The sequence below is a fragment of the Luteibacter sp. genome (genome assembly GCF_009912395.1).
In the GTDB taxonomy this organism is placed as follows: domain Bacteria; phylum Pseudomonadota; class Gammaproteobacteria; order Xanthomonadales; family Rhodanobacteraceae; genus Luteibacter.
The window spans coordinates 55,508-109,476 of sequence record NZ_WNDO01000016.1; the positions used below are offsets into that span (position 1 = coordinate 55,508).

Genomic DNA, 53,969 nt, shown 5'->3' on the forward strand with positions numbered 1-53,969 from the left:
CGACACCGCCATGAACAGGCCCAGTCGACCGACGGCCGCGAAGGCCTGCCCCGCCTCCACGCCGCCGGTGCTGGCGATACCGGTAAGCAGGGCCATCAGGACGATGGCCAGCAGGTCCTCGACGATCAGGATGCCGAACATCAGCTGGACGAAGCGTTCGCGCTTGAGGCCGAGGTCCTCCAGCGCCTTCATGATGATCGTGGTGGACGAAATGGACAGCATCGCGCCAAGGAACAGCGAATCCATCGCCGTCCAGCCGAAGAACCGGCCGATCTCGTAGCCGATCCAGACCATAAGCACGATCTCGGCGAACGCGGCGACCAGGGCCGCCCCACCCACGGCGCGCAGTTTCTTCAGGCTGAATTCGAGGCCCAGCGCGAACAGCAGGAGGATCATGCCCAGCTCGGAGAGCGTGCGGATCGTCTCCTCGTCGTGGATGAAGATCACCGGGAGGGTGTGCGGGCCGATGAGGAGGCCCGCGATGATGTAGCCCAGCACGACCGGCTGGCGGAGGCGCTGGAACAGCACCGTGGTGAGTCCGGCCACGAGCATCACCGTGGCGAGGTCCTGGATGAATACGATGCCGTGCATGCCTGTCCCTGTAGGTATGGACGGACAGGTTAACCCGCGCGGTGTGACGAGAGCACGGAATGCCCCCACGAAAGGCGTAAAATGATGCGATCGCGCAAGTGCATGCCCACGTTAACGTTTCCCCAAAATGGGGAAAAAATTTAAAAAAATCTGTAACGAATGCTTGACGGAATGGCGGTCGGTCCGTATTCTTTGCGGCTTCCAGCAGGGGGCCATAGCTCAGCTGGGAGAGCGCCTGCATGGCATGCAGGAGGTCGCCGGTTCGATCCCGGCTGGCTCCACCAACTTCTAGTACGTCCCCATCGTCTAGAGGCCTAGGACATCACCCTTTCACGGTGGCGACCGGGGTTCGAATCCCCGTGGGGACGCCACTTCCCTGGTTCGCCAGAGAAGATGATGTACGGAAGTTGGTATGTTGTTTGTTGTTGTAAGGTTTGAAAAGTAATTCGGAGCGGTAGTTCAGTCGGTTAGAATGCTGGCCTGTCACGCCGGAGGTCGCGGGTTCGAGTCCCGTCCGCTCCGCCATTACTTTCATGAAAAAGATTCCGCCCGCGGGGCGGATTTTTTTTCGGTACGGGGCCATAGCTCAGCTGGGAGAGCGCCTGCATGGCATGCAGGAGGTCGGCGGTTCGATCCCGCCTGGCTCCACCAACTTCTAGTACGTCCCCATCGTCTAGAGGCCTAGGACATCACCCTTTCACGGTGGCGACCGGGGTTCGAATCCCCGTGGGGACGCCACTTTCCTGGTTCGCCAGGGAATGTCGGGTACAGAAGTTGGTGGGTTGCTGTAAGGTTTGCAAAGCAGTTCGGAGCGGTAGTTCAGTCGGTTAGAATGCTGGCCTGTCACGCCGGAGGTCGCGGGTTCGAGTCCCGTCCGCTCCGCCATTGCTTTCATGAGAATCCGCCCCTTGAGGCGGATTTTTTTTGCCTCTTGCGCGCTATCCGCCGGTTGGGGCAAGCACCCCATCGCGCGCAAGCGCGCTCCTACAGTGCTGGGGTGTCGCCTATGCGTTCCAGGGTCCCGATGGAGTGGCCCTGCTCTGCCAGGTATTCCAGCCAGCGGCTGAGGAAGCCATTCATGCGCAGGCGGTGTTGGAAGACCGTATGAGCGGGCGGAAACGGGCCGAGCACCTGCCAGAGCTTGCGGCCCGGATGGCAGTGCATGGCCTCCGCCACATGGGCGTCGGTGTACATGCGCAGCTGCGCGGACGGGGACGGCTGCCCCGTGGCCTCGTCGACGAAATCGTAGGTGAGTTCCAGCTCGAGCGTGTAGGGGTGCTTCTCCTGCAGGTCGAGCCGCACCTTGAGGCCATCGTCCACGTCGGACAGGTAACGCCCGGGCGCAAGCCGCTGTGGCGCGAACAGGCGCGCCAGGCGGTGGTAGTTCTCCGAGTAGAGCCCCATCAGGAACTCGAAACGTCCCGGGAGAAGCGCGGGTGGGCGGTCGATCACGGCGGTCATGTGCTGCGTCGGTCTCCTAGTACATATGCCTTTCGATGCCGAGGTACTCGAATATCTTGCTCGAGATTTCCTCGATCGAGGTGTGCGTCGTGTTGAGGACCGGGATGTTCTCCCGGCGCATCAGGCGGTCGGCCTGCTCCAGCTCCCAGCGGCACTGCTTGAGGGTGGCGTAACGGCTTCCGGGGCGGCGCTGCTCGCGGATCTGGGCCAGGCGCTCCGGGTCGATCGTGAGGCCGAACAGACGGCTTCGGTACGGACGAAGGCGAGCCGGCAGATCGAGCTTGTCGAGGTCGTCGTCCGTGAGCGGGTAATTGGCGGCGCACACGCCGTAATGCAAGGCCATGTAGAGGCAGGTCGGGGTCTTGCCCGAGCGGGACACTCCCACCAGCACCACGTCGGACTGGTTGTAGTCCACGTCCAGGCCGTCGTCGTGGGCCAGGGCGTAGTTGGTAGCCTCGATACGCGCCTCGTAGCGCTCGAAATCCACCAGGCCATGGGAGCGGTTCACGGCGCCCGACTGCTTGGTCCCAAGCTCGTTCTCCAGGGGCTCGATGAAGGGGGCGAACACGTCGAGCATCAGCGCCCCGCTACCCGCCACGATGTCGCACAGGGCTCGCGAGGTCATGGTATTGACCACGATCGGCCGCTGGCCATCCTGGGCATATTTGGTCTTGATGCGCAGCGAGGCCGCCTCGGCCTTGGCCGGGTTGTCGATAAAAGGCAGGCGATGGGTATCGAACTGCACCCCGTCGAACTGGGCCAGCATGCTGTTGCCGATCGTCTCGGCCGTGATGCCGGTCGAGTCGGAAATGAAGAACACGGTACGCCGCATCGAACGGTTTCCTTGAGGGAGTTCCATGACTCCCACCTTAAGACCAATACACCGATATCACCATCCACCCCCCAAAATGTCGGGAAGTTTGTGCAACGCCGCTTGTGCGAAGGGTAATACCACTACGACAATGCGCTGATTTTTCCAGCGCGGCCCGCCGCCCAACCGATGTGAGGATCTTCCTTTGAGCGACCTGGTACTTTGGCTCGACGCGCTACGCATGACCGACCTTGGCAAGGTGGGCGGCAAGAACGCCTCCCTTGGCGAAATGATCGGCAACCTGGCGAAGCTGGGCGTGTCCGTTCCGGGTGGCTTCGCCACCACGGCCGACGCCTTCCAGACCTACCTCGAAAAGAGCGGCCTCGCGAAGCGCATCGCCGAGCGACTGGCCACGCTGGACGTGGACAATGTGGACGAACTGACCCGCGGCGGCAAGGAAATCCGCGGCTGGATCGTCGACACCGCCCTGCCCTCCGATCTCGAGCAGGCCATCCGTGACGCCTACATCAAGCTCTGCAAGGACGCAGGCGCCACCGATATCGCCGTCGCCGTTCGCTCATCCGCTACCGCCGAGGACCTCCCGGACGCCTCGTTCGCCGGCCAGCAAGAAACCTTCCTCAACGTCGTCGGCATCGACGACGTGCTGCACAAGGTGAAGGAAGTCTTCGCCTCGCTCTATAACGACCGTGCCATCGCCTATCGCGTGCACCAGGGCTTCAAGCACGAGGACGTCTTCCTGTCCGCCGGCGTGCAGCTCATGGTCCGCTCGGACGTCGGCGCCTCCGGCGTACTGTTCACCCTGGACACCGAATCCGGCTTCCGCGACGTCGTCTTCGTCACCGGCTCCTACGGTCTGGGCGAGATGGTCGTCCAGGGCGCCGTGAATCCGGACGAGTTCTATGTCTTCAAGCCCACGCTGAAGGAAGGCAAGCCCGCCGTCCTGCGTCGCAGCCTCGGCGCCAAGCAGCAACGCATGGTCTACTCCGACCAGCCGGGCGAGCGCGTCCGTATCGAGGAGACCCCGATCGACGACCGCCACCGCTTCTGCATCAACGACGCGGACGTCGAGGAGCTGTCCCGCCAGGCGCTCGTCATCGAAAAGCACTACGGCCGCCCGATGGACGTCGAGTGGGCGAAGGACGGCAACACCGGCAAGCTCTACATCGTGCAGGCCCGCCCGGAAACGGTGAAGTCGCGCGCGCACGCCACCACGCTCGAGCGCTTCCAGCTCAACGAAAGGGGCAAGGTGCTGACCGAAGGCCGCGCCATCGGCCAGAAGATCGGCGCCGGCCGTGCCCGCGTGATCCGCTCGCTGGCCGACATGAACAAGGTACAGCCCGGCGACATACTCGTGGCCGACATGACCGACCCCGACTGGGAGCCGGTGATGAAGCGCGCCGCCGCCATCGTCACCAACCGTGGCGGTCGCACCTGCCACGCGGCGATCATCGCGCGTGAGCTGGGCGTGCCGGCCGTGGTCGGCTGCGGCAACGCACTGGACACCATTCCCGACGGCGCGGAAGTCACCGTGTCGTGCGCCGAAGGCGACACCGGCACGATCTACGAAGGCACACTGAAGTTCGACCGCATTACCGCCGATCTCGGCGCGATGCCGGAAGCCCCGCTCAAGATCATGATGAACGTGGCCAACCCGGAACGCGCCTTCGACTTCGGCATGCTGCCGAACGCCGGCATCGGCCTCGCCCGCCTGGAAATGATCATCGCCAGCCACATCGGCGTGCATCCGAAAGCCCTGCTCGAATACGGCAAGCAGGACGCCGAGACCAAAGCACGCATCGACGCCCGCATCGCCGGCTACAAGGATCCGATCTCGTTCTATGTGGACCGCCTGGGCGAAGGCATCGCCACCATCGCCGCCTCGGTGTACCCGAAGCCGGTCATCGTGCGCCTGTCCGACTTTAAGTCCAATGAGTACGCCGGCCTGCTCGGCGGTTCGCGCTACGAGCCGCACGAAGAAAACCCGATGATCGGCTACCGCGGCGCCAGCCGTTACGTGTCGCCGGACTTCGCCGAGTCGTTCGCGCTGGAGTGCAAGGCGGTCAAACACGTGCGCGAGACCATGGGTCTTGGCAACGTGTGGGTCATGATCCCGTTCGTGCGCACGCTGGACGAAGGCCGCAAGGTGATCGAGGTCCTGCGCAAGAACGGCCTCGTGCAGGGCGAGAACGACCTGAAGGTCATCATGATGTGCGAAGTGCCCTCGAACGCCCTGCTGGCGGACGAGTTCCTCGACATCTTCGATGGCTTCTCGATCGGCTCGAACGACCTCACCCAGCTCACCCTGGGCCTCGACCGCGACTCCAGCATCGTCGCCAACCTGTTCGACGAGCGCGATCCGGCGGTGAAGAAGCTGCTCGCCCTCGCCATCAAGACGGCCCGCGAGAAGGGCAAGTACGTCGGCATCTGTGGCCAGGGCCCGTCCGATCATCCGGACCTTGCCGAATGGCTGATGGAACAGGGCATCGAGTCGGTGTCGCTGAATCCGGATACCGTGGTCGATACCTGGTTGCGCCTGGCGAAGAAGAAGGCGGGCTGATCGGTGCGTGCGATGGGGGCGTTTCGACACCCCCATCGCGCGCAAGCGCGCTCCTACAGGTGGACTGCCACGCCTGCGTGGCGGTAGCGCTCCAACATGGACGCATCCGTATCCGATGCCACCACCAGGTGCGTCAGTGCCGTGATCGGCGCCGTATGATGCGTCGCCGACGCCACCAGCTTGTCGGGCGTGGCGATCACCACCGTCTCGCCGCTGGCTTCGATCATCGCCTGCTTGAGTACCGTCTCTTCCTCGTCGAACGTCCATAGTCCGCTGACCGGATCGAGCGCGCAGACGCCCGGAAAACACAGGTCCGCGCGGATGTCCTGTGCCTGGCGAATCGTACGCGAGCCGATGGCGCCGCCGATGCGCGGATCGAGCCTGCCGCCAAGCAGGATCACCTCGAACCCGGGCCGTCCGAGCACGGCGGTCGCTACGTCCGGCGCGTTGGTCACGACCGTCAGCGAACGATGGTCGGGCAAGGCCTTGGCCAGCGCGGTGTTCGTCGAGCCCGCGTCGATGAAGATGATCTGCTTCTCCCCGACCAGCGATGCCGCTACGCGCCCGAGCACCCGCTTCAGTTCGGCGCGCTCGTGATGCCGCTCGCCGAGAGGCGCTACCGGAGTCTGGGCCAGCAAAGCCCCGCCATAGACGCGCCGGCACAAGCCCTGCGCGGCGAGATCGCGCAGATCACGCCGGATGGAGTCTTCCGACACCTTGAACTCCAGCGCGAGATCCGTGGCGACGACCTTGCCGTCACGATGCAGGCGCTCGAGGATCAGGCCCTGCCGCTCACGCGGCAGCGTGGCATCGGTGACGCTCATGCGTGCAGGAAACCCAGTTCGACCAGTTCCTTCCGCAACTGCGCGGGCGAATGGAAATGGATGCCATGGATGCCCAGGGCCTCGGCGGCGTCGACGTTGACCTTGTTGTCGTCGATGAACACCGCCCTTTTCGGATCGATGTCGTAGCGCTCAAGCAAGGTCTCGTAGAGCTTCGGATCCGGCTTGATCATCTTCTCGTCACCGGAAACCACGATGCCGTCGAACCAGTCGAAGAATTCGTAGCGATCGCGCGCGTACGGGAAGGTCTCGTGCGACCAGTTGGTCAGCCCATAAAGCGGATGCCCTGCGTTTTTCAGGTCGTGCAGGATGGTGATGCTGTCGTCGATGGGCCCCTTGAGGGTTTCGGGCCAGCGTTCGTGGTACGCGGCGATCAGGTCGGCATGCTGGGGGTGCTGCGACGTAAGCAGACCCACTGCCTCGGCCCACGGACGCCCCTTGTCCTGCTGGAGGTTCCACTCGGTGGTGGTGACTTCGGACAGGAAGCGCTCCATGCCCTCCTCGTCGTCACCGAAGAGCTTTCGATAAAGATGGCGCGGATTCCAGTCGACGAGCACGCCGCCGAAATCGAAGATGACCACATCGCGTTTGGAATGCATGGAAGGAACTCCGGATCAGCGGCGCGCGATCGACGCGCAAAGGGATACGACGACAAGCAATACGGCCACGCCGAACAAGGCGATGGGCAGGCTGCTCACATGGGCGACGAAACCGATGGCGGCCGGACCGGCGAGCATACCCGCGTAGCCCAGCGAGGTGACGGTGGCGATCGCGATGCCCGGCGAGGTGCCCTTCTGGCGGCCCGCCGCGCTGAACAGCACCGGCACGATGTTCGACGCACCCAGGCCGACGAGGACGAAACCGACAAGCGCCGCGGCGCCCCAGGGCACCGTCGTCACGATGACGAAGCCCGCGGCGGCCAACGCACTGCCCAGGCGAACGATGGTCACGGGACCCAGCGCCGACGTGATGCGGTCGCCCAGCAACCGGCCCAGCGCCATCGCCACCGAGAACGCGGCATAGCCCAGGCCCGCCGTCGAGGCATCGAAACCGCGTGAGAAACGCAGGAAGACCGCGCTCCAGTCCAGCATCGAACCCTCGGCCAGGAAGGTCACCAGGCAGAGGAAACCCAGCAGGAAAACCGCGCCGCCCGGCATGCGGAAGCCTTCGTGGCGCACTGCCTCGTCGTCCTCGTGGCGCACGATGAAATGCCGCCATTGGGTCAGCACGATCAGCAACAGCAACGCGGACACGGCCAGGGCGCTACCCGTGAGCGGCGCACCCGCCTTCAACAGCGCGGCCATGCCCGCCGAGCCGGCGAGGCCGCCGACACTGAACAGGCCGTGGAAGCCCGACATCATGGGCTTGCCCTGCACCTTCTCGACATCGACGGCATGCGCGTTCATCGCGACATCGACCAGGCCTAGCGATGCGCCAAAGAACAGCAGCGCGGCACCCAGCCACCACACATCCGGCGCGAGCGTGAGCAAGGGCAACGCGATGCAGAGCAGGAGTCCGCTGACGCCGATCACGTCGCGATTGCCGAAGCGATGGGTCAAGAACCCTGCGAGGGGCATGGCGACGGTGGCACCGCAACCCATGCAGAGCAGCACCAGGCCGAGGACACCGTCATCGAGACCGAGCCGGGCTTTCGCGTAGGGAACCATCGGGGCCCAGCTGGCCATGCCGATGCCGGACAGCAGGAAGATAAGGCGGGTGGCACGTACGGGATTCATGCGGGGAAAGGCATCACAGCGGCAAAGAATACGCATCAATGTATGCAATCGTGCATAAACGTGCAATACCGGGTGCGATCTTTTTCAACGGATGGCCTATTGCATCCCCGTACGCGGCTGTGTACAAATGTACGCATGCCGACACCAAACCTCACCGAGCGCCAGCAGCGCACCCTCGCCTTCCTGCATGAGTACATGCAGGCCCAGGGTCTGCCGCCCACCCTGCGCGAGATCGCCGATGCCCTGGGCTTTCCCAGCCACAGCTCGGCGCAGGCCTGTGTGGAGTCGCTCGTCCGCAAGGGCGTGCTCGAGCGCTCGCCCCAGCATCGCGGCCTCCGCCTGCCCGCCGGCAACGCGGCGGCCATGCGCGCGGCGCTGGGCAACGAACTCCCCTTGATCGGTCGCGTCGCCGCCGGCTCGCCCATCCTCGCCGAGGAAAACATCGAGTCGCAGGTGGACATCGACCCCGCCCTCTTCCGCCCGCGCGCCGATTACCTCCTGCGCGTCGTGGGCCTGAGCATGCGCGACATCGGCATCCTCGACGGCGACCTTCTCGCCGTGCATCGCACGAACAGCGCCAACGATGGCCAGATCGTCGTCGCCCGCGTCGATGACGAAGTGACCGTCAAGCGTTTCCGTCGCGAGCGCGACCGCGTGCTGCTGCTCCCTGAAAATCCCGACTTCGAGCCCATCGAGGTCGATCCACGCCGTCACGCGTTCGCCATCGAAGGGCGTTACGTCGGCATCCTCCGCAGGACCTGATCCCATGAACGCCTTCGCCACTTCGTCGCCCACCCGGGTGCTCGACCATCCCGGCCTCTGGAATCACCCCGTCGAACGCCAGGGCCGCGTACGCGCCCTGTCCACCGGATGGCCGTCGCTCGACACCAAGCTTCCCGGCGGAGGCTGGCCGCAAGGCGCCCTGAGCGAAATCCTTTTTGAGCATGGCGGCCTCGGCGAACTCGACCTCGTGATGCCGGCCCTCGCGTCGCTGACGCAAGACCATCGCCGCGTCATCTTTGTCGCGCCGCCCGATATCTCCTACAGCGCAGCCCTGGCCGCGGCAGGCGTCGATACGCGCTTCCTGCACGAGATCCATGCCGGCAGCACGGAAGCGGCCTGGACCATGGAGCAATGCCTTCGTTCCGGCTGCTGTGGCGCCGTCATCGGCTGGTTGCCCGACGCCGATTACCGTAGCCTCCGCCGCGTGCAGCTGGCCGCCGAAAGCGGCGACGCCTGTGCCATCGTGTTCCGCCCCGCGGCACATGCCCCCTTCAATAGTCCGGCCTCGCTCCGGATCAAGGTCAGCAACAGCGACGAAGCCACCTACGTGGATGTGCTGAAGTCCCGTGAACTGCCGACCACCACCGCTCCGCTGCTGCGTATGCGGGCGTGAGGGATGCTCGGCATGACGGTGTCCCTCATCCACCGTCATGCCGGGTACCTCGTTGCCGCCGCAGCCCAGGTCCAGGCCTGTCTTTCGACGAAGCCATCGATGTTCTCCGCCATCGATCGGGTGGCGTCGGGAGGCAGGCCTGCTTTTTGATCTTTTGTGGTTTTCGCTGTTCGCAGAAGTGACGCGAGGGAACGCAAGGCGTCGTCACTCCTGCTTCGGAAGCGCCTAAAGGGCTGCTAAACGCAAGAAATGACTCGCAGGTTTCGTGCAAGGAGAGCGTCATGGCGCATGTGACGATGATCGCGCCTCCCACCTTCCGCAGATCATCACGATGACGAAACACCTGGTTTCCTGTCTTGCCACCTGCATCGCCATCGCAGGCACGTCCGCGAGCGTCGCACGCCCTCGCGACACCATTCTGCAAAGCCCTTGGGATACCCCCGTGTCCGCGCATTCACGGGGACAGGATGGTTCTTCCTGTCCGACGGCACCGGATCTACCGCGAAAGCTGACGCTGACCGACTACTACTCGGACCCCGCGCACTCGATCATCGATCCGGTACGCAAGAAGGCCTACGACGCGCAGATGAAGCCCCTGATGGCCGCCTTGCACGCCGTCGAAAAGATGGCTGACGATTATCGGCACACGGGCGATGTCGCTTCGGCGGAGTGCGTGGCGACATGGCTTGGGCATTTCGCCAGTGACAAGGCCTTCGAAGACGTCAGCACCAACCAGGACACCTACGTGCAAGGCTGGATGCTCGGCGCCTACGCCATCACGTGGCTCAAAGTCCGCCCGGCTCTCTCCACGTCGGGCGAAGCGACGCGCGTATCGTCTTGGTTCGGCATGCTCGCCGACGCGAACAGTGGTTACTACGATTCGCGCCCGCGGAGCACCGACAGCAAGAACAACCATCGGTACTGGGCGGGCATGGCCGTGATGGCCGCCGGTATCGCCACGAACGACACGCGCCGTTATCGCTGGGGTATCGACAGCTATCAGGTGGGCGTCGAACAGATCGCCGCCGATGGCACGCTGTCTCTCGAACTCGCCCGTAAATCGATGGCCCTTCACTACCACCTGTTCGCCGCGGAGCCGCTGGTGATCATGGCTGAGCTCGCCGAGGCGAACGGCGGGGATCTCTATCGTGCCGACGGCGATGCGCTTGCGCGGCTGGTGAAGCGCTCCACCGAAGGCACGCTCAATCCGGCCTTCTTCGAGAAAGCGGCCGGTATCGCGCAGAAGGAAACCGATAACGACCCCAACCTGCTCGCCTGGGTACTCACGTACGACCGTCGCTTCCCTAGCCGCACGCTTGATCAGATCCTTTCCGGACTGTCTTCGACATCCGCCATCTACCTGGGCGGCGAACCGCCCGCGGCACGGTGATCCTGCGGCGCCACGGTTACCCCGTGGCGCCCATCCTTGGAGACAGGACTGGTGCCGGGGCAGTCGACCGATCGGTCCGACCAAGCGCCATGCGAAGACGTTCTTCGCGATCGTACGAAGGACGAACCAGCGTATCGAGCAGATTGCGCGTCATGCGATAGCGCAGAGATTCACGGCGTTCATAGGCGGCGCGGTGCGTCGTACGCACGATCTTGGGTCGCAGCATGAAGTCGGCGGATGCGGCTTCGAACGAACCGTCCGGCAGGCGCCGAGCACCCGCATCCGTCCAGATGCTGTCGTAGGAGACCTTGAGTTTCCCGGTGCCGCGAAACGGATGCGTCGCGTCACTGGTACCCCGGATGGCCGCCAGCCCGACATGTCGAGCCAGTACACCGGCCATCGACAACAGCAGGTGGCGCGGACGCAGGCCATGGCATCGCTTCTGCGCCCATCGCAGGACATCGAGCGCCTGGACTTCGCCGCGCGGCCCCTGCACGCAGCCCACCCAGAGGTAACCGTGAGAGGGAGCGAAGGCCAGGGTCAACGCATAGAGCCGGACGCCATCGATGGACAACACCATGTCCAGCTCACCTTCGCAGGTGCGCCGCACCGGTGGTTCCCAGGCCAGTTCGAGCACTCCGCCGTCGTCCAGATCGATATGCGAAAGCACGACCCTGCCCTGCGCATACATCGACGACAGCAGGCTGGCCGGCAGGCGGGTCGCCACGAAGCGGAAATGGTCGTAGACGCGCTCCAGGCGCTCGCCGCGCGTGAAACCGCGACTCAGGTAACGATGCTGCCAGCGCTCGAGCAGGCGATGGTCGTGGCGGACGGCATCGCGGACGACCGGCTCGTCGCGGACCAAGGCAAGCCAGCGCAACTGGGCGCGCAGGTGCGGCAGGGACGACAGCGCATAACTGAGGGCGTAAGCCAGGGGATGGCGATGCGTCGCGACGGACGCCCAGTCGTCCCGTCCGCGGAAACTGTGCAGAAAGAGCAGGAACGTACACATCGGATCGGGCGTCTCGCAAGAAATTTCGTAATGCTACGACGTGCCAGCACCGAAATTTTGAAATCCGCCCTCTCCATTTTTCCTATAAGGGCTCGCCCCGGTTCAGTGATGATGACCGCCCTCGGCCACCAGCCACATGAAGACCAGGCCGACACCGATGCCCAGTGCCGGCGCCCATCGTGAAGCGCCCACCGTACGCTGCCAGATCCCGGGAAGGATGTCGGCCAGCGCCACATAGAGAACCGTACCGCAGGCAATCGCCATGGCCGCGCCCGTCGTGTGCTGGTCCAGCCGAACTCACTGCATGGCGAGCGCGCCGGCAGGCACCGCCACCGCCATGCCCAGCGACAGCCGGAATGCGTCGCGCGGCCGATACCCTCCCGCGACCAGCACGCTCGCGCTACCGATCTCCCGGGGTATCTCGTGCAGCGCCACCGCCAGCAAGGTCGCCAGTCCGGCGGCGCCACCGGCGATGAAGCCGGCCGCCAGCACGATGCCGTCGACGAAGTGATGGAGGAAATCGCCCACGAGGTTCATTCGGGCGAACGTGACGGGCACACCCGGGGCTGCCACCTCGACATTCCCGGACCGCAGGAAGGTCTCGACCGCCACCAGGGCGAGCACACCCAGTCCCACCCAGCCCATGGCTTCGTGCTGGGCGAGTCCGGTCTCCAGCGCATGGGGCAACACATGCAGCAGCGCGTCGCCGAGGAGCAAGCCCACGGCCAGCGACTGCAGCCAGGGCAATGCACGTCGCAACGCCAGGCCAGGAAGCCAGACGACGAGGCGCGAGGAAAGCGACGTCGCGCCAAGCACGAGCGACGCGAGGAATAGATCGAGGGTCGAGGTCATCATTCGAAGGCCTGTCGCAGGCGCTCTTCGTCGTCGTTACGGTAAGGCTCCAGCGCCGCGCCATCCACCGAATAGGCAGACGAAGCCATGGCGTTGGTGATCGCCTGCGCGTGCAGGACGCCCCTGAGCAACAGCGGGTCGTAAAGGCTGGGGGTGTCCACGCCCTTCGACAGGCGGACATGCACCAGCATGTTGGGAGGCGGCGGAGGCACATGGATGCAGGCGCCGTAGAACGGAACGAAAAAGAACTCGGTCATCCGCCCATCGGCGTCCGACTCGAGGGGAACCACGTAGCCGGTCAGCCGCACCTTGCGACCGTCCAGCGCCGGAACCGTATGCAAGGTGCCGACCTGTTTCATCCGCTGCGTACCGACGTGCACGACGGGCGGTGCGTCCTCCAGCAGCTTGATGTCCTCGACCGGCACCATGTGGCTCCAGTCCAGGTCGGCGTAGCCTTGCTCATCGGGCAAGCCGAGAAGATCGGCATCTTTGCCTGCCGCCTTGGTGACGCCGCGCGACACGCCATAGGCATTGGCCGCCGCCATGCCAGCCGCGCCGGCCGCCGCCAAGCGCGCGCGACCAGCGTCCGCCTCGGCCTGGGCGCGCGCCAGCGCGGAGGTCGCCGTCGAGGCGGGAGCATCCCCGTCGGGAGTCGACGACGTACAGGCCACCACGGCCAGCAGGCACACGGCGATAACGAGAAGACGGGCGATCACAGGCGCACCTGCAAGCCGTCGGCGAGCGAGCGGCGATAGGCAATCCAACCGGGAATGCAACCTGCGAGCACGCCCATCGCGAAGATCGCCGCCAGCAACACGCCTTCATGAAGCGAGGGCACGATGTCGATCGAGAGCCCGGCCTGCAGCAGCAAGGCATCACGCGCCAGCACGGACACCAGCGACAGCAGTAGAACGCCGATCACGCACCCCGCCAGCGTCAGCAAAGCGCTTTCCATCACCAGCAGCCCGAACACGGTGCGCACCGAGGCGCCGACCGCGCGTAACACCGCCATCTCGCGCCGACGTTCGTCGAGCATGCCGAGCAAGGCGGTGAGCATGCCGCACATGCCCACCAGAAGAACCATCGCGCTCACGATGCGCAAAGCACCCTCCGCCGTACCGACCAAGCGCCATAGCTCGCCCAAGGCCACGCCCGGCAGCACGGCAAGCAAGGGCTCTTCGTCGTAGTCGTTGAGCGCGCGCTGCACCGCGAAGACGGACAACCGCGACTTCAGGCCAACCAGGCAGGCGGTGATTGCGCGAGGCGTGAGGTCCATGTGTCGCGCCTGGTCGGCACTGGTGGCCATGCCCGGCAAGCGCACGCCTGCGCGCCAGTCGACATGGATCGCCTCGATGGCTTCCAGGCTCACCGCGATCGAGGCATCCACCGGCGTGCCCGTCGGCGCGAGGATACCCTTGATGCGGAACGGCTTGTCGGCATGCAACGAGGCGCTGGTCGCGGCCACGCCGTGCGCCAGCACGATGCGATCGCCGACATGATAGCCAAGGCGATGAGCCACCTCGGCGCCGATCACCGCATCGTAGAGGTCGTCGAACGGCCCACCCTGGTCGAAACGCAGGGCGCGACCACCGCCATAGTGGTAATGCTCGAAGAACGCCGATGTCGTGCCGGTAACGCGGAATCCGCGATGCGAGTCGCCCAGCGACAACGGCACCGTCCACGCGACTTCCGGCATGGCGCGGATGTCCTGGTAGGTTTTCCAGGTGATGTTGTTGGTCGCCTCGCCCACGTGAAACACGGCGTAAAGCAGCAGGTTCACCGGCCCCGAACGCGCACCCACCAGCAGGTCGGTGCCCGACACGGTGCTGGCGAATCCTTCGCGCGCGTCCGTGCGGACACGCTCCACGCCAAGCACGAGGAACACACTGAGCGCGATGGTCAGCACGGTGAGGACGACGCCTGCGCGTCGTTGGCGCAGGCTCTTCAGCGTGAGGCGGAACAGGTTCATCAGGCTTCGATTCCTTGCGCCGACGAGCCGAGCGTCACCGCGCGATCGAAATGCCGGGCCAGGCTCATGTCATGACTGACGAAGACCACCCCCGTACCGTGCCGCGCACATTCCGCGAGGAGCAGGTGCAGGAACGCATCGCGACTGCGGCCATCGAGCGCCGATGTCGGCTCGTCCGCGAGCAATAGCTCGGGACCGCCAATCAGCGCGCGTGCTGCCGCCACGCGCTGCTGTTGACCGACACTCAGCTCGTGGGTGCGCGCGCGACGTATGGCATCGCCATCGAGATCCAGCGCCTGCAGCAACCGCACGGCCTCCATGCGCAGCGACGAGGGAACGCCACCCGCACGGCGGCGACGCGCTTTCGACCAGGCGCAGCCCATGAGCACGTTCTCCACCGGATCGAGAAAGGGCAGCAGGTTGAATTGCTGGAAGATGTAGCCGACGTGGTCGGCGCGAAAGCGGTCGCGCGCTCCCGGCCTCATCGACGAAAGCCCCTGCCCCATCAAGACGACATCCCCGGACGCCGCCCGCAGCACACCCGCCATGAGCCCCAGCAAGGTGCTCTTGCCACTGCCGCTGGGGCCGCAAAGGAAAAGCCGTTCATTCTGCGCGACATCGAAGTCGTCGATCACGAGCGTGCGTGCGGCCTTGGGCCACGCGTAACGCAGGCCATGGCAGCCAACGAGAGAACCTGTCGCCGGGTTCATGGCTTGATGTCGACCCTTACGACACCGCGTTCCAGCACCTGCTCGCCCCCGCCGGATGACGACACCACGTCGACTACGATGCGCTGCACCGAGGGAAAGGCCTCGACCAGGCGAATATCCAGCGCGTCGAGCTTCGTCATGTCGGCGCAGCTGAAGTCATAGGTGGCGTCCACATTGGCGTGTCCGCCGGTGGGCACGCCTTGCAACGCAGGCGCGGAGACATTCGCCCCGAGCAAGCGGCATCCGGCACGCTTCGCCGGCTCCAGCCAGTGCGCCGCCTTCAAGGTGGCGATGGCATGGGCAAGCGTTCGTTTCTCGGCGTCGCTGGTCGGCGGATGCTCGAATCCCACCGCGTCGTGCCCGGGTACATGCAGGCCGACCTGCAAGTGGTCGCCGTCGATGGCGACATCGACCGTCGCCTGTCCATGTACATGGGCCCCCAGATGTCGTTCGGCGGCGAACGATGGCCCAGCGATAGAGAAGGAACAGGCAAGGACGAGGAACAGGTTATGGCGCGACATGGGCGATCTCCAACTTATTGTTACGTTATAACAATGCTGTCGTAGCAACAACCCGCAAGTTCATGGGGCTCCGGCCACGGGATCACCCTGGTGTCGCAGCAACCAGCGTTTGCACGACATCGCTCCCGTCATGGCAAGCACGAGCAAGGCGACGAACATCGCGACCCACGAAAGGAGCGACCAGAAAAAGGGTTTGTGCAAAGGGAGGGAGGGAGCGACGGCGACCGGCCGAGACGTCCGGATCGACGCGTCATTCGACGGGGCATACTGTGCGGGCCGGCTCGGTTGTACGGCCGCGATCCTTCGCTCAGGGGATTCGGCGAGGTTTGGCAAGACGGGACTCGCACAGGACGACCACGCTGCCGCCATCACGATCACACCCAGCCCGATACGCTTGACCGCTCTCGCGGAAAGCGCCTTGCACCTCGAACGCATCTCGCACCTGCCCGATGACAGCTCTTTGTTTTGTTATATTATAACAAAAACGACGTGATCGAAAGAAGTGCGCTTTTTAGAGAAAAAAACGTAGGGATTCAACGCAAACCGGAGCCTGTCAGGCCGAGGCTTCCCCGTCATCGCCAGTGACGGCGGTGAGGACCGCCTGGTGCATGGCCTTGCTGACGTCCTCGATCATGAGGGCAACGGCCAGGAGACGGCCGTGCGGGACATCGGCGTCACGCCAACCGGAAAGCGCTTCGACCAGTCGTACGGCGACACCCTGCAGCTCGTCCAGACCCATGTCGCGGGCATGCAGGCAGATGAGATGACCGCGGAAGGCGGCCTCTTCGAAATCGGCGTCGCGGAACGCGTCGACCAGGCCACGCGTGTCGTCGTGTAGCCGTTCAAGTTGTCGATGCGAGACGTCGACCGGTGTCGTCATGAGCCTGTATCCGTTCCTTTTCGTCGGGTATCCGTGCAGCTTGCCGAGCTTTTCCTGCCGAATATGCCGACCGGCGCACATTTGGCGTATTTGATCCCAGACGACCGTGGACGCTGCGTGAAGCCGGGCCCTATGCTTCGCGCAGGGGGCACACCCATGGCCCGACCGCGTTCCGCTAGCGAGGCGTACCGTCGTGGCACAGTCGATATCGACCAAGAACATCATGCATGTGCGTCCGTCGCACTTCGCGTCCGCCGTCGCGACAGGCGTCGCCGTTACCGGTCCCACCGACGACGGCTTCGTGCACCTGCACTTCTACCGAGAGGTGCAGCGCGTCACGCACGATGCCGTACCCAGCCGTTCCGGCGAGCCCAACGAACTCGAACTGGCCTGGGGTCACGCCACCGCGAACATCCATCTCCAGCGCGAGGAAGTCGCGGTGATCTCGATTCCCGTGGGCCGCCTGCCCTTCGTGGGCACCGCCCTGAACAAGGCGGTGCGCTTCGTCGCCTCGCTCAAGCGCGGCTGATTCAGGGGCTCTGCCTGTCGTTTTCCGCCGAGATCTGCTGCAGGTCGAGATCGCGCTCGATGTAGTGAAGCAATTCGTCGTGGATGCGTCCTGCGCGATGCAAGCGCAGCAGTTCCGTGCGTCCCGCCGCGATGGCGGCCAGTATCACGTCGTAATGTGATTCACGGCCACCGGTGTGGTTCTGCGGGGCGGCGGCATAGCGCTCGGCGATACCGACACGGTACGAGTACTGCTCAAGCAGGCGCGGATGGATGAGGTTGCCCGCCTCGTCATAGGCGCGTGCGCGAACCGCATCCAACTGAGCGGTGTCGATGAGCACCGACGCCTGGGCCTCGTTGAGATGCTGGGTGTCCTCGTGCGTCGCCCGATCGAGTCCCAGCCAGCGAATCACGGGCGCCATGGTGCCGCCCTGCACCACCACCGTCACGAGGATCACGGCGAACGCGGCGGCCAGCGTGAGATCGCGACCGGGCATCTGTTCGGGCAAGGACAGCGCGATGGCCAGGGTAACCACGCCGCGCATCCCCGCCCAGCTCAGCAGGAAGGACGCACGCGGCGATGGCGGCAATGGCTTGCGACCCACCAGGCGGCCCAGGGGCACGCGCAGGTAATCGGTGGCGTAGACCCAGACGAAGCGAGAAAGGATCACCGCGCCGAGCACCGCCAGGATCGGCAGCCCCAGTTGGTCCAGCGTGGCACCCAGGCCACCCAGCCGTTCGACCACGCCGCGCAGCGAGAAGCCGATCAGGATGAAGACCAGCGCTTCGAGCAGGAAGATCATCACCGCCCAGAACGACGTGCCACGCACGCGCACGTTCGCCGAGAACACGTCGTGCTGGTACCAGCCGAAGATGATGCCCGTGGTGACGGTGGCCATTACACCGGACACGTGCACGCTTTCGCCACCGATGTACGCGGCCCAGGGTGATAGGCAGGACGCCGTGATGGCGAGAAAGATGTGATCGATGCGACGGAGCACCCAGACCAGCACGAAGCCGACCACCGCGCCGACGGCGATACCGCCCAGCGCGAGACCCGCGAAGCTCAGCACCGCACCCTGGAAGCTGAAGGCGCCCGTCAACGCGGCCACGACGGCGAAGCGGAACAGCACCAGGCCCGTCGCATCGTTCAGCAGGCTCTCGCCTTCCAGCAACACCATCAGCCGGCGCGGCAGCCTGACCTTGCCCAGCACCGCCTTGGCGGCCACGGCATCCGGTGGCGACACCACCGCACCCAGCGCGAAACAGGCAGCCCAGGGCAGCGAGGGCAACACCCAATGCACCACGGCGCCCACCGCGAAGGTGGTGAAGATCACCGCGCCCACCGCCAGCCACAGGATGCCGCCGAGATAGCGTCGGAAGTCCGACCACACGGTATAGAACGCGCCGTCCTGCAGCAGCGGGGGCAGAAACACGATCAGCACCAGCTCCGGATCGAACGTCACCGCTGGCACGCCGGGAAGGAAGGCGATGCCGATGCCGCCGGCCAGCAACGCGGCGGCGGTAGGCAGGCGCAGACGCCGGGCGATCAGTTCCAGCGCAAGGATGGCGACCAGCAGGATGAGGATGAACTTGAAGGTTTCGGTGGAAGACATGGATCGCCCCTGGACGCGTTACTCAGGGGCAAGCATAGGCGAACATCCATTTCGCATGTGCAATACGCACAACCACGCGTGCCACAGGCTTGCCATTCCTTAGCTTCGGATCGACGCCATGCCCCTTCGCACCCTGGCCTTTCTCGCTTTGCTGCCGTTCGCGTCGGTCGCCACCGACGCTCCCCAGGGGACACTGGACGGCCATGCCGCACCGAACACCCAGGTCGTGGTGATCGCCGATGGCGGCGCCATGGTCGGCGTGATGTCGGATGACCATGGGCATTTCATCGTCAAGGACCTCGCACCAGGTCAATACGATGTGGCGACCAAGGGCGACGAACGCCATGCGCGCGGCGCACCGATCATCGCCGGGCGCACCACCACCATCGACCTCACATCACCCTAATAGGCGACCATCCGCCGCGACTGCGCCAGCCATGCCATGTCGTCGGGTACGGCGCCGGTCAAGGTCCAGCCCAGGCCGTCGACGACCCGGCTCTCTGGCAGCACGCCGTCCAGGGTCGCCGAGACGCCATTCGCACCGGGTGGTTGGCGTAGCTCGGGAAACCAGAGGCGATCTCGGTCCACGACGATGAGCAAGCCCTCGTGCGTGCCCATGGGAGTGAACACATCGGAGATCTCGCCAAAGGGCGCGATGCCCATGCGGGTCACCAGCGAGCGGACCAGACCGGGCACATCGGCCGTCGGCAGGCCCAGTTCGCTCACGCAGGCGATCTCGCGGCCGTGGAACGGCGCGCCTCCGGGGCCATCGAGCGCAAGAGGGTGTCGCGCAATCAGCTCCAGTACCGAGCCATGCGGGCCGGCGAAGTACACCGAATCCGATTGCCATGCGCCATCCAGATGGAAGCGTTCCTCGCCCATGGGATCGCGCAGCAGCATCGCCCGCTCGGCCACCCAGGCACACGCGGCGGCGAAACGGTTGCGCGGGATGTTGAACGCGAGGTGGACACTACCCGTGACGTCGAACGCAGGAACGATGTCGATCCTTGTCCAACCGACCTGCACGGTATGGTCGAGGGTCCGCAGCTGCATGACGTCGCGGAAGAACGCGAGGCAGGCGGCCACGTCGATGGAAGGCAGCGTGATCCGGGTGAGGCGCATGGCGGGGCTCCATGAATCGGTGGGGTACCTGCATTGAACAACCTCAACCAAAGTTAAGGTCAAGCCCCCAAGCCCTGCCAGAAGTCACGATTTACCTGCCATGGGCGCTTTGCCAGACTCGACCCTTCGTTCCAGCCCAGGGGCTTCACCATGCGCATTCCTTTCCGCCCAGTCCGCACCGCCTTGTCGGTGGCGGTCGGCAGCTTCTGCCTCGCTCTCGTCACGGCACCTGTCGCGGCCCAGGCCGTACAACTCACTCCCGAGCAGAAAGCCGCCGTCGTCAAGCGCAACGACCTGGAAAAGCAGCTCGAGGACGTCGCCATCGTCGACCGCAAGGTGATGGTGAAGATGCGCGACGGCAAGCGCATGGCCGCCGACGTCTACCGACCGAAGAACGCCACGGGCAAGGTGCCCACGATCTTCGTGCGCACACCGTACAACTTCAATTTCTGGGACGTGAAGCTCGGCGCACCGCGCGACATGAGCCGCGAACTGGCGGCGGTGAAACGCGGCTACGCGTACGTCACGATGAACGAGCGCGGCCACTACTTCTCCGAGGGCAACTACGACATCCTCGGCGCCCCGCTCTCGGACGGCGTGGACGCGGTACGCTGGCTTACGTCGCAGGGCTGGTCGAACGGCAAGGTCGGCACCACCGGCTGCTCCTCCACCGCCGAATGGCAGATGGCCGTGGTGGCGGAAGGCGAACCCGGCCTGGCCACGTTCAACGTGCAAGGCTTCGGCGCGGGCGTGGGCCGCGTGGGTCCGTACTACGAACAGGGCAACTGGTATCGCGGTGGCGCCGTGCAGATGCTCTTCATCGACTGGCTCTACGAGGAACAGAACCAGGTTCGCCCGATGTTCCCCGCGAACACCTCCCAGGCCGACCTGATCCGTGCGTCGAAGGCGTTCGACCTCGACCCGCAGATGCCGCCCGCCGACTGGGACAAGGCATTCTGGCACCTGCCCGAAAAGGACATCATGAAGTCCATCGACGGCCCCAAGGGCATCTTCGCGGACGCCATGGACAATCCGACCGGCGGCAACATGATCGCCCGCACGCCGAACAGCGCCGCCTGGTACAAGGGCGGCCTCTGGCACGACAACATGAAGATCAACAAGCCGGGCCTGTGGTTCATGAGCTGGTTCGACGTGTCCGTGTCCCCCAATCTCGCCGCCTACAACCACGTGCGAGCCACCGCGCCGAAGGCCATCGCGGACCAGCAGTACGCGGTGATCGCCCCGGTGCTGCACTGTGCCTACACCCGCGCCACCGAGCACACGGTGATCGGCGACCTCGATGTCGGCGACGCGCGCTTCGACTATGACGGCCTGGTCTACGGCTGGTTCGACAAGTACCTCAAGGGCATCGACAGCCCCATCGTCGATAAGCAGCCGAAGGTGATGTACTACGTGATGGGCGAAAACAAATGGCACGACTCGCCCACCTGGCCGCCGGCCGGCGCGATCTCGCGCGACCTGTATTTCACGAGTGCGGGCAAGGCGAACACGCTCTACGGCGACGGCAAGCTCGTCGCCGAACCCACGGCGACCGACCAGCCCGACCGCTTCATCTATGATCCAATGAACCCGGTAACCACGCTGGGTGGCGGCGGTTGCTGCCAGGGCACCGCAGTGAAGTTCGGCTCGTACGACCAGAACCCGCAGCTCACGCGCAACGACATCCTCGTGTACGACTCCGAGCCCTTCAAGGAAGGCACCGAGGTCAGCGGACCGATCACCGTGACGCTTTACGTCTCCTCCGATGCGAAGGACACCGACTTCACGTTCAAGGTGATGGATGTCCAGCCGGACGGCAAGGCATACAACCTCACCGAGAATATCCAGCGCATGCGTTATCGCGACGGCTACGACAAGCCGCCGGTGTGGATGAAGGATGGCGAGGTGTACAAGGTGACCTTCCAGCCGATCGACACCAGCAATTACTTCGCCGCAGGTCATAAGCTTCGCGTAGCGATCTCCAGCAGTAACTTCCCCCGCTTCGACCGCAATCTCAACACCGGGGGTAACAACTACGACGAGGACAAGGGCGTGATCGCGCACAACGTCGTGCATCACGATACGACCCATCCGTCCCACATCACTTTCACGGTCGTGCCTCGGAACGCGAACTGAGGCTGGGAGGGGTTGTAGGCGTTTTCCTACACCAATTGCAGGATGCGCCTACAGACCCCTACACCGTCCCGCCATAACGTCTTTCCCGCAGGATTCGCCTGCAATCCACTAGGGGAAGTTGGATGAAGATGATGATGAAGGGGTTCGTCATGGCCGCCGTGGTCGCCGCCTGTTTCGCCGGCACCGCGCAGGCCCGCCCGATCAACTCGCAGTCCGTAAAGTACCTGGATGAAGCCGGCAACTATGTCGGCCAGCAGTATCTTCTTTGTGACGGCCGCAGCGGTCACGGCGGCAATATCCACACGGCATACAAGGTGGAAGAAACCGTCGTCTGCAACAGCAACGGTGCCGATCCGGGCTGGATCGTACCGAACACCATCGTTACCGCTTATACGTTGCCCGGCAACATCAGCATCACCGCCGCCTGCAACACCGTGGATTGCGAAGGACAGTACGTACCGGAGGTTTCCATCCATCCGCATGGATGGACCTACACCACCGGTTGGCAGTAAGCCTGCCATCGCGCCGGGAGCTACGCTCCCGGCGTTTCTTTGACCGGCTTGCACGATGGGGACACGTGCCCCTCATCCGTACTGACACATTGGTCGAATCCCGCCGGCAACCCATCCATGCGGCGATGCTCCGCGGCCACTAGCGTGAACCGCCGCACCTCGGCCCCTTCGTGGAACACCGTGTAGTAGCACTTGCCGCTGCGACTTTCATTGCACGCGAATTCCGCCCGCCCCATCTCGACGCGGGTCACGCTATCCAGCGTCACGGCGCCATTTTCCTTCGACGACACGACAATGCTGCGGTTCTGGGCATCGGTGCATCCGACCAGATTGAGCAGTCCGTAAAGCATGGCGATGAGCATACGCATAGGATTCTCCTTCGTCACATCGCGCGGAAGATGGACATGAATGGCTGACTGACACTGAGTGTCTCGGGCCGTCCACGCAGGCGCAGGCACCCTTTACCCGTATCGTCGCGCTCCACCGAGGACACCTGGCGCAGGTTGACGATCGTGGAACGATGGATCTGGCGAAATATCCGGGGATCGAGCTGGCGAAGCAGGTCACGGATAGGCCGGCTCAACAAAGCGTCGCCATCGGCCGTGGCCACCAGCGTGTACTTGTTGTCGGCGCGGAAATACAGCACGTCCTCCACCAGAATCAGGCGCGTCGAGCGACCGGCACTCGCGGTGATCCAGGTGAGTGGCTCGTCGGACTGCTCGACGTAGCGCTCGAGCATGTCGCGCGCCACCTGAGCGCCTCGCTGCGCGTGGCTCGCAGCGTCGACCAGGCGACCTCGCAGGCGTGCCACCGTGTGCGCCAGTCGATCGGCGGTAACGGGCTTGAGCAGATAGTCGATGGCGCCGCGCTCGAAGGCGTCCACGGCGTACTGGTCGTAGGCGGTGATAAAGACGACCAGGGTGTGCGGACTCGCGTCCGCCGCCGCCGCGGCCACTTCCAGGCCGGTAAGTCCCGGCATGCGGATATCGAGAAACGCCACGTCGGGCTGGTGCGTGGCGATGGCTTCCAGAGCCGCGCCTCCGTCCTCGGCCACCTCGGCGATCTCAAGCTCCGGCCACGCCATCGCCAACTCACGCTGCAACGCGGCGCTGAGCAGCTTTTCGTCTTCGGCGACAATGCACTTAGCCATGGATGCCTCCCCCGCTGACCGGCAGCACGATGGTGGCGGCAACACCGTCGGGAAAATTGTTGCCGATGGTGAAGCCAGCGGCGCTGCCGTACGTGAGCCTCAGGCGTTCGCGCAGGTTCTTCAGGCCGATGCCCGTGCCCGCGCCATCGCTGCGGAACCCCATGCCGTCGTCGGCCACCGTGATGGACAGCACGGCGGTATCGACGCCCGCGCGTATCCAGATGCCGCCGCCACCAGGCTTGGGTTCGAGGCCGTGCTTGATCGCGTTCTCCACCAGCGTCTGCAACATCATCGACGGCATCGGCGTCGGCATGGCGTGCTCCGGCACATCGACATGCACAGCGAGGCGCTCTCCCATGCGCAGCTGCATGATCTCCAGCCATGCCGTGGACCGTTCCAGCTCCTGCCCCAGTGTGGAGAGCGAACCGTCGGTACGCGGCAACGAGCGTCGCAGGTAGTCAATGAGATGGCCGAGCATGCGATCGGCACGGGCCGGATCGGTGCGTACCAGTTCCTGCGCGCTGGCCAGGGTGTTGTAGAGGAAGTGCGGCTCGACCTGCGCTTGCAGCAGCCCGAGCTGCGCGGCTGTCAGTTCCTTTTCCATCGCCGTCTGGCGAGCATCGGCACGCTCCCGGTTGCGGCGATCACCCATGCGCTGCGTCGTCGCGCGTACCAGGGTTTCGACGTACTCCAGCGACGTGCCCATGTCGGGATTGAACCAGTCGGTCCACGCGCCGCTGTCGGGCTCGCAGACGAACATCACGCTGCACGATCCGTCCGACGGCGTGATCGTCGCCGAAATATGGGTGTTTCGATCGAACGTGGCACGAGGCGTACGTATCCGTCGCGACGCGGCGTCGGCCGGCTGCGGCAGTCGAATCGTCGCCCGCAACTGGAGACCGCTCCTTGGGCCACGCAGGTCATGCACATTCGGCAGCTCGCGCATCACCGCCTCCACGATGTCGAAAGCCTCGTCTGCGGCGAATGGCACCTCGACACGACGGCGCTGCCGGTTGGAAACCGTCTCGGCATCGATGCGTCCGGCGATCACCCGAACGCGATACAGATGCGTGACGCCCCGGGCGAGCGCCACCATCAACCCGACGAACCAGGCGAGGGTGAATATCCACGGCAGCTCGCCGCGATTCCAGCCGATCGCTCCCCAGGCCACCAGGAGGACGCACATCGCGGCAACCCACGCCACCACAATGCGTCCGAGAAACTTCAAGCTTGCCATGCCACCCCCTCCATACAGTGCGCCGGGAGGATACGACGGCACATGGCCGTACGGACGGCGATTCCGACGAAACCGCTCCTTGGGCGACGAAAGCCCCGAGCCGGGGCGCGGGCCCTCCCCTTGCGCGGCGCAGCATGACCTGACCTCCATCATGGTCCATGCTCGACGGAACGACTCTCGCGGTGGGGACCGCACCAGTCACGACAAAGGGGTTATTGCATGGCCTTGTTGCTCGTCGTTTTTGCTGTCGTCGTTCTAGCCATCTATCTCGGCATCCAGCTTCTTCCGAAGAACCACCCGGCCACATGGCTGCTCGGCGTCGTCGGTGGCGCCTGCCTGGTCCTGGCGTGGTACGCCATCTTCCGACCCATGATGCTCGCCTCCGGCGGCGGCGACGATCCGTCGCTGCTGGCACTGGGCCTGACCGCGGCCGGCATCGTGTCCTGCGTGTTGGGCGTGGTCTGCCTGGGCGTCTGCGTCTGGCGCGACCCGGCTCGCTTCTGGATGCTCTCGGTGGTGTTCATCGGCGTCATCGGCGCCACGCAGCTCACCGCGCTGTCCTGATCCAGCCTCGTCAATCGACGACGCGGATCTCCTCGTCGTCGATCGTCACCACCTGCCCCGCGCGCACCTTGAAGGTCTTGCGCAGTTCCTGCACGCCGTCGACCTTGACCAGGCCCTCGGCGACCAGGTGCTTGCCTTCGCCACCGCTGCCCGCGATACCGGTGAGCTTGAGCAGGATGTTGAGTTCGACATAGTCGCCCTCGAGCTGGAATTCGTACACCGACATGGACTTTTCGCGGAACCTGGGGAATGGGGCGCCATTAGAACCCACGCGGGCCGGCAGGGGAACCGGCCCGCGTCCCTACGTCACTGACGGGGTACGGCACGATCCAGGAAGCGATGGATCTCGCCGCCGATCTCGCCCAGGTTCGTCTCCAGCGCGAAGTGGCCCGTATCGTAGAAATGAATCTCCGCCTTGGGCAGGTCGCGCTTGAACGCCTCCGCGCCCGGCGGCAGGAAGAACGGGTCGTTCTTCCCCCACACGGCCAGCAAGGGCGGCTGGTACTTACGGAAGTAGGCCTGGAATTCCGGGTATTTCTTCACGTTGGTCGCGTAGTCGAGGATCAGGTCGAGCTGGATGTCGGCATTGCCCGGCCGGGAAATCTGCGCGAAATCGAGTGACCAGGTCTCCGGCGCCACCTGCAGCGGGTCCGGCGTGCCATGGGTGTACTGCCAGCGAATCGCGTCCTCGGTGAAGAACTGGCGCAAGGCCTGGCGGTTCGCGTCCGTCGGCTCCTTCCAGTACTTCTGCATCGGGTTCCAGCCTTCGCTGAGGCCTTCCACGTAGGCGTTGCCGTTTTGCGTGACGATCGCCGTGATCCGCTCCGGATGGGCGACGGCGAGACGCCAGCCCACGGGCGCGCCGTAATCGAACACCTCGATGGCATAGCGCTTCAGGCCGAGCTTGTCGGTGAACGCACCGATCGTCTGCGCCAGGTGGTCGAAGGTGTACGCGTAATGCGCGCGGTCGGGCGCTTCCGTAAAGCCAAAGCCCGGCAGGTCGGGCGCGATCACGTGGTACCGGTCCGCCAGCAGTGGAATCAGGTTGCGGTACATGAACGACGAGGTGGGAAAACCGTGCAGCAGGAGGATTGTCGGCGCCTTCGGATCGCCGGCCTCCCGGTAAAACACCTTGACCCCATCGGCCTCGACGTAGTGAAAGCTCACCGTGGGCGACGTGGCGGGGGCGGGGGTAGCGGCCGCGTCGAGCGCGGCGACGGACAGCAGGCTGCCCGTAAGCAGGTTCTTGAATGACATGTGGGATTCCTTCAGGGGTAGGAGGTGGAATGCCGCCGTAACCGGTAAAGCAGCGAAATTATGGTTACATCGGCATATGTAACTAGTCAATACATTTTTTATCAGTTACATTTGCCCTATGGCCATGACAGAGACCTCAACCCTCCACTTCATCGGCGACGACCTCGCCCTGGACTTCATCAACAGCGCCTACGGCGTCGGCGACGCGCATCGCGACCACTTCGACAGTGGCGATGGCGTGGTGGCCTGGATGGAGGCTGCGGGGCTGCCCGTGTCGAGACTCGACGCCGACGGTCGTGGACGCCTGTGGATGGCCGCACGGTCGCTGCGCGACACGGCCCTGGAGCTGGTGGAGGCACGCAAGCGCGGCGAGCGCGGCGATCCCGCCGCGCTCAACCGCGTGCTTTCGCTCGGCCAGGCCTGCCACGAACTGGTCTGGAACGACGACGGCTCGCCCTCGCTGGCCTTGCGCCAGCGGGCGGATTCACCGGAGGCCCTGTTGCTTCCGGTGGCGGAGGCGCTGGGCAATCTACTTGCCCATGTGGATTTCCAGCTGGTGCGTCAATGCGAAGGTGACGCCTGCACACTGTGGTTTCACGACCACACCAAGGCACACCACCGTCGGTGGTGCAGCCAGGCCAGTTGCGGCAACCGCATGAAGGTGGCGGCCTGGCGCGCCCGTAAACGCGGCTGACGCTAGAGCGGCAGGCGGCCGCCGATCTTCAACAAAGCGAAGTCGTCCGCCGCCATGCCCGCCTCCGCAAGCGCCTCGCCCAACAGGCGCGGTGGCTCGTCGAGCTGGTCGTCGGCCAGTTCAAACACGCCCCAGTGGATGGCGATGGAGCGACGGCAGCCGACCTCGCGATGCAGTTGGACGGCCTGCGCGGGATCGACGTGCTGGCCACGCATGAACCAGCGCGGCGCGTAGGCGCCGATGGGAATGGCGGCCAGGTCGATGCGACCCAGGCGACGGCCGATCTCGGCCAGCTTGTCCGAATAGCCGGTATCGCCGGCGAACCAGAAGCGGAAGTCGCCCTGCCCCATGACCCAGCCACCCCACAGGGAGCGGTTGCGATCCCAAAGGGTCCGGGCGCTCCAGTGCCGCGCGGGCACGAAGGTAAACGTGGAGCCGCGGACCTCGGTCGAGGCCCACCAGTCGAGTTCGCGGACGTTGGCGATGCGCTCCTTGTCGAACCAGCGCTTCAGGCCCAGCGGCACCAGGAAAACGGCCTGCGGAAAGCGCTTCGCCAACGCGTGCACGGTGGCGCGGTCCAGATGGTCGTAGTGATTATGCGAGATGACCACGACATCGATCGGCGGCAACGCCGCCACCTCCACCGGGGTGGGCGTGCGTCGGGCGGGGCCGGCGAACGACAGCGGCGACGCGCGATGGCCCAATACGGGATCGGTCAACACCGTCAGCCCGCCATGCCGGACGAGTACCGTCGCATGCCCGAGCCACCATGCCGAATCATCGGTACCGCCGAACTCCGCCGCCTGGAACCAGCGTCGGGCAAAGGCCTCGTAGCCTTCGTCAGGCGGCTTGGGCAGCCCCTGTTCCTTGCGCTCCCGTCGCCAGCGCTTCAGCCCACCGGGCTCGCGAGTCTCGGGTTCGAGGTTGCGGAAGCCTTCCGGCGTGTGGTGCGCCAGGGTGGCGTCGTAGTGCGGATTGGTCCAGGGCATGCGGTACCTGACACGGGGAAGGGTCGCCTTTGACGTGCGGCCCGTTCCCCGTGCTTCAAGGCGTCAGTCGAGGTCGACGCGACGCACCTGGCCCAGCCAGTCCTCGAGGTTGTAGTAATTGCTGACCCGGGTGATCTTGCCGTGGGCCACGTCGAAGAACGCACCGCCCGGCAGGACATAGGCCTGGCCCTGGGCCAGCGGCAGGCCCTCGTCGGTGGCCTTGTAGACACCGTGCACCACGTATTCCGCCGCGGCGCGATCGCCCTTCTCGTTCGCCATCACGACGATGCTCTTCAGCTGTTTCGAGTAGCTGACGTTCATGCGTTCGAGGAAGCCGGCGAAGCGGGTGCGACCCGTTTCGCGGCCGCCCTGGTTCACGTCGTGATGGACGTTTTCGTCCAACAGGCCGAGCATGCCGTTCCAGTCGCCCTTGTTGAAGGCGTCGTAGTAGCGGCGGATCAGGTCGATCGTTTCGTTCATCGAAGGCACTCAGTAGAGAATGACGGAACGGATGGCCTTGCCTTCGTGCATGAGGTCGAAGGCGCGGTTGATCTCATCCAGGCCCATCGTATACGTGATCATCGGGTCGATCTTGATCTCGCCACCCATGTAGCGATCGACATAGCCCGGCAGTTCGCTGCGGCCCTTCACGCCGCCGAACGCCGAACCGCGCCAGACGCGGCCCGTGACGAGCTGGAACGGACGCGTGCGGATCTCCTGCCCCGCGCCGGCCACGCCGATGATGATCGACTCGCCCCAACCCTTGTGGCAGCACTCCAGCGCGGCGCGCATCACGTCGACGCTGCCGATACATTCGAAGGAATAGTCCACGCCGCCGTCGGTCAGGTCGACGATGACCTGCTGGACCGGCGTATCCGGGTAATCCCGCGGATTCACGCAATCGGTGGCGCCGAGCATCTTCGCCATCTCGAACTTCGACGGGTTCGTATCGACCACCACGATGCGGCTGGCCTTGGCCATCACGGCGCCCTGCACCACCGACAGGCCAATGCCGCCCAGGCCGAACACGGCCACCGTCGAGCCCGGCTCCACCTTGGCGGTGTTGAGCACGGCGCCGATGCCCGTGGTGATGCCGCAACCGAGCAGGCAGACCTTATCCAGCGGGGCCGCCTTGTTGATCTTCGCCAGCGAGATTTCCGGCAGCACCGTGTATTCGCTGAAGGTGCTGGTGCGCATGTAGTGCAGCAGCTGCTTGCCACCCAGCGAGAAACGCGAGGTGCCGTCGGGCATGAGGCCCTGACCCTGGGTCACGCGGATCTTCTGGCAGAGGTTGGTCTTGCCGGAGCGGCAGAACTTGCACTCGCCGCATTCAGGCGTGTACAGCGGGATCACATGGTCGCCCGGCTTGAGCGTGGTGACGCCCTCGCCCACTTCCTCGACGATGCCGCCACCTTCATGGCCCAGGATCACGGGAAACGCGCCTTCCGGGTCGGTGCCGGACAGCGTGTACGCATCGGTGTGGCACACGCCCGTGGCCACGATGCGCACCAGCACCTCGCCCGGACGGGGACCCTGGACGTCGATTTCCTCGATGGACAGCGGCTTTCCTGCTTCCCAGGCAACAGCGGCGCGAGACTTCATGGATGGGCATTCCTTCTACAATGACGGACGGAACCGGCCACACGCCGGTGAACCACGGATTCTAGCCATCTCCTGGCGTCCCGATTAATGGGCCGGGCGGTGAAGCATCTTTACCTGGGAGCAAAGATCGATGCGCGCATGGGACGGGATGGACGCCTTCGTCGAGGTCGTCCGGCTGGGCAGTTTTTCCGCCGCCGCCCGCAGCCTCGACCTCTCGACCGCCTATGTCAGCCGCGCCGTCAGCGCGCTGGAGCAACGACTGGGCACCCAGCTTCTTCATCGAACCACCCGCAAGCTGCGCCTGACCGACGCCGGTCGCCTCTATTACGAACACGCCCGGCACCTGCTGGAAGGCTTCGATGCCGCCGAACAGGCCATCGTCGACTTCCAGGACGGCCTGCGCGGCAACTTGCGGATCAGCCTCGCCACCACCTATGGCGAACGCTACGTCGCGCCCTTGATCAACGAGTTCCTGGCCGCCCACCCCCAACTGGGCGTGGACATGGATTTCTCCAATCGCAACGTCGACCTCATCGAGGAAGGCTACGACCTGACGGTGCGTACCGGCCTGCTGGCCGATTCCAACCTGATCGCCCGTCGCCTGGGCGAGCGGCAGTTGTTCGTGGTGGCCTCCCCCGACTACCTGGCCCGCCACCCCACCCCGCAGCACCCGGACGAACTGGATGGCCAGACCCTCCTGCTCGGCTCGGCGCCCTACTGGATCTTCGCCGAGCACGGGCAGCCCAGGCAACGCCCGGTCCGTGGCCGCTACCGTGCCAGTTCGGGCCAGGCCTTGCTCGACGCCGTGCGGCGCGGACTGGGCATCGCCCAGCTTCCGGACTTCTACGTGGAAGACGCCCTGGCCCGGGGAGACCTCGTCTCGCTGCTGGATCCCTGGCGCTACGAACACGGCGCCGTCTGGCTGGTCTACCCCCAGAGCCGACATTTGTCTCCCAAGGTCCGGCAGCTTGCCGACTTCCTAGTTGAACGGTTGCAAACACCGCCATGGCAGCAAACGATCGTTTGAGTTAAACTAGGGTTAACGGATCCGCCCCATCCGGCGAACGAAAGGTCCAGGTAAGGGATTTGGCAGGCCCCATTTGAGGCCCCTCGTGCAAATTTCTTTGAACCTTTTGCTTACAATCGCTGTCCAACGATTTAATGCTTGGTAGCCCTTGTAAAGCCACGGGCAGCCCCTACTAAAGGGGCGTAGGAAAACTCGTTAGTTCAGAAATTCAGCCCATCCGCCGCGTGACGAAAGACTAACGAATCGATTGTTCACCAGATAGAACGGCCCGCGTCCAAAGCAATTCCCCCGAAGGGAGCCAGGACGAACCAAGGGTCACCGCCACGCCAGAGACCGGCGACGTGGCGCCAGATTCGCACCATCCGGTCCTTATATGACTGGGAGACATCACCATGAACGAACTGCGTAACGAATACGGCATCTCGACCTTCGAATTCTCGGCCGGCTACCGCGCCGCCGAAGCCAGCAACGGCCTCGACCTGTTCGGTGGCGAGATGGACGGCTACGACTGGCTGAGCGAAGTCGCCACCCGCCTGAACGGCGAAGCGCTGTAAGACTCATCTCGTAACACCGAAGAAGGCCCGCTCAAAGCGGGCCTTCCTTCGTCAGGACTCAGGACGCCTTACGCGTCCTTGGCCGCGCCGCTTTCTTCGCGGCGGCCTTCTTTGCAACCGTGCCCGACGCACGCCGCTTGGACGCAGCGATGTCCTGGGCGGCCTTCTTCTTTGTCGCCTTGCTCGCCATCTTTGACGGCTTGGCGGCTACGCCTGCCCGACGCGCCTTCGACAAGCCGATAGCGATGGCCTGCTTCGCCGAGCGAGCGCCATGCTTGCCCTCGCCGATATGTTCGATTTCCTCGCGAACAAATTCCCCGGCCTGCGTAGAGGCGGACTTTCCTTCGCGACGATCCTTGCGGACCCTGGCCATGGTCTTTTGGTCTGGCATGTCGTGCCTCCCTCATGGGATGCGGATGGCGAGCGCCTCGGGCGTGGGCGACGGGGGCCGGTTGTCGTCTTCCGGGTCGTCGGGATGTCGCGGGGGAGCCTGCGGGTTGGGTCCGGACGGATCGTCGCCGGGTGTTTCGGGAAAGGGCACGACGGGAGGTTGTCCCGGCGCGGGATGCGGCTTGCCCGGTATCTCGGGCGCAGGCTGTCCGTGCATCGCGATGGTGCCCTCGGTGTCGTCGGGCCCCGAGACTGCGCGGGCATCCGTGATGCCCGCGTGCCGGTCATGTCACGCCAAGCCGAACACCTGTGCCACGAGCCAGAGGTTGGCCGCCGAGATCACGACGAAGAGGAACCAGGCGAACCACGACACCACGCGCGCGTTGGCGAAGCCATCCATGAGTTCACGATCGTCGGTGAAGCGAATGAGCGGATACATCGCGAACGGCAACTGGATACTGAGCACCACCTGGCTGGCGACGAGCAACTGCCCGATGGCCTTGTCGCCCAGCACGAGCACGCCGATGAAGGCCGGCACGATGGCGAGCCCACGGGTGATGAGACGGCGCTGCCAGCAGGGAATCTTCATCTGCAGGAAGCCGTCCATGATCACCTGCCCCGCGATCGTGCCGGTGAACGTGGAGCTTTGCCCGGAAGCGAACAGGCCGATCGCGAAAGCGGCGGCGGCCACCGTGGTACCCGCGATCGGTGCCAGCAATTCGTAGGCGTCGCCGATATCGGCCACGTCGGTGCGCCCGGTGCCGTGGAAGGCGCCTGCGGCCACGACGAGGATCGACGCGTTGATCAGCAGCGCCAGCCCCAGCGAGCAGATCGTATCCACCCGGGTCAGGCGGATGGCCGCCAGCTTGCCGGCGTCGCCGGAAACGGCGCGGGTCTGCACCACCGACGAGTGCAGGTAGAGGTTGTGCGGCATGATCGTGGCACCGAGGATGCCGATCGCCAAGTACAGGGGTTCCTTGGACGATATCGCGTGCAGCGACGGCACGAAGCCCGCGGCCACGGCACCCCAGTCCGGCCCGATCAGGAACAACTGCACCACGAAACAGATGCCGATGGTGCCCACCAGGCCGAGGACGATCGCCTCCACCCGCCGGAATCCCCTGCCCTGGAGGCCCAGCACCAGGAAGGTGTCGAGCGCCGTGAGGGCCACGCCCGTGGGCAGCGACACGCCGAACAGCAGCTTGAACGCCAGGGCGCTGCCCAGCACTTCGGCCAGGTCGCAGGAGATGATCGATATCTCCGCCAGCACCCACTGCATGCGGCCGATGGCCTTCGGATAGCGCTCGCTCGACAACCGGGCAAGATCCTTGCCCGTGGCGATGCCCAGTCGCGCGGCAAGACATTGCAGGACGATCGCGGCGAGGCTGGACAGCAGCACCACGAACAACAGGCGATAGCCGAAGCGTGAACCCGCCTCGATGTCGGTGGCCCAGTTGCCGGGGTCCATGTAACCGACGGACACGAGCAGGCCCGGGCCGGCGAAACGCAGGGCTTTCTTCCACCAGGGAAGATCCGCCGGGATCACGATCGAGCCAGCGACTTCGGAAGGACAGAACGGCGCGGTGGCCGTCTTGGGCAAGGGGAACATGGCGCCATCGTACCCAAGAACCATGTCGTGTAGGCATCCACGGGCGCTTCACGGCCCGCTTATGCCCACACGGGATAAATCGTCCGTGCTGCGAACGACGCAGTGCCAGAGGATATTTCCGTGGACAAGAATCGCACCGAAGGCATGAAACACGAGATCAAGGGCGCCGTGAAGGAGGCTGCGGGCAAGATGACCGGCAACCACGCCAAGCAGGCAGCCGGCAACATCGAAAAGAACGCCGGCAAGGTCCAGAAGGCTGTCGGCAAGGCCGCGGACGACGCGCGCAAGCACGACCGCCATCACTGAACCTCCGCGCGGGCGCCTTCGGGCGCCCGCGCCCTCTTGAACTCATGCGCTTCCGCCACTGGCTCGACCTCACCCGCAAGTCCATACGCACGGCAACCGACGGTTTCAGCGACGACGAGCTGATGACCCGCGCTGCGGCGCTCTCCTTTTACTCCGCCCTCTCCTTCGCCCCGCTACTGGTGTTGCTGCTCTGGGTACTCGCCGCGTTGCGACCCTCGTGGCAAGGCCAGCTCGTGGACAGCCTCACCAGCGTCATCGGCCAGCAGGGCGCCGGCGCCGTCCGCCTGGTGATCGACAACGCCCAGAAACGCCCACGCCTGGGCAATGTCGTGGGCGTGATCGGGTTGTGCGTCACCCTGTTCAGCGCCTCGGCGGTGTTCGCGCAGCTGCAATCCACGCTCAACCGTGTCTGGAAGCTCCGGGCCAAGCCCGGCGAAGCCGTGGTCGGGTGGCTGAAGACCCGCGCACGCGCCTTCGGCCTGCTGGTGGGCGTCGCCTTCCTGCTGATCGTGTCCTTCGTGATCAGCGGACTCATCCAGGCCATGATCCCCAACGACACCCAGGCCTGGCAGATCGTCGAGGCCGTGATCTCATTCGCCGTTTTCGTGGTGGCCTTCGGCGCGATGTACCGCATCCTTCCCGACGCGGAAATCGCCTGGAAGGACGCGACACGGGGGGGGAATCCTCACCGCCGCGTTATTTACGGCGGGCAAGTACGTGATCGGGATGTACATCGACCACGTGAGCGTCGGCGGCGCCTACGGACCGGCTGGTGCCATCGTGGTGCTGCTCACCTGGGTGTATTACGCCTCGATCATCGTGCTGCTCGGCGCGGAACTTACCCGGGGCCTGGCTGTGGCCCGCGTCACGTACAACCACGCACCAGCGCGATCAGGATCAGCACGGGGATGGGCACGCCAAGAATCCAGAGCAACACATAACCAATGCCGCCCTTCTGCTTCGCCGGAACCGGGGCCTGTTCGTCGTTCATCGCCTTCCCTCCTCTCGTGGACTCGACGACACGCTCCCAATCCCCATGTGGAACGTATGTGACAGTGGCGACATGAGAATTTCGCAACAACACCGTCTTCGCGCTTCGTGCATTATCCGAAGCGGGAAACCGCAGCAAGGAACCTTCGATGAATCGCCTCCGCCCCTGCCTTCTCGCCGTCGCACTCTGCGGCAGCATCGGCGCCGCGCATGCCGCCACCGTCATCCGTGGCGCCCGTGTCATCGACGGGACGGGTAGCCCGCCACGCAACGATGTCACCCTCGTCATCGACGGCGAGCGCATTTCCCTCATGGGCCAGGGCCTGCGCGCCAAGATGCCCGAGGGGACCCGGGTGATCGACTACTCCGGCAAGACCATCATCCCCGGGCTCGTCTCCGACCACTCGCACATCGGCTCCGTCGATGGCGTCAAAAGTGGGCTGCCCGCCCTGTACACCCGCGACAACGCGCTGCGCCAGCTTCGCCAGTGGCGGGCCTACGGCGTCACCACGGTGACGTCGCTGGGCGTGAACGACCCGGCGGTGTTCTATCCGCTGCGTGCCGATCTCCACGCGGGCAAGGCGGACGGTGCCGACCTGTTCGGTGCGGATCGCGGCATCGGCGTGCCCAACGGCGCACCGCCCGCGAAGATGATGAAGGTCGGCGCCAACCAGCTCGACCGCCCGTCCACGCCAGACGAGGCGCGGGCGGCCGTCGACGGCGCCGCCCAGCGCGGCACCGACCTGGTGAAAGTATGGGTCGACGACTTCAACGGCAGCCTCCCGGTGAAGATGAAGCCCGAGATCTGGCGCGCCGTCATCGACGAAGCGCATGCGAAGCACCTGCGTGTGGCGGCGCACATTTATTACCTTGACGATGCCAAGCGACTGGTGGACGACGGCGTCGATATCCTCGCGCATGGCGTCCGCGACCAGCCCGTGGACGCCGACTTCGTCGCCGCCATGAAGAAACACGGCACTTGGTACATCCCCACCCTCGATCTCAACAAGGCCGCCTACATCTACGCCCGCCACCCGGGGTGGATGGACCAGCCGTTCTTCCGTCACGCCGTGCAGCCGGACCTCGCACGTCAGTTCGCCGATGGCGCGTGGCTCGACAAGGTGCAGAACAACGGTTCCGCGAAGATCAACGAAGAAGCCCTGAAGACCAACCTCGCCAACGTCAAGGCGCTTTTCGACGCCGGCGTGAAGATCGGCTTCGGCACCGATTCCGGCGCCATGCCGCTGCGCATTCCCGGTTTCGCCGAGCACCGCGAACTGGCCCTGCTCGTCGACGCGGGGCTGACGCCGCTGCAGGCGATCAACATCGCCACCCAGCGCGCCGCCGAACTGCTCGGCCTCGACGATCGCGGCGTCCTCGCGCCCGGCAAGCGCGCCGACTTCGTGGTGCTCGACGCCGATCCCAGCCAGGACATCGAAGCGAGCACGAAGATCGATGCCGTCTGGCAACGCGGACGCCAGGTGGCCGCTGGCGTCGACAGCTTCGCCCCCTGACGCTCATGCACCGCCCTGCCGATCCCTTCGACTTCCTTCCCGCCGACTCGATCGCCGCCGACGAGGTACGCGCGTTCGACTGGCACGGGGTGCCCCTGGGGCCACCGGAAGGCTGGCCTCCCGCGCTGCGCGCCATGCTCTCCACGGTTTTCCATACGCTGCGCCCGATGTTCGTCGCGGCGGGTACCGGCCGCACCCTGCTCTTCAACGACAGCTTCCGACCGATGCTCGGGCCGCGCCTGTCCAGCGCCTCGGGCAAGACGATCACCGATCTCTGGATCGATGCGCACCCCGACACCGCCGTGCATGTGGAGCGCGCGTTCGCCGGGCAAAGTTCGGTACATCGGGACATGCCGCTGCGGATGAATCGCCACGGCTTCGCGGAGGAAACCTGGTGGACCATCTCCTACATGCCGCTGCGTGACCAACACGGCACCATCATCGGCATCAACGGCTTCGCGCACGAAACCACCCGCGCCGTGCGCTCGTCGCTCGCGCTGCGCGAACTCAACATGTCGCTGGAGCGCGAGGTCGATATCCGCACCCGCGAACGCGACCAGATCTGGGGCATCTCGCGCGACCTTTACGTCATCACCACGCGCGACGGCCACTACCGCAACGCGAACCCCGCCTGGCGCGAACTCGGCTACGACGTCAGCGAACTGGTGGGACTCGCCTTCGACGAACTCGTCCATCCCGACGACGTGGATCGCGCGCGCGATGCCATCACCCAGTTGTTCGATGGCGAAGTGGTGGTGGATCTGGAGCTTCGCGTCCGCACGAAGGACGACACGTATCGCTGGTTCGCCTGGACCTGCGTGCCCGATGGCGAGGTGGTCTATTGCATGGGCCGCGACACCCAGCGCCGCCGCGACATGGAAGACCAGTTGCGCCATGCGCAGAAGCTTGAAGCGCTGGGCCGTCTCACCGGTGGCATCGCGCACGATTTCAACAATATCCTCGGCGGCATCGGCGGCGCGATCGAAGTGGTCGGCGACCGCCTGGAAGCCGGGTGGATCGATGGCACGCGTCGCCTGCTCGACGCCGCCGGCGGCGCGGTAAAGCGTGCTGCGGGACTGACCCATCGATTGCTCGCCTACTCGCGCCAGCAGGCGCTGTCGCTATCGGACGTGGACGCCAATGCGCTCGTCCGCGGTCTCGACCTGCTCCTGCGTCCACTGCTCGGCGAACGCCTCTCGCTCAACCTGCGCATGCAAACGGACCTGTGGCGCACGCTGTCCGACGCCAGCCAGCTCGAAAGCGCCGTACTGAACCTCGCCATCAACGCCCGTGACGCCATGCCTGGCGGCGGCACGCTCACGATCCACACGCGTAACGCGCCGCACAGCGATATCGGCACGGGCCCCGCCGACCACGTAGTCATCGCCGTGACCGACACCGGCACCGGCATGTCGCGCTCCGTGATCGAAAAGGCCTTCGATCCCTTCTTCACCACCAAGGCCATCGGCCAGGGCACCGGACTGGGGCTGTCCATGGTGGACGGTTTCGCCCGGCAGACCGGTGGCCGCGCCATCATCGAGTCCAAGCCCGGCGAAGGTACGACCGTCAGCCTCTGGCTGCCGCGCCATCGTGGCGAGGGCGAATCGGCCCATGCGCACGTGACCAAAACCACGCGACGCGGACAGGGCCAGCACGTGCTGCTGGTCGAAGACGAGCACATGCTGCGCTCGCTGTCGCGGGAGGTGCTGGAGGACGCGGGCTATCGCGTGACCGACTGCGGCGAAGGCAACGACGCCCTGGCGCTGGTCCGTGGCGGCACGCCGCCGGATATCCTGGTCACCGATATCGGTCTGCCCGGCATGGACGGCCGCCAGCTCGCCCTCGCCTCGCGAGAAACCTTCCCCGACCTTCCGGTGCTGTTCGTCACCGGCTACGCCTGGGAGGTGTTCGCGGATTCGCCGCGGCTACCCGATCGCGCCGCCCTGCTGGCCAAGCCCTTCTCCGTGCATGCCCTGGTGGAGGCCGTCGCCGACCTGCTCGACGCGACGACGCACTGACGCCACGCATCCATCGCGTTGACGCCTGTCGCAGAGACTGGCCCCATGGTGACGGAGCCTGCGATGAACCGAACGCGCTACTACGCCCTGATCGCGTTGATCGCCGCGCTGCTGGTGATCTTCGTCGTGGGCGCGATCCACAAGGGCGGCCCGGCCGGCGACGAGCCGGACGACGGTAGCCGCGCGCCCTCGGGGCACGCGGCAGACAGGCACGGTTGACGGCGAGAAGACCCTAGGCGGGCTCGGCCTCTTCGTGTCGCTCGGCTTCCACGACGCTCGCCCGCCGCATGGCGACGAGGAAATCGGTGCCGTAGCGCATCACAAAGGGCGCCACGTTGCCTGGCATGAAGCCTTCGGGCAGTGCCGAAGGCGTGGAATCGGTCCGCGCTTCCCGTGAGCTCATGCGACAAGCTCCCGGTGCGAGGTGGAACGACGGACGTTGATCGAGCGGAACAGCATAAATCGACGAACCATGGTCTTGAAGGCCCCCTTTCGGTATTCCCCCAGCCCTCCTTACTAAGCGAAAAATCCGCCTGCGTCAATCTGCCCACGGCACGATCGAGACGCAGGAAGGCCTTTCGGCATGCGGCATTTGGGCGCATGGACCTGATTTTGCCGAATCGCAAAATAGCGCGGCACTAAAATGGATCCAGCGCGGCACCCCGCGCGGGAGGTTCCACCGTGTCTTACGCCCCACTCGCCTGCGTATCCCCTGTCGCCCAGCGACGGCCCAACGCCTGCTGCAACGCATCCTGCCGCCACGCTAGCGCCTGCGAGGCCACGCGGGGTGGTGACGAGCGCCTGCTGGACATGCGCAGCGTGGTCGAGCGCGTAGGCCCCTTCTCCGAAGGCGATCGACTGGTGCAGCCGGGCGCACCCCATCGGGCGGCCTTCACCGTGCTGACCGGGTTCGCCAAGACGGTCGGCGACGGTCGCGTGCTCGCCTTCCACCTGCCGGGTGAGCTGTTCGCCCTGGATATCGCACGCTCGCATACGCACGACGTCTCCGTCGTGGCCGTGGGCAAGACCTGGTTCTGCCGCTTTCCGAAAGACGCCACGGACGACCTCGGCGACACCAACACGGATATCGCACAGCACCTGCGCCACCTGCGACGTCGCGAACGCCAGGTGTCGTCGCGCTCCGGCGACGGCAGCGCGTTGCAACGCGTCGCCGGATTGCTTGCCGATCTACTGCGACGTCGTCGGGCCATCGAGGGCCCCGGTCAGTTCGTTCCGCTGCCGATGTCGCGAGAGGACATCGGCTCGTACCTCGGCATGAGCACGGCCACCGTCACCCGCATGCTCGCCAGGCTTCGCGACAGCGAGGCGATCGCCATCCGCGCCGATGGCGTGGACGTGCTGAACGAAGGCGCGCTGCTCGCCTGAGCGATCAGCGCGGCTTGCGCAGCGGATCCAGCAGGCGCCGCAACCCGTTGTGGTCGAGCTCGAGCATCAAGGCCAGCAACCGGCCCAGTTCGCCCGGCGGAAATCCCTCGCGGGCAAACCACGCCAGGTAATTGCCCGGAAGATCGGCGATGGCCTTGCCCTTGAATTTGCCGAACGGCATGGTCGCCGTGGCGAGGCGGGAAAGGTCCTGGCGGAAGCGTTCTTCGTCGTCGGTCATCCGACGATGATAGCGACTGGCATCATGTCTCGCCCGGGTCGAACCCCTCGCGCTCTTTCATCAGGGCACGCGCCGCTGCAATACCCATGCGCAAGCCCTCGGCGCAGGCATCCTCTTCGTTCTCGTGCAACGTGGTGCAGAGTTTTTCCTTCAGTTCGTCGCCGTCTTCGCTGATCACGTACTTGCCCCGCCAACGGCCGGGCTTGGCGACGTAACAACTTCCTTCGACATCGAAATAACCAATCTTTCGGTGGGTCATGAGTGGCGATTGCCTCCTGTCACGACCATCTTCGGATATCGCGGATCAACAAGATGTGGAGTCTTAAGACAGCCCTGAGACGGGACGCTTCGCATTGGATTCGAACTCGCGCCAGACACCGTCCGCGCCTTCCACGGAAACCAGCACCTGCACGTTGTTCTGCGCGCCGATCAGCTTGGACTGCTGCACGGCAAAGGCGATGGCGGCGACGCGCGTATCGAAGTTTTCCGTCGGCACGCCGTTCACCTGCACGTGCCAGAGGCCCGCGAGATCGGGATGGAACGGAATGTCGTAGATGACCAGGGCCATGGAACGATGGATAACCTCTGGGCGGGCTCGCCGACGGGCCCAGAGGATGGGTGTCACGGCCGCGACGTCGGAGCAGGAAGGGTATCCCCTCGCCCGCTCCGCGACAATGAAAGACGATCGCGACGAAACATTCACATGAGCATCACGAGAACGCTCAGCGCGGCGTCTCGAACGTGCCGGGACTATGCGCTGTCGCGGTCCATTCCGGCGTGCGTTCGCGTCGTGCATCGAGCAAGCCCTGGCGCACGCCTTCCAGGTCGCGATCGGTCGTATACACCGGCGTCCCCGGCTGCTGGCGCCACGACTCGGCCAGCGTCCCCGCATCCACGCCATCGAAGCCTAGCTCACCCACCAACCGGAGCACCTTCGCCTTGGCGTTCGGATCGTCACCCGCCACCGGCAGCGCGATCCGCCGATCGTCCGTAGACGGGCGACCGTGCTTACCCAGGTGCTCGGCGTAGATGTTGTTGAACGCCTTGATGACCGGCCGCCCGAGCCGGTCGGCTACCCACTGGCTTTCCGGCACCCCATCCTCGATCGCATCGATACGGCCATCGCGCTGCCGCGGGTAATAGTTGCCGGTATCCACCACGACGGTATCGGCCGGCACGCCATCGAACAGGTCCGAAGGCAGGTCGGCAACGCGCGCCTGTGGAATCGTCACGATCACGACCTCGCCGCCGCGCGCCGCCTCCGCCGCCGTGACCGCCACGGCGCCGGTCTCGTTCTCGATGGCGGACAGGGTCTGCGGACCGCGGGAATTCGCGATGAGCACCTCGTGGTCCAGCTCGCGGAAACGCTTCGCCAGGGTATGGCCGATGTTGCCTGCGCCGATGATGCCGATCTTCATGCGGGAACTCCGCGTCCGGGGAAGCGTCCATGATCCCCGAGGGACGTGAATGCAGGGCGAGCGACCGGTGATCGCCGTACCACGCCCCCATGCCCACTTGGATAGACTTTGCCGATGAACCTGCCGCGTCCCGCCCTCGTCGTTTCGCTCCTCCTGTGCCTGGCCGCGGCGACGCCCGCCCTTGCCCAGACCGCCCCGCCACCGGCCCCGCTGCCCGCCTCGGCGGCCAGCGCGCCCACGCTGGAGGCCGTCACCGTCAGCGGCGTCCAGCCAGGCCCCGGGCTGTGGAAGGCCCCCCGCGGCGAGCACAGCCTGTACATCCTCGGCACGCTCTCGCCGATTCCCCGCGATGTCACGTGGAAGAGCGACCAGATCGACGACGCCCTCTCGCACTCCGGCGCGTTGATCCTTCCGCCCAAGGTCGAAATCAAACCCAATGTCGGTTTCTTCGGCCGGCTGGCCCTGCTGCCGTCGTTGATCGGCGTGCGCAACGCGCCGGATGGCGCCACGCTGAAAGACACCGTGCCGCCGGATGTCTACCAGAAATGGCTGGCGGTGAAAGCGCGCTACATCGGCGACGATCGCAAGGTAGAACGCTATCGCCCCATCTTTGCGGTGATCGAGCTGTACAAGCAGGCGGTGAAGAAAGCCGGCCTGCGCAAGTCGGGCGACATCACCCGCACGATCACCGACCTGGCCACCAAGCACAACGTGAAACAGGTGCCGGTGTCGTACACCTTGCTGGTCGACGATCCGCGCTCGGTGGTGAAGGAGTTCAAGCGCTCCACGCTCGACGACGTGTCCTGCTTCACCCAGAGCGTCGAGAACATCGACGCGCAGCTCACCGACATGGCGAGCCGCGCCAACGCCTGGTCCACGGGCGACATCGCCGGCCTGCGCGACAATCGCCGTGCGAAGCAGCTGCAAGCCTGCCTCGACGCCGTCACCGAGGGTGGCGTCGCGCAGCGTGCCGGCATCGCCGATGTGCCGCACGAGGTACGTACACGCTGGCTGGCCACGGTGGACGAGACCCTGGCCGGCACACCGCAGGCGGTGGCGATCGTGCCGATCGACGACCTGCTGGGCGACGACGGCTACCTCGCGGCGCTCAAGGCCAAGGGCTACACCATCGAGTCCCCCGACGACCTGTAGAAGCGCGCTTGCGCGCGATCAGTCCCCCACCGAAGCGGGAGGCACCCCCTCCCGTATCACCCGCGAAAAATCGGCCCCATCGCCGTAGGCTCGCGCGCGCTCCGTGATCCGCCCCCGCCGCCGCCATTCCTCCAACGGCAGGCGGCGATCCAGCGCGCCGTTCTCCATGAGATACCCCGGCAGGTAGCCGGTGAGTAGAAGACGGATATCCATCGGCAACGCACCGTCGATGCGTCGAGCCATGCGATAGACAATGGTCGTGCAGTTCGAGGTGATGGTGTTGTAGAACGCCGGCTCGTCCACCAGCCCGTTCGCCGCGTTCACGTAAGACAGAAACAGGGAGCGCATCGCCTCGCGTGGCATGCGCAGCGGATACAGGTAATCGTCCTCGCCGCGCACGTTGGTGCGCACGGCGATGATGTCGCGCTCGTCGGCGGCGATCAGCACCAGCTCGAACTGCTTGAAAAAGCCTCCGATTTCGGAGAACGCCTCGCCACGCTCCTTGCGGATCTCCATCGAGAAAACGACATGCGTGCCGTCCTCGAAGCCGAACGAGATCATCGCGTGCGCAATGGCCTCACCGGACCAGTACGACAGCACCGCATCGGCCGAGACCAGCTTGTCGAGGTCATAGCGTCGCGTATCCCAGTGGACGTCGTAGTCGTTCTCGGCCCGCCAGCGGAAATCACGAACGTTGTGCAAGGTGACCTCGGAACCCTGCACCTCGCCGGACAGCAGCCGGGACACATCGTCGGCCCAGACTCGGTCGTTGGACGGGCGGATCGTGACCCACCACACCAGCAGCAGGCCCAGGGCGACAAGCAGGCCCATCGCCGCCCACCACTGGCGCCAGCCGAAGGCCAGCACCAGCAGGGCGAGATAGGCCACGCTCCACAGGATCGCGCCGCCCAGGCGAACGGCCGGCGGCCCGGGAAGCTGATAGCGCAAGGCGATGGCGCCCCAAGCGCCCGAACCGAAAAGGAGGATGCCCGCCAGGACACCGGCGGCGGTTCGCACGAACATGTGGCGTTTCTTCATGCCCGGATGGTGAAGAAAAGCCGCGGCAGGGACAAGCGTCGACGCGGATCAGGACGTGCGGCGGACACCGCTGGCTTCGCGAATGGCATCCGCGAGCTGCGTGGCGCTGTAAGGCTTGCGCACGGAGGGCGCGTGGTAGCGGGTCGGGATATCCACGGGCAGCGCGCCGGTCGCCAGCACATAAGGGATGCCACGACGCTTGAGTTCGTCCAGCGCCGGATAGGCCATCACGCCTTGCAGGTCCAGATCCACCACCGCGACATCGCAACGCTCGACATGGGCCACGCGGAGGGCATCCTCGATGCATGCTGCCTGCGCGGCCACGTCGTAGCCCAGCCGCTCCTTGAGCAGGTCGGCCAGCGCCGAGGACAGACCGGGATGGTCTTCAAAAACGATCGCGCGCGGCGCGGCGGAGGTCATGCTCATACTACCCTCGGACGTCGGCTGTACGAAAAAGGATTCCCGAGACCAACCTACTACCGAATTTGCATGACGGATATAGACCGTCAGGCCGAGTCGTCAGACCGGTACCGAACGTACCTTCACGTATGCGAAGACCACCCGGGGCGGGTCACCGCTGCCCCGTGGCGATCGCACCGACCTCGATGATGGACGGCGGCGCACCGCCTTCGACATGACCCGCGGCGTCCATGTCGTCGCCCGCGCGGGCGAGTCGTTGCGCGATACGTGCGCCATCCCTGCGCAGCGGATCGCCCGGCTGGCTTGCCCGTGCGCTGGAAAGCATCGCGGCCTGGGCTTGCTTGAGCCTCACCACGCCCAGGTTGTACAGCGCTTTCGCATGGTTCGGATCGATCTGGGTCGCCCGCGAGTAGGCCGTCACCGCGTCATCGACCTCCTGCAAACGGAATCGCGCGTTGCCGAGTCGGAACCAGAGGTCCGCATCGTCCGGCACCGCACCGACCAGGTCCTCGTAGAGTGAGGCGGCCCGACGGATATCGCCGTCGGCATAGGCCCGGGCCGCTTCCGCCTGCTCCTGGGCGATATCGGCGCCGTGCTTATCGGCCGGTAAGGTGCCGTGGCCCGCGCAGCCCGAAAGGGCGACGACGCCAAGCCACGCTACCCGCCTTGCGATACCGATTCCCATGCCGGGCCCACTCCTTACGAATCCAGATGACAGGCGACATTGCCGCGCATGGACCGTTGGAGTCAATGAAAATGTGAAGGCCATCTCATTTGTGCTCAACCCGCCGGCGGTTCCGGCACGACGGGAAACGCTGCCGCCACGCGTGCGCACCACGCCGCATAGGCCGGCTCATGCGAGGCCGGCGCCATGGCAAGCATGTCGAACAGGGCGTCGTTGCTCGGAAACACCGCCGCCAGCAAGGGCAGCAGATGGGTCGCATACAAGCCCGCGTCGCGGATTTCGCGCATGCGTTGCACCGCCGGCTCCTCGAATTCATCCACGATCGGCGAACCTACGCGTCGCCCCTTGGCCAGCGCCGTCACGTACATGAACTGGGCGGCCTCGTTGTTCGGCAACGCGAGCGCCAGGGTCTGCATCCATCCGTAGATATTGCGCTCACCGTGAAGGCTCTCCCGGGCCTCGGTCGTCCGCGCCAGCGTGAGCGCGAGCGTCTGGCCGAGCGCGCTCACGTAAGGCGTGGCATGGGCCTGGGGCAGCGCATAATGCGCGCTACGCGGCTCGATGACGCGACCGGTGCGTTCGCCCAGCGCCATGATCAACTCACCGGTGAGCCCGATGAGCGCGTCGCCCGCCTCGTCGGACACGAAACGTCGCGTTACTCGGGCCAGCACGCTTCGATCGGCAAGATTGCGCAGGCGGCATACGATCTCGAAGCCGTCCTCCTGTTCGACGATGTCGCCTTCCACGGCGAAGTCGTGATCGTCCGCCAGTCGCTCCAGTTCGTCGTCGGCGACGGGCGCGCCGAACAGCACCAGGTGATACCCATTGGCGACCGGCAGGTGCAGGGCGGCACGAAGGTCGCTGCAAAACACCAACTGTTCGAGCAAGAGTAAAGGCAGCGCGCGGGAAAGTCGGCCACGTTCGTCTTCCCTTCCACTGCTCGCCTGCGTGATCCCGTCGTGGGCCAGCGCCGCCAGCGGCAGCAGCACCACGCGCGGCGCGTTTTCGTCACGAGCGGGCGCAGCCCAGGCCATGTCCTGCATGGCGAGCAGCCACGGCGGAAGGTCGAACCGCAGCACGTCGATGCGTGGCTCCTCGGTCAACGGCCGGGGCGCCATGCGGACCATCTCGTCAAAGGCGCTGGCGTACCATTGCAGGCGCTCGGCGTAGACCGGATGACGCAAGGCGAACATCTTTTCCAGCAGCACCGTTCCCGCCTCGGCATCGCCCAGTTCCAGATAGGCCTGCAAAAGATTGAATCCGGCACGGGGATCGTCACGTTTTTCGTCGTAGAGCGGTGCGACGAGACCGACGGCATCGGCGATGAACCCATGCTTGCCCAGTTCGCCGCTGACACCGAGCATCACATCGGTTTCGTGGGCCGCGCGATCGAGCACTTCGCGGAACAGCACAAGCGCCTCGTCGCGGTGCCCGGCATCCAGTGCCCGGCGACCGAGCAGCAACTGGGGTCGCCAGGCATGCGGAAGAGCGGCAAGCGCCTGCAGGTACGTGCCGACCTCGGCGTCATCGCGATCTTCCTGCAACGCCGCCACCCGCCAGCCAAGACCGTTGTCCTGGTTGGGGTCGAGCCGGAGGGCGCGGTCGAGCATCGCCATCGAGCCGGCATGGTCGCCGCGCTCCGCGATAACCTTGGCCTCGTTGGTCAGCAGCACACCGCTTTCGCCCGCGCGCGCGATGGCCGCATGCAGGGTCGCCTGCGCTTCATCGAGGAAACCGCGTTTCATCTGCACGATAGCGCGGACCACATGGCCACGCTCCACCAGCGGATCGATCCGCGACAGATGGAGGCTGGCTTCGTCGACGGCGTCAAAGAGCTGTTTACGCACCCCATCCATGACGAGGCTGTACAGCTGAGCCGGATCCGCCCACGCTTCGCGGATATTGGGAAGCAGGACATCGTCGCGCCAGCGGCCCAGCGGAATCTCGAGCGTGCGGCCGTAGACATCGACGAACGGCACCGGGCGCGACTCGTCCACGGCCACCCTCGCCGCCTTGCGCTGCTTCCGTTTCCTCAACCAACCGAACATACAGGCTCCTTCGCTGGACCGGGGACTCTAGCGCGTCCCCGGCCCAACGTCGAAGTCGGGCGTCACGAACCGTCAACGTCCCTGCCGATTCCGCTTGTCCTGCATCACCTGCTTGGCCTGGCTGCCGAACTGACGGCTTCGCTCGCGTCGCTCCCACTCGCTGCGCCCAGCCTCTTCGGATTCACGACGCAGTTTCCGGTAGTTGGTGAAACGTCGCTCGTCGAGACGCCCGTCATCGAGCGCCTGTCGCACTGCGCAGCCATTGTCGCCTTCGTGCCGACAATCACGGAAGCGGCAACCGGCGGCGATCGTCTCCACGTCGTCGAATACCGCTTCCAGCGGGGCCGCCGCCGCAAGTCGCAACTCGCGCATCCCCGGCGTATCGATGACCCATGCGCCGCCCGGCACCGGGAACATTTCGCGCGCAGTCGTCGTGTGGCGGCCCCGTGCGTCGTCCTCACGAATACCACCCGTGAGCTGGGCGCCATCGATCAGGCGATTGGTCAACGTCGACTTGCCGACACCGGACGAGCCAACGAAGGCGACCGTCCGCCCGGCCCCCATCCACGGAGCCAGCCGCTCGGCCGCCGCGGGTGCCGTGGCGTCGAGCGCTACGACGGCCACATGCGGCGACACCGCGATGACCGCGTCGACATACGTCGCCACGTCCTCGCAGAGATCGGCCCTGGTCAGCACCACCACCGGCTCGACGCCCACGTCGAAGGCCAGCGCAAGGTAACGCTCCAGGCGCGAGGCATTGAAGTCGGTATTGCACGAGGTCACCACGAAAAGCGTATCCAGGTTGGCCGCGATCGCCTGGCGTCGATGATCGCCTCCCGCCGCGATGCGCTCGATCAACCCCTGGCGAGGCACGAGGCGCAATACGCGGTCGGCATCATGCTCGACCAGCACCCAGTCGCCCACCGCCAGCGACGCCTCGGCATGCACCGACGGTGGAACGACCACGGGGATCGCGCCCCGCGCGGAAAGCGTGACGACACCACTGCGATGCACGGCGACGACACGGGCGGGAAAACCTGCTTCGAAATCCTCGAGGGTCAGCGAACGAGCGTAGTCGGGCCGCCAGTCGAGCTGGTCGAGGGAGTATCCATGGAATGACATGCGTTGAACCCTGGGCAAGCGAATACGACGGCTTCCGGACGGAAGGCCGCGTGGGGGCCAGGGTGGACGCGAAGGGCACAGCAACCGGCAAGGATGCCGGCGAATGAATCAGGCGCGCGTCGACCCGGCGTAGGCAGGGATGTGAACACTCATCGTTCGATACCTCGCAACAGGGTGGACGGGAGGCGCAGGTTAGTCCCGCGCCGCGCATCATGCAAGCCCGTCGTCACCAGAGGTCGGCGTCGCGCAATGCCCGATCGACACGCCGCGACGCGATGTCCAGCAACTTGCCCCGTGCGTAGAAGCGCCAGGCGAGCCAGGTCAGCAACTTGTCCTTCCATTTGTTCGTACCGACCCGATAAAGCGCCTGGAGCCGGTCGCGCAACGGCTTGCGCAGGCTCTCGGGATCGAAGGCACCCTTGGGCCACGCCGGCAACGCATCCTGTCGTGCCGCGGGATCGCAGGCTTCGATCAAGGGGATCACCGGAGCGAAGAGCGTGCCGTCGCGCTCCCGGAGGAAACAGCGCATCGCCGGATCCGCCGCCCATGCTTTCACGATGGGGTTGGTGACGGGAACCAGGAAATGTTCCGACAGGAAGCGCTGGCAGTTGCGCCGGCCCAGCAGGAAGTCGTGACGGCGATAGGCTTCGCTGAAAAACCCGGAAAAACCGCCCAGCGCGCCCGAAGCGATGGCCTTGCCCCCGACCAGCGGCGCGCCGTCGCGTGGCGACGGACGCGTCGGTGCGATGAGGAAACGGCTGTACACCGTCTCGTCCATCGCCAGCGCCACCTCCTGTGGCTTGAAGCGCGCCTGCTGCTTCCATGAGGTGAACAGCGCGGCCATGGACTCCACGACGTTGATCTCGTCGGCGTTTTCCGGGCCGAGGTCGTCGGGCTCGGGAAACGGATCGATCATGACGACGATGCGGTTCACCTCGTCGCCACCACGTGGATTGCGACCCAGCGCACCGGCCAATTCCACGCGCGCCAGTTCGAAGGGCTCGTTGTCCATGGCGCCACCATCGACGCCCACGAAACGATAGGTCGCGCCCTGCCCCGGCAAGCGGCTGGCATCGGGAAGGATAGGCACCATCGAGACCTTGCCCGTGATGTCGGGGACCATCACGCTGCGCTGCGTGTAGTCGCTCCAACGACGCTCGATACCCCGATAGCGAAGACCGCCCGGAAACGCCGATGAGGCCAGCGAGGCGCGCAGGATCGCGGTCCACGAACGATCGGGCAAGTGCTTGGGATGGTCTACGCGCAGATCGTCGGGGTATTCCCAGGTGCGCTCGTAGTTGCCCTGCCCCGTGTCCACGGCGAAGCGCAGGTAATCCGCATGCGCCACCATGCTGTGCGCCTGTTGCGACTTGCTGCCCGCGAACGGCACGCGATAAGGCATGCCACGCAGGTTGGTCACCGTGAAGATGCACTTCAGGGGACTGGCGATGTAAGGGCGCGACAAGGCCGGGCCTTCGAACCTCAGTACATGCTCGCCTATCCGATCCAGGCAGCGCGAATCCAGCAGGGAGACGATCGGTGCGTCGGGGTCCGTGAGATCGTCCGTGCGCAGCAACCAGCGGATATCGATGCGGCGCACCCAGGTGTCGTAGAACGGATTATCCGACCCATCGCCCTCGTCCGCGCCATGCACGTGCGGGAACGCGTAAGGCAGCGCGACGGCGGACAACAACCCGTTGACGCTACCCGCCGACGCGCCGGAGATCGTGCGCAACAGTACGTCGTGGGTCGGTACGGCCTCCTTGCGTTCGCGAGCGGCGTACCAACGCTCAAGCGCCTCGTAGAGGAAATCGAGCACGCCCGCCGCATAGGCACCTCCCGATACCGCGCCCGCAAGGGCCAGACCCAGTTCGAAGGTTCCCGATCGACACGGTGGCGTTGTGTCGGGACGTGATAACGGCAGTTCGGACTCGGGCATGCGGCACTCCATCGTGAAGGGCGAAAAAGGCCGCAATGACGACAGCACGCCTCAGTCCGTCGGATACGTCCCTTTCTTCTCTTGCATGGAATAGCACGCGCAGGCGTGTCGATCCGAGGACCACATCACCCTGTCAGCCTGCTTGCCATAGATGCGTGTGATTTTTGTCGCGACGAAAGTGAACGCCCGACGTAGTCTCAGCGAACGAGCCATTGCGCGGCGAACGCCAGCGCGGCGGGAAGCGCCTGCACGTAAAGGATGCGACGGCTTGCGGTAAACGCACCCCACAGACCCGCCACGACGACGCAGCCCAGGCCGTAGAAAAGGAAGGCCGTGGCGAAGGGTTCGCGCAATGCGAGGCCGAGCACCAGGGCGACCACGAGAAAACCGTTGTAGAGACCCTGGTTCGAGGCCAACGCCTTCGTGTCGCGCGCGAAATCCTTGGTGATGCCGAACACCTTCGGACCACGCGACTGCCAAAGGGCCATCTCCAGGACGACGATGTACACGTGGATGAGGATCACCAGCACGGTGAGTACGGTGGCGGCGAGGGCCATGGCGCTTCCTTGTCGGACGAGGTCGGGGCCGAAGCATAGCCGCAAAGACAGCCCATGGGCGGTGGCTGCGATTGGAACGGAATCCTGGACGATCCATCCCGCGACGGCGGGCTGATCCGCCCGGGTACGGCGCCTAGACTCGATCCACCAGCCACTGACCAGGAACCACCCATGGCGAAGCACTCCATCGAAGGCAAGGTCGTCCTCATCGCCGGCGGCGCCAAAAACCTCGGCGGCCTGATCGCCCGCGATCTCGCCGCCCACGGCGCCTCCGCCGTCGCGATCCACTACAACAGCGCCTCGTCGAAGGCCGATGCCGATGCCACCGTGAAGGCCATCGAGGCGGCGGGCGCGAAGGCGGTCGCCTTCCAGGCCGACCTGACCGGCGCAGTGGCGATGGAGAAGCTGTTCGCCGATACGGTGGCTGCCGTGGGGCGCCCGGATATCGCGATCAACACCGTCGGCAAGGTGCTCAAGAAGCCGCTCGCCGAGATCACGGAGGCCGAATACGACCAGATGAGCGCCGTGAACGCCAAGTCGGCGTTCTTCTTCCTCAAGGAAGCGGGCCGCCATGTGCGCGACGACGGCAAGATCGTCACCCTGGTGACCTCGCTGCTGGGTGCCTTCACACCGTTCTATGCCGCGTATGCCGGCACGAAGGCGCCGGTGGAACACTTCACCCGCGCCGCCGCCAAGGAATACGGCGAGCGAGGCATCTCGGTCACCGCCGTGGGCCCTGGCCCCATGGACACGCCGTTCTTCTATCCGGCCGAGGGCACGGAGGCCGTGGCCTATCACAAGGGTGCCGCCGCGCTTTCGCCGTCCAGCAAGACCGGCCTCACCGACATCGAGGACGTCGTGCCGTTCATCCGCCACCTCGTGTCCGATGGCTGGTGGATCACCGGCCAGACCATCCTCATCAACGGTGGCTATACCACCAAGTAGGCGGCATCATCCGGGCATCCCCCTTCCAAGGACGTCGCATGGATACGCCCACGCCATTGCCTTCGCTCGCCGTGCCGGAAACGCCTGAACGCGTCCTGCGTTTCTGGCGCGATGCGGGATACTACTACTGGTTCGCGAAAGACGACACCTTCGACCGGGTGTTCCGGGATCATTTCCTAGGCGCACACATGGCCGCCGGCCGTCGCGAACTCGATCACTGGATGGACAGCGCGGATGGTTGCCTGGCGCTGCTGATCCTGCTCGACCAGTTTCCACGCAACGCCTTCCACGGTTGCGCGCACATGTACGCCACCGACCCGCTCGCACGCTTCGTGGCACGGCACATGCTCGAACGCGGCTTCGACAAGGTTCACGACCACGACATGCGTTCGTTCTGCTACCTGCCGTTCGAACACGCGGAGGATATGGTCGATCAGGATCTCTCGGTGGCCCTGTTCAAGGCGCTGGGCGACCCCTTCTACCCCTACGCCCTCAAGCATCGGGACGTCATCGAACGCTTCGGGCGCTTTCCCCACCGCAACCAGGAACTGGGGCGCATCACCACGCCGGCGGAACAGAAGTTCCTCGACGACGGCGGCTTCGCCGGCTGACACGCCATGGACAGTCTCGAGCGCTATCGCGTCTTCGTGCAGGTGGCCGAGATGGGCAGCTTCATCCAGGCCGCGCATGCGCTCGAACTGCCCCGTGCCTCCGTTTCCGCCGCCGTGCAGGCGCTCGAATCCGACCTGGGCACGCGCCTGCTCCATCGCACCACGCGACAGGTGAGGCTCACCGCCGAAGGCGCGCAACTGCTCGACCGCGTGCGGCCGCTGCTGGCGGAGGCCGAAGATGTGCGCCAGTTGTTCCAGCGTAGCGATCGCCAATTGAGCGGCAGGCTGCACGTGGACGTGCCGAGCCGAATCGCGAGGCGACTCATCGTCCCCGCCCTGCCCTCCCTGCGGCGGCGCTATCCCGGCATGAACCTGGTACTGGGCTCGACCGATCGCGCCATCGACCTCGTGCGCGAAGGCGTGGATTGCGTCGTCCGCGTGGGTCAGCCGGCGGACAGCCGCCTCGTCGCGCGTCCGCTTGGTCATGTCGCGCTGGTCAATTGCGCCAGCCCTGCCTACCTGCGCGAACACGGGACGCCGACGACGCCCGCCGATCTCGCGCAGGGCCACCATGCGATCGGCTTCGCGGCCGAAGGCCACGAGCCCTCGTTCACCTGGCACGACGGCGAACACGAGCGAAACGCCACGCTCGGTGGATGGCTCGCGGTCAACAACGCGGAAACCTACATCGCCGCCTGCGTCGCCGGCCTGGGCCTGATCCAGATTCCACGTTTCGACGTGCGCCACCTGCTCGAAGCCGGCACGCTCGTGGAGATCCTGCCCGCCTTCCTCGCGCCCCCCATGCCGGTGTCGATTCTCTATGCCCATCGGCGCCAGCGCTCGCGCCTGCTGGGTGCCTTCGTCGACTGGTTCGAGGCTCTGATGCAGCCTCATCTGGCTCCCTGACGCGAGACCGTGCAAAGAACGCCGAAGACGCCGACAAGCACGGCACCCCCGTTCACGGCATGCTGGGCCATCCCTCCCAAGGAAGCCTCACGATGAGCGATACCCTCACCTGGGCCGAGTTCGAGAAAGTGCAGATGGTCGCGGGTACGGTCGTGCGCGCCGAGGTCTTCGCCGAAGCCCGCAAGCCCGCCTACAAGATCTGGGTGGACTTTGGCCCCCATGGCGAACGCAAGACCAGCGCCCAGGTCACCGGCGTGTACCGACCGGAAGATCTCGTCGGCAAGCAGATCATCGGGGTGATCAATTTCCCCGAGAAGCAGATTGGCCCCCTCCTGTCGCAATTTCTCTTGACGGGCTTCCACACCGACGAGGGCGTGGTCATCGCGACCGTCGAGCGGCCGGTCGCCAATGGCACCCGGCTGGCCTGAGCCCCCTCATCCACGGCCACCCTTTCGGGAACGCCCGCTAAACCGCGCCGGGCATCCGGTCAACGGCTGCTCCTGCCCTCGCGTTCGCCCCCTCGTGATCCCGCATGAACGGCATGCGGGATCGACCGGGTCGCCACCCCGACCCGGCTTCTTTCAACCACCCCGAGGGGAAACACCATGAACGCGATGTCCCGTCTTGCCACCCTGGGCCTGGCCCTCGGCCTTGCCCTGTCCGCCGGCGCCAGCGTGGCGCAGGACGCCACCCCTGTCCCTGGCCATCCCCGGGTCAATGAAGTGAACCAGCGGCTGGATAACCAGCAGAATCGCATCGCCAACGGCGAGGCCAATGGCACCATGAACGGCAAGCAGGCGGCCCGGGACGAAAAGCAGGACGCCAACATCGCCCAGCGCGAAAGCCGTGACGAGGCGAAGAACGGCGGTCACCTGACCAAGAAGGAAGACCATAACCTGAACAGGTCGCTCAACCACGACAGCAAGCGCATCCATAACCAGAAGACGAAGTGATGCGAACC

62 protein-coding genes, 6 tRNA genes and 2 pseudogenes (1 of these 70 cut by a window edge) are annotated in these 53,969 nt (G+C 65.3%); 31 read left to right on the plus strand and 39 right to left on the minus strand.

Annotated elements, in window-relative coordinates; translation table 11 throughout:
- Positions 1-591 carry the 5' end (the start) of a cation:proton antiporter gene (locus tag GAK28_RS14935; protein ID WP_291780699.1) on the minus strand. Its footprint begins 1,170 nt before the window's first position, so only the first 591 of its 1,761 coding nucleotides appear in the window; its start codon is at positions 589-591; its stop codon lies off the left edge, out of view.
- A gap of 208 nt (positions 592-799) precedes the next feature.
- Between GAK28_RS14935 and GAK28_RS14940 the strand changes: the two genes are divergently transcribed.
- From GAK28_RS14940 to GAK28_RS14965, 6 genes are all read left to right on the plus strand, one after another.
- Positions 800-875: transfer RNA gene (locus GAK28_RS14940), tRNA-Ala, on the plus strand.
- A gap of 11 nt (positions 876-886) precedes the next feature.
- Positions 887-962: transfer RNA gene (locus GAK28_RS14945), tRNA-Glu, on the plus strand.
- A gap of 77 nt (positions 963-1,039) precedes the next feature.
- Positions 1,040-1,116 (plus strand) — tRNA-Asp (locus GAK28_RS14950).
- Between the two features lie 50 nt (positions 1,117-1,166).
- Positions 1,167-1,242: transfer RNA gene (locus GAK28_RS14955), tRNA-Ala, on the plus strand.
- An 11-nt stretch (positions 1,243-1,253) separates the two neighbouring features.
- Positions 1,254-1,329 (plus strand) — tRNA-Glu (locus GAK28_RS14960).
- Between the two features lie 70 nt (positions 1,330-1,399).
- A tRNA-Asp gene (locus GAK28_RS14965) sits at positions 1,400-1,476 on the plus strand.
- Between the two features lie 99 nt (positions 1,477-1,575).
- Here GAK28_RS14965 and GAK28_RS14970 read toward each other — a convergent pair.
- Together GAK28_RS14970 and GAK28_RS14975 are read right to left on the minus strand one after the other, a co-directional pair.
- On the minus strand, positions 1,576-2,052 hold the full coding sequence (locus GAK28_RS14970; RefSeq protein WP_291780702.1) for a DUF1249 domain-containing protein: 477 nt from the start codon (positions 2,050-2,052) through the stop codon (positions 1,576-1,578).
- A 16-nt stretch (positions 2,053-2,068) separates the two neighbouring features.
- Complete coding sequence (locus tag GAK28_RS14975; protein ID WP_291780705.1) at positions 2,069-2,884, minus strand: pyruvate, water dikinase regulatory protein; 816 nt, start codon at positions 2,882-2,884, stop codon at positions 2,069-2,071.
- A gap of 184 nt (positions 2,885-3,068) precedes the next feature.
- Between GAK28_RS14975 and ppsA the strand changes: the two genes are divergently transcribed.
- Complete coding sequence (gene ppsA, locus GAK28_RS14980) at positions 3,069-5,441, plus strand: phosphoenolpyruvate synthase (protein ID WP_291780707.1); 2,373 nt, start codon at positions 3,069-3,071, stop codon at positions 5,439-5,441.
- Between the two features lie 53 nt (positions 5,442-5,494).
- Here ppsA and GAK28_RS14985 read toward each other — a convergent pair whose 3' ends face one another.
- The 3 genes from GAK28_RS14985 to GAK28_RS14995 are packed head-to-tail and all read right to left on the minus strand — an operon-like array spanning position 5,495 to position 8,019.
- Positions 5,495-6,265, minus strand: coding sequence for a DeoR/GlpR family DNA-binding transcription regulator (locus GAK28_RS14985; RefSeq protein WP_291780711.1), 771 nt, complete (start codon positions 6,263-6,265; stop codon positions 5,495-5,497).
- Positions 6,262-6,882, minus strand: a complete 621-nt coding sequence (locus tag GAK28_RS14990) for an HAD family phosphatase (protein ID WP_291780713.1) — start codon at positions 6,880-6,882, stop codon at positions 6,262-6,264. Before GAK28_RS14990 ends, GAK28_RS14985 begins: the two co-directional genes overlap by 4 nt.
- A gap of 15 nt (positions 6,883-6,897) precedes the next feature.
- Complete coding sequence (locus GAK28_RS14995) at positions 6,898-8,019, minus strand: MFS transporter (protein WP_291780716.1); 1,122 nt, start codon at positions 8,017-8,019, stop codon at positions 6,898-6,900.
- A gap of 135 nt (positions 8,020-8,154) precedes the next feature.
- On the opposite strand from GAK28_RS14995, the gene lexA reads away from it, so the two are divergent.
- The 3 genes from lexA to GAK28_RS15010 all read left to right on the plus strand — a co-directional run bounded on the left by lexA (position 8,155) and on the right by GAK28_RS15010 (position 10,805).
- Positions 8,155-8,781 (plus strand): transcriptional repressor LexA, encoded by a 627-nt coding sequence (gene lexA, locus GAK28_RS15000; RefSeq protein ID WP_291780719.1) that lies wholly within the window; start codon positions 8,155-8,157, stop codon positions 8,779-8,781.
- A 4-nt stretch (positions 8,782-8,785) separates the two neighbouring features.
- Positions 8,786-9,415 (plus strand): translesion DNA synthesis-associated protein ImuA, encoded by a 630-nt coding sequence (gene imuA / locus GAK28_RS15005; protein ID WP_291780722.1) that lies wholly within the window; start codon positions 8,786-8,788, stop codon positions 9,413-9,415.
- 442 nt (positions 9,416-9,857) lie between these two features.
- Complete coding sequence (locus tag GAK28_RS15010) at positions 9,858-10,805, plus strand: alginate lyase family protein (RefSeq protein WP_291780725.1); 948 nt, start codon at positions 9,858-9,860, stop codon at positions 10,803-10,805.
- A 16-nt stretch (positions 10,806-10,821) separates the two neighbouring features.
- On the opposite strand, the gene GAK28_RS15015 is transcribed toward GAK28_RS15010, so the two are convergent.
- The 8 genes from GAK28_RS15015 to GAK28_RS15050 all read right to left on the minus strand — a co-directional run bounded on the left by GAK28_RS15015 (position 10,822) and on the right by GAK28_RS15050 (position 16,749).
- Positions 10,822-11,817 carry a DUF535 family protein gene (locus GAK28_RS15015; RefSeq protein WP_291780728.1) on the minus strand — a complete coding sequence of 332 codons (996 nt, stop codon included), beginning with the start codon at positions 11,815-11,817 and terminating at the stop codon, positions 10,822-10,824.
- A 102-nt stretch (positions 11,818-11,919) separates the two neighbouring features.
- Positions 11,920-12,081, minus strand: coding sequence for a hypothetical protein (locus GAK28_RS15020; protein ID WP_291780731.1), 162 nt, complete (start codon positions 12,079-12,081; stop codon positions 11,920-11,922).
- Between the two features lie 33 nt (positions 12,082-12,114).
- The gene (locus GAK28_RS15025; RefSeq protein ID WP_291780734.1) at positions 12,115-12,672 is read right to left on the minus strand and encodes a ZIP family metal transporter; all 558 of its coding nucleotides are present in this window, start codon (positions 12,670-12,672) and stop codon (positions 12,115-12,117) included.
- On the minus strand, positions 12,669-13,385 hold the full coding sequence (locus tag GAK28_RS15030; RefSeq protein ID WP_291780737.1) for a DUF3299 domain-containing protein: 717 nt from the start codon (positions 13,383-13,385) through the stop codon (positions 12,669-12,671). Before GAK28_RS15030 ends, GAK28_RS15025 begins: the two co-directional genes overlap by 4 nt.
- Positions 13,382-14,638 (minus strand): ABC transporter permease, encoded by a 1,257-nt coding sequence (locus GAK28_RS15035; protein ID WP_291780740.1) that lies wholly within the window; start codon positions 14,636-14,638, stop codon positions 13,382-13,384. The genes GAK28_RS15030 and GAK28_RS15035 overlap by 4 nt, the downstream gene beginning before the upstream one ends.
- Entirely contained in the window at positions 14,638-15,348 is a 711-nt protein-coding gene (locus GAK28_RS15040) for an ABC transporter ATP-binding protein (protein WP_291780742.1), read from the minus strand. Before GAK28_RS15040 ends, GAK28_RS15035 begins: the two co-directional genes overlap by 1 nt.
- The gene (locus GAK28_RS15045) at positions 15,345-15,869 is read right to left on the minus strand and encodes a DUF2796 domain-containing protein (RefSeq protein WP_291780745.1); all 525 of its coding nucleotides are present in this window, start codon (positions 15,867-15,869) and stop codon (positions 15,345-15,347) included. The genes GAK28_RS15040 and GAK28_RS15045 overlap by 4 nt, the downstream gene beginning before the upstream one ends.
- A 553-nt stretch (positions 15,870-16,422) precedes the next feature.
- Positions 16,423-16,749 carry a hypothetical protein gene (locus GAK28_RS15050; RefSeq protein ID WP_291780748.1) on the minus strand — a complete coding sequence of 109 codons (327 nt, stop codon included), beginning with the start codon at positions 16,747-16,749 and terminating at the stop codon, positions 16,423-16,425.
- A gap of 193 nt (positions 16,750-16,942) precedes the next feature.
- On the opposite strand from GAK28_RS15050, the gene GAK28_RS15055 reads away from it, so the two are divergent.
- Complete coding sequence (locus GAK28_RS15055) at positions 16,943-17,278, plus strand: hypothetical protein (RefSeq protein WP_291780751.1); 336 nt, start codon at positions 16,943-16,945, stop codon at positions 17,276-17,278.
- 1 nt (position 17,279) lies between these two features.
- Here the strand turns inward: GAK28_RS15055 and GAK28_RS15060 are convergent, their stop codons facing one another.
- A complete protein-coding gene (locus GAK28_RS15060) occupies positions 17,280-18,872 on the minus strand; it encodes a Na+/H+ antiporter (RefSeq protein WP_291780754.1) in 1,593 nt (530 codons plus the stop codon).
- A 118-nt stretch (positions 18,873-18,990) separates the two neighbouring features.
- On the opposite strand from GAK28_RS15060, the gene GAK28_RS15065 reads away from it, so the two are divergent.
- Positions 18,991-19,278, plus strand: coding sequence for a carboxypeptidase-like regulatory domain-containing protein (locus GAK28_RS15065; protein ID WP_291780759.1), 288 nt, complete (start codon positions 18,991-18,993; stop codon positions 19,276-19,278).
- Here GAK28_RS15065 and GAK28_RS15070 read toward each other — a convergent pair.
- A complete protein-coding gene (locus GAK28_RS15070) occupies positions 19,275-19,994 on the minus strand; it encodes a hypothetical protein (RefSeq protein WP_291780762.1) in 720 nt (239 codons plus the stop codon). The genes GAK28_RS15065 and GAK28_RS15070 overlap by 4 nt on opposite strands.
- A 150-nt stretch (positions 19,995-20,144) precedes the next feature.
- Here GAK28_RS15070 and GAK28_RS15075 point away from each other — a divergent pair, with 150 nt between their 5' ends.
- Positions 20,145-22,130, plus strand: coding sequence for a CocE/NonD family hydrolase (locus tag GAK28_RS15075; protein WP_291780765.1), 1,986 nt, complete (start codon positions 20,145-20,147; stop codon positions 22,128-22,130).
- 122 nt (positions 22,131-22,252) lie between these two features.
- A complete protein-coding gene (locus GAK28_RS15080) occupies positions 22,253-22,642 on the plus strand; it encodes a hypothetical protein (protein WP_291780768.1) in 390 nt (129 codons plus the stop codon).
- Positions 22,643-22,662: 20 nt separating this feature from the next.
- Here GAK28_RS15080 and GAK28_RS15085 read toward each other — a convergent pair whose 3' ends face one another.
- The 3 genes from GAK28_RS15085 to GAK28_RS15095 are packed head-to-tail and all read right to left on the minus strand — an operon-like array spanning position 22,663 to position 25,029.
- The gene (locus GAK28_RS15085; protein WP_291780770.1) at positions 22,663-23,004 is read right to left on the minus strand and encodes a hypothetical protein; all 342 of its coding nucleotides are present in this window, start codon (positions 23,002-23,004) and stop codon (positions 22,663-22,665) included.
- Between the two features lie 20 nt (positions 23,005-23,024).
- Positions 23,025-23,792, minus strand: a complete 768-nt coding sequence (locus tag GAK28_RS15090; RefSeq protein WP_291780773.1) for a LytTR family DNA-binding domain-containing protein — start codon at positions 23,790-23,792, stop codon at positions 23,025-23,027.
- Positions 23,785-25,029, minus strand: a complete 1,245-nt coding sequence (locus tag GAK28_RS15095; RefSeq protein WP_291780776.1) for a histidine kinase — start codon at positions 25,027-25,029, stop codon at positions 23,785-23,787. Before GAK28_RS15095 ends, GAK28_RS15090 begins: the two co-directional genes overlap by 8 nt.
- A gap of 219 nt (positions 25,030-25,248) precedes the next feature.
- On the opposite strand from GAK28_RS15095, the gene GAK28_RS15100 reads away from it, so the two are divergent.
- Positions 25,249-25,593: a hypothetical protein gene (locus GAK28_RS15100; protein ID WP_291780779.1), complete on the plus strand. Its 345-nt coding sequence runs from the start codon at positions 25,249-25,251 to the stop codon at positions 25,591-25,593.
- Positions 25,594-25,603: 10 nt separating this feature from the next.
- Here the strand turns inward: GAK28_RS15100 and GAK28_RS15105 are convergent, their stop codons facing one another.
- Both GAK28_RS15105 and GAK28_RS15110 read right to left on the minus strand, forming a co-directional pair.
- On the minus strand, positions 25,604-25,819 hold the full coding sequence (locus GAK28_RS15105; RefSeq protein ID WP_291780782.1) for an RNA-binding S4 domain-containing protein: 216 nt from the start codon (positions 25,817-25,819) through the stop codon (positions 25,604-25,606).
- A gap of 80 nt (positions 25,820-25,899) precedes the next feature.
- On the minus strand, positions 25,900-26,850 hold the full coding sequence (locus GAK28_RS15110; RefSeq protein WP_291780785.1) for an alpha/beta hydrolase: 951 nt from the start codon (positions 26,848-26,850) through the stop codon (positions 25,900-25,902).
- Positions 26,851-26,974: 124 nt separating this feature from the next.
- On the opposite strand from GAK28_RS15110, the gene GAK28_RS15115 reads away from it, so the two are divergent.
- On the plus strand, positions 26,975-27,544 hold the full coding sequence (locus GAK28_RS15115; RefSeq protein WP_291780787.1) for an ABATE domain-containing protein: 570 nt from the start codon (positions 26,975-26,977) through the stop codon (positions 27,542-27,544).
- Positions 27,545-27,546: 2 nt separating this feature from the next.
- Here GAK28_RS15115 and GAK28_RS15120 read toward each other — a convergent pair whose 3' ends face one another.
- From GAK28_RS15120 to GAK28_RS15130, 3 genes are all read right to left on the minus strand, one after another.
- Positions 27,547-28,533 carry an MBL fold metallo-hydrolase gene (locus GAK28_RS15120; RefSeq protein ID WP_291780790.1) on the minus strand — a complete coding sequence of 329 codons (987 nt, stop codon included), beginning with the start codon at positions 28,531-28,533 and terminating at the stop codon, positions 27,547-27,549.
- Between the two features lie 63 nt (positions 28,534-28,596).
- Entirely contained in the window at positions 28,597-29,013 is a 417-nt protein-coding gene (locus GAK28_RS15125) for a ketosteroid isomerase-related protein (protein ID WP_291780793.1), read from the minus strand.
- Positions 29,014-29,022: 9 nt separating this feature from the next.
- The gene (locus GAK28_RS15130; RefSeq protein WP_291780795.1) at positions 29,023-30,135 is read right to left on the minus strand and encodes an S-(hydroxymethyl)glutathione dehydrogenase/class III alcohol dehydrogenase; all 1,113 of its coding nucleotides are present in this window, start codon (positions 30,133-30,135) and stop codon (positions 29,023-29,025) included.
- A gap of 130 nt (positions 30,136-30,265) precedes the next feature.
- Here GAK28_RS15130 and GAK28_RS15135 point away from each other — a divergent pair, with 130 nt between their 5' ends.
- Together GAK28_RS15135 and GAK28_RS15140 are read left to right on the plus strand one after the other, a co-directional pair.
- Positions 30,266-31,162: a LysR family transcriptional regulator gene (locus GAK28_RS15135; protein WP_291780797.1), complete on the plus strand. Its 897-nt coding sequence runs from the start codon at positions 30,266-30,268 to the stop codon at positions 31,160-31,162.
- 392 nt (positions 31,163-31,554) lie between these two features.
- Positions 31,555-31,716 carry a hypothetical protein gene (locus GAK28_RS15140; RefSeq protein WP_291780800.1) on the plus strand — a complete coding sequence of 54 codons (162 nt, stop codon included), beginning with the start codon at positions 31,555-31,557 and terminating at the stop codon, positions 31,714-31,716.
- Positions 31,717-31,777: 61 nt separating this feature from the next.
- Here GAK28_RS15140 and GAK28_RS15145 read toward each other — a convergent pair.
- From GAK28_RS15145 to GAK28_RS15155, 3 genes and pseudogenes are all read right to left on the minus strand, one after another.
- A pseudogene (locus GAK28_RS15145) lies at positions 31,778-32,107 on the minus strand (DNA-binding protein); the annotation flags it as partial.
- Between the two features lie 12 nt (positions 32,108-32,119).
- Positions 32,120-32,323, minus strand: coding sequence for a hypothetical protein (locus GAK28_RS15150; protein ID WP_291780803.1), 204 nt, complete (start codon positions 32,321-32,323; stop codon positions 32,120-32,122).
- Positions 32,324-32,395: 72 nt separating this feature from the next.
- Complete coding sequence (locus GAK28_RS15155; protein ID WP_291780806.1) at positions 32,396-33,715, minus strand: Nramp family divalent metal transporter; 1,320 nt, start codon at positions 33,713-33,715, stop codon at positions 32,396-32,398.
- 120 nt (positions 33,716-33,835) lie between these two features.
- Between GAK28_RS15155 and GAK28_RS15160 the strand changes: the two genes are divergently transcribed.
- From GAK28_RS15160 to GAK28_RS15185, 6 genes and pseudogenes are all read left to right on the plus strand, one after another.
- On the plus strand, positions 33,836-34,021 hold the full coding sequence (locus tag GAK28_RS15160) for a CsbD family protein (protein WP_291780808.1): 186 nt from the start codon (positions 33,836-33,838) through the stop codon (positions 34,019-34,021).
- A gap of 122 nt (positions 34,022-34,143) precedes the next feature.
- A pseudogene (locus GAK28_RS15165) lies at positions 34,144-34,599 on the plus strand (YihY/virulence factor BrkB family protein); the annotation flags it as partial.
- A 103-nt stretch (positions 34,600-34,702) separates the two neighbouring features.
- Positions 34,703-35,074 carry a YhjD/YihY/BrkB family envelope integrity protein gene (locus GAK28_RS15170; protein WP_291780936.1) on the plus strand — a complete coding sequence of 124 codons (372 nt, stop codon included), beginning with the start codon at positions 34,703-34,705 and terminating at the stop codon, positions 35,072-35,074.
- Between the two features lie 86 nt (positions 35,075-35,160).
- Positions 35,161-36,525 (plus strand): amidohydrolase family protein, encoded by a 1,365-nt coding sequence (locus GAK28_RS15175; RefSeq protein WP_291780811.1) that lies wholly within the window; start codon positions 35,161-35,163, stop codon positions 36,523-36,525.
- A 5-nt stretch (positions 36,526-36,530) separates the two neighbouring features.
- A complete protein-coding gene (locus tag GAK28_RS15180; protein ID WP_291780814.1) occupies positions 36,531-38,543 on the plus strand; it encodes a PAS domain-containing sensor histidine kinase in 2,013 nt (670 codons plus the stop codon).
- Between the two features lie 63 nt (positions 38,544-38,606).
- The gene (locus GAK28_RS15185; RefSeq protein WP_291780817.1) at positions 38,607-38,762 is read left to right on the plus strand and encodes a hypothetical protein; all 156 of its coding nucleotides are present in this window, start codon (positions 38,607-38,609) and stop codon (positions 38,760-38,762) included.
- Between the two features lie 13 nt (positions 38,763-38,775).
- Here the strand turns inward: GAK28_RS15185 and GAK28_RS15190 are convergent, their stop codons facing one another.
- Complete coding sequence (locus tag GAK28_RS15190; RefSeq protein WP_291780820.1) at positions 38,776-38,946, minus strand: hypothetical protein; 171 nt, start codon at positions 38,944-38,946, stop codon at positions 38,776-38,778.
- Between the two features lie 278 nt (positions 38,947-39,224).
- Between GAK28_RS15190 and GAK28_RS15195 the strand changes: the two genes are divergently transcribed.
- Complete coding sequence (locus GAK28_RS15195; RefSeq protein ID WP_291780823.1) at positions 39,225-39,929, plus strand: Crp/Fnr family transcriptional regulator; 705 nt, start codon at positions 39,225-39,227, stop codon at positions 39,927-39,929.
- A gap of 4 nt (positions 39,930-39,933) precedes the next feature.
- On the opposite strand, the gene GAK28_RS15200 is transcribed toward GAK28_RS15195, so the two are convergent.
- From GAK28_RS15200 to GAK28_RS15215, 4 genes are all read right to left on the minus strand, one after another.
- On the minus strand, positions 39,934-40,167 hold the full coding sequence (locus GAK28_RS15200; RefSeq protein WP_291780826.1) for a DUF3820 family protein: 234 nt from the start codon (positions 40,165-40,167) through the stop codon (positions 39,934-39,936).
- 22 nt (positions 40,168-40,189) lie between these two features.
- Positions 40,190-40,426 (minus strand): hypothetical protein, encoded by a 237-nt coding sequence (locus GAK28_RS15205; RefSeq protein ID WP_291780828.1) that lies wholly within the window; start codon positions 40,424-40,426, stop codon positions 40,190-40,192.
- A 63-nt stretch (positions 40,427-40,489) separates the two neighbouring features.
- A complete protein-coding gene (locus GAK28_RS15210) occupies positions 40,490-40,735 on the minus strand; it encodes a DUF2188 domain-containing protein (RefSeq protein ID WP_291780830.1) in 246 nt (81 codons plus the stop codon).
- Between the two features lie 154 nt (positions 40,736-40,889).
- Positions 40,890-41,774 carry an NAD(P)-binding domain-containing protein gene (locus GAK28_RS15215; RefSeq protein ID WP_291780939.1) on the minus strand — a complete coding sequence of 295 codons (885 nt, stop codon included), beginning with the start codon at positions 41,772-41,774 and terminating at the stop codon, positions 40,890-40,892.
- Here GAK28_RS15215 and GAK28_RS15220 point away from each other — a divergent pair.
- Positions 41,700-42,737, plus strand: coding sequence for a TraB/GumN family protein (locus GAK28_RS15220; protein ID WP_291780833.1), 1,038 nt, complete (start codon positions 41,700-41,702; stop codon positions 42,735-42,737). The genes GAK28_RS15215 and GAK28_RS15220 overlap by 75 nt on opposite strands.
- An 18-nt stretch (positions 42,738-42,755) precedes the next feature.
- Here the strand turns inward: GAK28_RS15220 and GAK28_RS15225 are convergent, their stop codons facing one another.
- The 7 genes from GAK28_RS15225 to GAK28_RS15255 form a co-directional block, all read right to left on the minus strand.
- Complete coding sequence (locus GAK28_RS15225; RefSeq protein WP_291780836.1) at positions 42,756-43,760, minus strand: DUF4105 domain-containing protein; 1,005 nt, start codon at positions 43,758-43,760, stop codon at positions 42,756-42,758.
- 63 nt (positions 43,761-43,823) lie between these two features.
- Positions 43,824-44,201 carry a response regulator gene (locus GAK28_RS15230; protein ID WP_291780838.1) on the minus strand — a complete coding sequence of 126 codons (378 nt, stop codon included), beginning with the start codon at positions 44,199-44,201 and terminating at the stop codon, positions 43,824-43,826.
- 145 nt (positions 44,202-44,346) lie between these two features.
- A complete protein-coding gene (locus GAK28_RS15235) occupies positions 44,347-44,880 on the minus strand; it encodes a tetratricopeptide repeat protein (protein WP_291780840.1) in 534 nt (177 codons plus the stop codon).
- 95 nt (positions 44,881-44,975) lie between these two features.
- Complete coding sequence (locus tag GAK28_RS15240; RefSeq protein WP_291780844.1) at positions 44,976-46,928, minus strand: hypothetical protein; 1,953 nt, start codon at positions 46,926-46,928, stop codon at positions 44,976-44,978.
- A gap of 72 nt (positions 46,929-47,000) precedes the next feature.
- Positions 47,001-48,050 (minus strand): ribosome small subunit-dependent GTPase A, encoded by a 1,050-nt coding sequence (gene rsgA, locus GAK28_RS15245; RefSeq protein WP_291780847.1) that lies wholly within the window; start codon positions 48,048-48,050, stop codon positions 47,001-47,003.
- Between the two features lie 226 nt (positions 48,051-48,276).
- Entirely contained in the window at positions 48,277-49,989 is a 1,713-nt protein-coding gene (locus GAK28_RS15250; protein WP_291780852.1) for a patatin-like phospholipase family protein, read from the minus strand.
- 197 nt (positions 49,990-50,186) lie between these two features.
- Positions 50,187-50,546 carry a DUF1304 domain-containing protein gene (locus GAK28_RS15255; RefSeq protein ID WP_291780855.1) on the minus strand — a complete coding sequence of 120 codons (360 nt, stop codon included), beginning with the start codon at positions 50,544-50,546 and terminating at the stop codon, positions 50,187-50,189.
- 171 nt (positions 50,547-50,717) lie between these two features.
- Here GAK28_RS15255 and GAK28_RS15260 point away from each other — a divergent pair, with 171 nt between their 5' ends.
- The 5 genes from GAK28_RS15260 to GAK28_RS15280 all read left to right on the plus strand — a co-directional run bounded on the left by GAK28_RS15260 (position 50,718) and on the right by GAK28_RS15280 (position 53,961).
- Entirely contained in the window at positions 50,718-51,491 is a 774-nt protein-coding gene (locus GAK28_RS15260; RefSeq protein ID WP_291780858.1) for an SDR family oxidoreductase, read from the plus strand.
- Positions 51,492-51,529: 38 nt separating this feature from the next.
- A complete protein-coding gene (locus tag GAK28_RS15265; RefSeq protein ID WP_291780861.1) occupies positions 51,530-52,102 on the plus strand; it encodes a DUF924 family protein in 573 nt (190 codons plus the stop codon).
- 6 nt (positions 52,103-52,108) lie between these two features.
- Entirely contained in the window at positions 52,109-53,008 is a 900-nt protein-coding gene (locus tag GAK28_RS15270) for a LysR family transcriptional regulator (RefSeq protein WP_291780864.1), read from the plus strand.
- 92 nt (positions 53,009-53,100) lie between these two features.
- A complete protein-coding gene (locus GAK28_RS15275; protein WP_291780866.1) occupies positions 53,101-53,436 on the plus strand; it encodes a tRNA-binding protein in 336 nt (111 codons plus the stop codon).
- A 177-nt stretch (positions 53,437-53,613) separates the two neighbouring features.
- Positions 53,614-53,961, plus strand: a complete 348-nt coding sequence (locus GAK28_RS15280; RefSeq protein ID WP_291780869.1) for a hypothetical protein — start codon at positions 53,614-53,616, stop codon at positions 53,959-53,961.
- Positions 53,962-53,969: the final 8 nt, after the last annotated feature.

Coding starts and splice junctions, on each gene's coding strand:
- GAK28_RS15210 (WP_291780830.1), bottom strand. CDS start 40,735: ATGGCCCTGGTCATCTACGACATTCCGTTCCATCCCGATCTCGCGGGC.
- GAK28_RS15175 (WP_291780811.1), top strand. CDS start 35,161: ATGAATCGCCTCCGCCCCTGCCTTCTCGCCGTCGCACTCTGCGGCAGC.
- GAK28_RS15260 (WP_291780858.1), top strand. CDS start 50,718: ATGGCGAAGCACTCCATCGAAGGCAAGGTCGTCCTCATCGCCGGCGGC.
- lexA (WP_291780719.1), top strand. CDS start 8,155: ATGCCGACACCAAACCTCACCGAGCGCCAGCAGCGCACCCTCGCCTTC.
- GAK28_RS15140 (WP_291780800.1), top strand. CDS start 31,555: ATGAACGAACTGCGTAACGAATACGGCATCTCGACCTTCGAATTCTCG.
- GAK28_RS15185 (WP_291780817.1), top strand. CDS start 38,607: ATGAACCGAACGCGCTACTACGCCCTGATCGCGTTGATCGCCGCGCTG.
- GAK28_RS15220 (WP_291780833.1), top strand. CDS start 41,700: ATGAACCTGCCGCGTCCCGCCCTCGTCGTTTCGCTCCTCCTGTGCCTG.
- GAK28_RS15265 (WP_291780861.1), top strand. CDS start 51,530: ATGGATACGCCCACGCCATTGCCTTCGCTCGCCGTGCCGGAAACGCCT.
- GAK28_RS15135 (WP_291780797.1), top strand. CDS start 30,266: ATGCGCGCATGGGACGGGATGGACGCCTTCGTCGAGGTCGTCCGGCTG.
- GAK28_RS15015 (WP_291780728.1), bottom strand. CDS start 11,817: ATGTGTACGTTCCTGCTCTTTCTGCACAGTTTCCGCGGACGGGACGAC.
- GAK28_RS15045 (WP_291780745.1), bottom strand. CDS start 15,869: ATGTCGCGCCATAACCTGTTCCTCGTCCTTGCCTGTTCCTTCTCTATC.
- GAK28_RS15035 (WP_291780740.1), bottom strand. CDS start 14,638: ATGAACCTGTTCCGCCTCACGCTGAAGAGCCTGCGCCAACGACGCGCA.
- GAK28_RS15050 (WP_291780748.1), bottom strand. CDS start 16,749: ATGACGACACCGGTCGACGTCTCGCATCGACAACTTGAACGGCTACAC.
- GAK28_RS15205 (WP_291780828.1), bottom strand. CDS start 40,426: ATGACCCACCGAAAGATTGGTTATTTCGATGTCGAAGGAAGTTGTTAC.
- GAK28_RS15095 (WP_291780776.1), bottom strand. CDS start 25,029: ATGGCAAGCTTGAAGTTTCTCGGACGCATTGTGGTGGCGTGGGTTGCC.
- GAK28_RS14990 (WP_291780713.1), bottom strand. CDS start 6,882: ATGCATTCCAAACGCGATGTGGTCATCTTCGATTTCGGCGGCGTGCTC.
- GAK28_RS15060 (WP_291780754.1), bottom strand. CDS start 18,872: ATGTCTTCCACCGAAACCTTCAAGTTCATCCTCATCCTGCTGGTCGCC.
- GAK28_RS15020 (WP_291780731.1), bottom strand. CDS start 12,081: ATGGCGATTGCCTGCGGTACGGTTCTCTATGTGGCGCTGGCCGACATC.
- GAK28_RS15075 (WP_291780765.1), top strand. CDS start 20,145: ATGCGCATTCCTTTCCGCCCAGTCCGCACCGCCTTGTCGGTGGCGGTC.
- GAK28_RS15240 (WP_291780844.1), bottom strand. CDS start 46,928: ATGTTCGGTTGGTTGAGGAAACGGAAGCAGCGCAAGGCGGCGAGGGTG.
- GAK28_RS15230 (WP_291780838.1), bottom strand. CDS start 44,201: ATGAGCATGACCTCCGCCGCGCCGCGCGCGATCGTTTTTGAAGACCAT.
- GAK28_RS15155 (WP_291780806.1), bottom strand. CDS start 33,715: ATGTTCCCCTTGCCCAAGACGGCCACCGCGCCGTTCTGTCCTTCCGAA.
- GAK28_RS15125 (WP_291780793.1), bottom strand. CDS start 29,013: ATGAACGAAACGATCGACCTGATCCGCCGCTACTACGACGCCTTCAAC.
- GAK28_RS15065 (WP_291780759.1), top strand. CDS start 18,991: ATGCCCCTTCGCACCCTGGCCTTTCTCGCTTTGCTGCCGTTCGCGTCG.
- GAK28_RS15090 (WP_291780773.1), bottom strand. CDS start 23,792: ATGGCTAAGTGCATTGTCGCCGAAGACGAAAAGCTGCTCAGCGCCGCG.
- GAK28_RS15070 (WP_291780762.1), bottom strand. CDS start 19,994: ATGCGCCTCACCCGGATCACGCTGCCTTCCATCGACGTGGCCGCCTGC.
- GAK28_RS15275 (WP_291780866.1), top strand. CDS start 53,101: ATGAGCGATACCCTCACCTGGGCCGAGTTCGAGAAAGTGCAGATGGTC.
- GAK28_RS15190 (WP_291780820.1), bottom strand. CDS start 38,946: ATGAGCTCACGGGAAGCGCGGACCGATTCCACGCCTTCGGCACTGCCC.
- GAK28_RS14985 (WP_291780711.1), bottom strand. CDS start 6,265: ATGAGCGTCACCGATGCCACGCTGCCGCGTGAGCGGCAGGGCCTGATC.
- GAK28_RS15270 (WP_291780864.1), top strand. CDS start 52,109: ATGGACAGTCTCGAGCGCTATCGCGTCTTCGTGCAGGTGGCCGAGATG.
- GAK28_RS15225 (WP_291780836.1), bottom strand. CDS start 43,760: ATGTTCGTGCGAACCGCCGCCGGTGTCCTGGCGGGCATCCTCCTTTTC.
- rsgA (WP_291780847.1), bottom strand. CDS start 48,050: ATGTCATTCCATGGATACTCCCTCGACCAGCTCGACTGGCGGCCCGAC.
- GAK28_RS14995 (WP_291780716.1), bottom strand. CDS start 8,019: ATGAATCCCGTACGTGCCACCCGCCTTATCTTCCTGCTGTCCGGCATC.
- GAK28_RS15235 (WP_291780840.1), bottom strand. CDS start 44,880: ATGGGAATCGGTATCGCAAGGCGGGTAGCGTGGCTTGGCGTCGTCGCC.
- GAK28_RS15180 (WP_291780814.1), top strand. CDS start 36,531: ATGCACCGCCCTGCCGATCCCTTCGACTTCCTTCCCGCCGACTCGATC.
- GAK28_RS15120 (WP_291780790.1), bottom strand. CDS start 28,533: ATGCCCTGGACCAATCCGCACTACGACGCCACCCTGGCGCACCACACG.
- imuA (WP_291780722.1), top strand. CDS start 8,786: ATGAACGCCTTCGCCACTTCGTCGCCCACCCGGGTGCTCGACCATCCC.
- GAK28_RS15040 (WP_291780742.1), bottom strand. CDS start 15,348: ATGAACCCGGCGACAGGTTCTCTCGTTGGCTGCCATGGCCTGCGTTAC.
- GAK28_RS15085 (WP_291780770.1), bottom strand. CDS start 23,004: ATGCTCATCGCCATGCTTTACGGACTGCTCAATCTGGTCGGATGCACC.
- GAK28_RS15025 (WP_291780734.1), bottom strand. CDS start 12,672: ATGATGACCTCGACCCTCGATCTATTCCTCGCGTCGCTCGTGCTTGGC.
- GAK28_RS15130 (WP_291780795.1), bottom strand. CDS start 30,135: ATGAAGTCTCGCGCCGCTGTTGCCTGGGAAGCAGGAAAGCCGCTGTCC.
- GAK28_RS15100 (WP_291780779.1), top strand. CDS start 25,249: ATGGCCTTGTTGCTCGTCGTTTTTGCTGTCGTCGTTCTAGCCATCTAT.
- GAK28_RS15255 (WP_291780855.1), bottom strand. CDS start 50,546: ATGGCCCTCGCCGCCACCGTACTCACCGTGCTGGTGATCCTCATCCAC.
- GAK28_RS15280 (WP_291780869.1), top strand. CDS start 53,614: ATGAACGCGATGTCCCGTCTTGCCACCCTGGGCCTGGCCCTCGGCCTT.
- GAK28_RS15115 (WP_291780787.1), top strand. CDS start 26,975: ATGACAGAGACCTCAACCCTCCACTTCATCGGCGACGACCTCGCCCTG.
- GAK28_RS15150 (WP_291780803.1), bottom strand. CDS start 32,323: ATGCACGGACAGCCTGCGCCCGAGATACCGGGCAAGCCGCATCCCGCG.
- GAK28_RS15105 (WP_291780782.1), bottom strand. CDS start 25,819: ATGTCGGTGTACGAATTCCAGCTCGAGGGCGACTATGTCGAACTCAAC.
- GAK28_RS15110 (WP_291780785.1), bottom strand. CDS start 26,850: ATGTCATTCAAGAACCTGCTTACGGGCAGCCTGCTGTCCGTCGCCGCG.
- GAK28_RS15200 (WP_291780826.1), bottom strand. CDS start 40,167: ATGACCGACGACGAAGAACGCTTCCGCCAGGACCTTTCCCGCCTCGCC.
- GAK28_RS14975 (WP_291780705.1), bottom strand. CDS start 2,884: ATGCGGCGTACCGTGTTCTTCATTTCCGACTCGACCGGCATCACGGCC.
- GAK28_RS15080 (WP_291780768.1), top strand. CDS start 22,253: ATGAAGATGATGATGAAGGGGTTCGTCATGGCCGCCGTGGTCGCCGCC.
- GAK28_RS15250 (WP_291780852.1), bottom strand. CDS start 49,989: ATGCCCGAGTCCGAACTGCCGTTATCACGTCCCGACACAACGCCACCG.
- GAK28_RS14970 (WP_291780702.1), bottom strand. CDS start 2,052: ATGACCGCCGTGATCGACCGCCCACCCGCGCTTCTCCCGGGACGTTTC.